Genomic DNA, 57,671 nt, shown 5'->3' on the forward strand with positions numbered 1-57,671 from the left:
TCCGTTCACCATTTGGTGGTGGGGTTCACACACCAGAATTACACTCAGATAACTTAGAAGGTTTAGTAGCACAATCACCAGGTTTGAAAGTCGTTATTCCTTCAAATCCATATGATGCAAAAGGTTTATTAATTTCAGCTATTCGTGACAATGATCCAGTTGTTTACTTAGAACATATGAAATTATACCGTTCATTCCGTGAAGAAGTTCCAGAAGAAAGCTATACAGTTCCATTAGGAAAAGCAGCTGTAACTCGTGAAGGTACAGATGTTTCAATTATTACTTACGGAGCTATGGTTCGTGAATCTGTTAAAGCAGCAGAAAACTTAGAAAAAGAAGGTATTTCTGTAGAAGTTATTGACTTACGTACAGTTTCTCCATTAGACTTAGATACAATTTTAGCTTCAGTTCAAAAAACTGGACGTGTTGTAGTTGTACAAGAAGCTCAACGTCAAGCAGGTATTGGCGCAATGGTAATGTCTGAAATTTCAGAACGCGCAATTTTACACTTACAAGCTCCAATCGGACGTGTTGCTGCACCAGATACAATTTTCCCATTTGGTCAAGCAGAAAACGACTGGTTACCCAATGCAAGTGATATTGAAGCAAAAGTTCGCGAAACTTACAATTTTTAATTCGTAAACTCATTCACTAAAGAGCAAAAAGCCCTTCAAAGGTGATTTGCTCTTTAGAATATTTAAGTAAAAAATTAAGAAGGGATGTACAAGTATGGCTTTCCAATTTAAAATGCCTGATATCGGTGAAGGTATCGCAGAAGGCGAAATCGTAAAAATCGACATTAAAGTCGGTGACACAATCCAAGAAGATGATATTTTATTTGAAGTACAAAACGACAAATCTGTAGAGGAAATTCCATCTCCAGTAAGTGGTACAATCTTAGAAGTTAAGGTTCAAGAAGGAACAGTAGCACGTGTAGGAGATATTATCGTTGTAATCGATGATGGTTCTGGTTCAGCAGAAGCAGCACCAGCTGCAACACCAGCAGCAAGTGCACCAGCGGCTCCGGCAGCAGGTGTATTCCAATTCAAATTACCAGATATTGGTGAAGGAATTGCAGAAGGTGAAATCGTAAAAATTGATGTTAAAGTAGGCGACACGATCGCAGAAGATGACATTTTATTTGAAGTACAAAATGATAAATCTGTAGAAGAAATTCCATCTCCAGTAAGTGGAACAATTACTGCAGTTTTAGTATCTGAAGGAACAGTAGCACATGTAGGGGATGTTATTGTTGAAATCGCAGCAGAAGGAGTTGCACCAGTTGTAGCACCAACGGCTCCAACAGCACCAGCATCTAGTCCAGCATCAGCGGCTCCAGCACAACCAACAGGAGTTCCAGCAGCAAGCAATCCAGGTAAATTAGTATTAGCTATGCCATCAGTACGTCAATACGCACGTGAAAAAGGTGTTGATATCACAGCAGTTGTTCCAACAGGTAAAGGTGGACGTGTTACTCGTGAAGATATCGACAACTTTGGTGGATCACCAGTTGCAGCTCCAGCAGTAGAAGCAGCAGCACCAGCAGCGGCTCCAGCACCAGCATCAGCAGCTAAAGCAGAACCAGCTAAACCATTTGTAGGTTCAGCAGAACGTGAAGAACGCGTGAAATTAACTCCAATGCGTAAAGCAATTTCTAAAGCAATGGTGAATAGCAAACATACAGCTCCTCACGTAACATTACATGATCAAGTTGAAGTTTCTAAACTATGGGATCACCGTAAGAAATTCAAAGATATTGCTGCAGCACAAGGTACTAAATTAACATTCTTACCATATGTTGTTAAAGCATTAGCAGTAGCAATGAAAAAATTCCCTGTATTAAATGCTTCAATTGATGATGCAACACAAGAAATTGTCTACAAAAACTACATCAATATCGGTATTGCAACTGATACAGATTTAGGATTATTCGTTCCAAATATTAAAGACGCAAATACTAAGAGCATGTTCGGAATTGCTGATGAAATTAATGCATTAGCAGCTAAAGCTCACGAAGGTAAATTAACTGCAGCTGACATGGGACACGGAACAATTACAATTTCAAATATTGGTTCAGTAGGTGGTGGCTGGTTCACTCCAGTTATTAACTACCCTGAAATAGCGATTTTAGGTGTAGGTACAATCGTTCGTGAACCAGTGATTAACGAAAATGATGAAATCGTAATCGGACGTAACATGAAATTATCATTAAGTTTCGACCACCGTATCGTGGACGGAGCTACTGCTCAAAAAGCAATGAACGAATTAAAACGTTTATTAGCTGATCCAGAATTATTATTAATGGAAGCTTAATTATAAATTAGTTGTACGACGTAAACCCTTTGGTATACGTCGTATGACTATTGAAAACTTTTAAGAGGTGAAAAAGATGGTAGTAGGCGATTTCGCTATTGAACTAGATACAGTCGTAATTGGTGCCGGCCCTGGTGGTTACGTTGCTGCAATTCGTGCAGCTCAAGAAGGACAAAAAGTTGCGATTATTGAAAAAGAATATATTGGTGGTGTGTGTTTAAACGTTGGATGTATTCCATCTAAAGCATTAATTTCTGCAGGACACCATTATCAAGAAGCTCAACATTCTGAAGTTTTCGGAGTAACTGCTAAAGAAGTAGTGTTAGATTTTGCTAAAACTCAAGAATGGAAAGATAACCAAGTTGTTAAAAAATTAACTTCTGGTATTGAGTACTTATTAAAGAAAAATAAAGTTGAAATCATTCGAGGAGAAGCTTTCTTAGTAGATGAGCACACATTACGTGTTGTGACTGAAGATTCTGCTCAAACATATTCATTCAACCATGCAATCGTTGCAACTGGTAGCCGTCCAATTGAAATCAAAGGTTTTAAATTTGGTGGACGTGTGATTGATTCAACTGGTGGTTTAGGGTTAAAAGATGTTCCTAAAAAATTAGTTGTTATCGGTGGTGGAGTTATCGGTTCAGAATTAGGTGGCGCATATGCTAACTTAGGTTCTGAAGTAACAATTTTAGAAGGTGCTCCAAGCATTCTTTCAATGTTCGATAAAGACATGGTGAAATTAGTAGAAGATGATTTCGCTAAAAAAGGTGTTACAGTTATTACTTCTGCAATGGCTAAAGAAGCTGTTGATAATGGAGATAGCGTAACCGTGAAATTCGAAGTAGAAGGTAAAGAGCAATCAATCGTTGCTGATTATGTAATGGTTGCTGTAGGACGCCGCCCAAACACTGATGAATTAGGATTAGACGTTGTAGGTGTTGAAATGACTGAACGTGGTTTAGTGAAAGTAGATAATCAAGGACGTACAAATATTAAAAATATTTTTGCAATTGGAGATATCGTTCCTGGTGCAGCATTAGCGCATAAAGCAAGTTATGAAGGTAAAATTGCTGCTGAAGCAATCTCAGGTAAATCAGTTGCTGTTGACTATCGTGCAATGCCAGCTGTTGCCTTCACTGATCCAGAATTAGCTTCTGTTGGTTATACACAACAACAAGCAAAAGATGCTGGATTAAAAGTGAAAGCATCTAAATTCCCTCTAGCAGGAAATGGTCGTGCAATTTCATTAAATGCAACGGAAGGTTTCGTTCGTTTAATTACTACAAAAGATGACAACGTAATTGTAGGAGCTCAAGTAGCAGGGGTAAACGCAAGTGACTTAATTGCAGAATTAGGGTTAGCTGTTGAAGCTGGTATGAATGCAGAAGATATCGCACTAACAATTCACTCACATCCATCATTAGCTGAAGTAATTATGGATACAGCTGAATTAGCATTAGGAATGCCAATTCATATTTAATAATATTTACGTTTGAAAGACCGAGTTTTCTCGGTCTTTTTTTGGTATTTCGAAAACATTTTGAGTTGCACATCCTCTCTAATGGGTATAGAATAGAGTGTAATTTTTAAAAGAAGGAGAGAAGGCATGGAAGAAGGGATAAATCAGAAGTTTAATAAAACAGAATTAAGAATGAATATTTTTCATATTGTATGGCCTGTTTTTATTGAAGTGTTATTAGGCTCTTTATTTGGAATGATTGATATGATGATGGTAGGGCGTATTCCAGAATATGCAGCTCAAGCAGTATCTGCTGTTGGAATGACGAACCAACCCGTATTTTTAGGATTAAGTTTTGTTCAAGCATTGAATGTAGGTGGAACAGCCATCATTGCTCGTTATTATGGAGCGAAGAAATATAAAAATATTAGCCTAGTATTAAAACACGTCATGTTACTAGCAATGCTAGGATTTGTGCTTCCTATTTCAGTGTTAATGATTGTATTAGCTTCCTATGTATTATCCTTTTTAGGGGCAGATTCTTCTGTTATTGAAGTTGGGTTAGGATATTTTAGAGTGATTATGCTTGGATTTATTTTTCAATCATTTTCATTTACGATGACTGCCGCTTTGCGTGGGATTGGTGAAACAAAAATTCCTATGCAGAATAATGTAATCGCCAATAGTTTAAATGTACTAGGAAATGCGGTGTTAATTTATGGTTTATTTGGTTTCCCAGTGCTTGGAGTAACTGGGGCAGCGATTTCAACAGCATTAAGTAATGTTATTGCGATGTCGTTAAACTTAAGGTATGTGTTATCTAAAAAGAGTGTTTTATATTTAGATTTTAAGGAAAAATTTGAATTTCGTTTTGAAATGATGAAAGATTTAATTCGAATCGGATTGCCGACAGCTTTAGAACAATTAGCATTAAGAGTGGGGATTATTTCATTTTTAAATATTGTTTCTGGATTGGGGACAAATGTTTATGCAGCACATCAAATTTCATTAAATATTTTAAATCTAACTTATTCACCTGCTCAAGCTTTTGGGATTACAGCTTCCACTTTAATGGGGCAATCTCTTGGAGCGAAAAATGAACAATTGGCAAGGTTGTATACAAGAATGTGTCAACGAATAGGTTTTGTCATTGCCATCGGGATGTCACTATTTATCTTTTTTGGTTCGAAAACTTTAGCAGAATTTTACTCCACAGACACTGAAATTATTCGAAATACCATGATTGCCTTAACGATTGTGGCGTTCGTTCAACCATTTCAAAGTCATCAATTAATTACTTCAGGTGCACTAAGAGGAGCAGGGGATACTGTTTGGCCTTTGATTGCCATTTTTGTAGGGTCAGTGTTAATTCGAGTTAGTTTAGGTTATGTATTTGTCAATATATTTTACCTTGGTCTAGCAGGAGCATGGTACGCAGTATTTATTGACCAATTTATTCGTTGGCTCATTATTTTATTTAGATTTAAATCAGGAAAATGGAAGTATATTCGCATTAACTTAGATTAGCAAATGAGGGATATACCTTTTTATTTTCACGAAAAAGGTGTATACTAATCAGTGTACTTTTTGAGGAGGGACTTATTTGGCAAATTATAGTTATCCATTAGACTTGGATTGGACTCACCAAGAAATGTCTACAGTTATTTCTTTATGGAATGCAGTAGAGGATGCTTATGAATGTGGAATTGAAACAGAAGTATTTATCAAACGATATAAAGATTTCAAAACGATTGTAAAAAGTATTGGTGAAGAAAAAAGACTTGGTAAAGAATTTGAATCGGTTTCTGGATATAGTTTATACCGTGTCGTTCAAATGAGCAAAAATGCTTCAAAAAGAATTAAAATGGAATAGTAGAAAGGATGGTAGTTATGGATTTATTTGCGACACATTTATTAGTCAATGATTGGATTATGGAGGCTGGAAATAAAATTCGTCATAGCTTTGATGAATCAATTACAGTGGATACAAAAACTAGTCGTAATGACTTAGTTACGAATGTCGATAAAGAAATCGAACAATTTTTAATTTCAAAAATTCGTGAACAATTCCCAACACATAAAATTATGGGAGAAGAAGGATTCGGTGACGAATTAACTTCAATGGACGGGTATGTATGGTTAATCGATCCAATCGATGGAACATTGAACTTTGTAAAACGTCAAGAAGATTTTGGGATTATGGTTGCTTTATATAAAGATGGCGTTGGTTTATTAGGTTACATTTATGATGTAATGCGTGACCGCTTTGTTTATGGTATTAAAGATTACGGTGCTTATTGCAATGGTCGTCGTTTATCTAAACCAGAAGTTCACAGTATCGGTGATAGTTCTATTAACGTAAACGGATTTATGTTATTAGAAGCAAATGAAAAAGAAGCATCAATGATTCGTAAAGCAATGGTAACTCGTACTTATGGAGCTTCTTCAATTGAACATATTCAAGTAGTATTAGGAAAATCTGTTGCTTATGTATCAACATTATTAGCACCATGGGATATTGCTGCTGGTATGGTAATTGCAAAAGAATTAGATTTACACTATAGTACAGTAGATGGAAAAGAAGTTGATTTCTTAGTACCAAATAAAAAGACTACAGGAGTTATCTGTTCTAAAGATATTGCAGAAGAAATTATTGCAGCGTTTAAATAATAATAATCGAGTCGTAAGATTTTACGGCTCTTTTTTATAAGGAGAATTTATGAATATTGCAGTTTATTGTGATGCTAGTCAAAGTAATTGTCCAACTTTCGATGAAAGAACAGAGGAACTAGGAAAATGGATGGCGCTGAAGAATCACACTCTTGTTTACGGTGGAGGAAATACTGGCTTAATGGGTATAGTAGCTACAGCTGTGATGCAAACTGGGGGAAAAGTTATTGGTGTCATGCCACAGTTTTTAGTGAATCGTGAAATCGCAAAAAAAGACATTACAAAACTTGATATTGTTGAAACGATGTCAGAACGTAAAAACAAGATGATTGAATTAAGTGAAGCGTATATTGCACTTCCTGGAGGGCCTGGAACACTAGAAGAAATTGCAGAAATAGTTTCATGGGTAAGAGTCGGTCAAACGAATGGAATTTGTATTTTTTACAATATGGAAGGGTATTATGACCATTTAGAAGCGTTCTTTAATCATATGGTGACGACAAACTTACTAAGTCAGGAAGATAGAAATCAAATCTATTTTGCAAAGTCACTTGATGAAATTGAAAAATTAATTGAAAACTTAGAAAAGCGTTAGAGGAGAGTATGACGCTTTTTAATATTTGGTAAAAATTGGAAAAATACAAATTAAATATTGTTTTTATCCAATTTTAGTGTTATACTTCACGTATAAGAGGTAAAGGAGGAAGTATATATGGTAAATGTTAATATAGACTTAATAAAAAGATTGGAAAAACCCAAAAATAAAGTAGATGTCGTTTTAGATACAGATGCTTTTAATGAAATAGATGATCAATTTGCTTTGGCATATTTAATCCAATCTTCAGAAAAATTAAATTTGAAAGCGGTTTATGCGGCACCTTTTGATAATCATCATTCATCAGGACCTGAAGATGGAATGGAAAGAAGTTTCGAAGAAATATTTAAAGTATATGATTTAATGAAAGAAACAAGATTCCACGATGTCACTTTTAAGGGAGCAACTCAATTTTTAGAGAATAATGTTACTTATTGTGATTGTGATGCTGTGAATGATTTAGTTGAACGATCAAAGGGATATAGCAAAGAAAATCCTTTATATGTTATTGGAATTGCTGCAGCAACAAATATCGCATCAGCTATTATTAAAGATAAAACCATTGTAGATAGAATAGTAATTTTATGGCTTGGTGGATTAAGTTATGATTGGCATGATAATCGTTCATTTAATTCAGGTCAAGATGTGATTGCAGCGCAAGTTCTATTAGATTCATATGTGCCATTAGTACAATTTCCAGGAAAAGGTGTTATTGATCATTTTACAACTACTGGACCAGAATTAGAATATTGGCTAAAAGGGAAAAATGATTTCTGTGATTATATGATTGAAAAAACAGCAGAAGAAGCAAGAATTACTTATGGTGGTAAAGTTTGGTCTAGAGCAATTTGGGATGTGGTTCCTGTTGCTTGGTTGTTAGATGGCGAATTTATGTTAGATAAACTAGTTACTAGCCCTATTATGCAAGAAAACCATTATTATAGTAATGATCCGAGAAGACATTTTATAAAGTATGTGTATAGTGTCAATAGAGACAATCTAATGAATGATTTATTTGAAAAAATGGCACGTTTTAATTAGGGGGAAGTATTATGGTATCAAGTTTTTTTAAAAAAAGATTATTTCAAAAAGTTGAACCATATCTATATTTATTACCAGCATTAATAGTAATATTGACATTTACATACTATCCTTTTTTGCAAAATGTCATTAATAGTACTTATATTGTTAATGCTGCTGGTTTAAGAAAAAACTTTGTAGGATTAGAAAATTACAGAAAAATTTTAACGAATCCTGTATTTTTACAAGCTATAAAAAATACGATTATATTTGCAGCTTGTACAATTCCTTTATCTTTGATTGTAGGACTAATTTTAGCATTAATTGCTAGAGAAAAAACTAAATTATCACCTGTATATGAAGCGTTATTTTCATTACCAATGGCAATGTCATTATCAGTTATGGCTGTTATTTTTCAATTAATGTTGAATCCAACACTAGGTATTGTAAATAGAACACTTGGACTTGAAATTAATTGGTTAAGAGAAACTTTAACAGCATTACCTGCATTAATTGCTATGGAAGTCTGGCTTAATATAGGATTTAATTTTTTATTCTTATTAACGGCAATTAGAAATATTCCTGAAGAAATTCTTGAAAGCGCTAAAATGGATGGTGCTAATAGATGGGTAAGATTATATCACATTATATTACCGTGTATTTCACCTACTATGCTATTTTTAATTGTTTCTTCAATTGCTAAAGAAATGATTGCCAGTGGATTAACATTGATATTAACACAAGGTGGACCTGATGGTAAAACAGAAACAATTGTATCGTTCATTTATAAAAATTCAATTTTAAATCAAAATTATAATGTTGGATATGCTGCTTCAGTAATTGGATTTGTTTTAACATTTATCTTTGTATTGATCAGCTTTATTTATGAAAAGAAAGGGGTACATTACGTATGAAAAAAATAAGTTTAATGAGCTATCAGTTATTTTGTTTAGTAATTGGCTTAATTGTAATATTCCCTATTATTTATGCGATATCAGTATCTTTTATGCCAGCTGAAGAAATATTGTCCACATCTGTACATTTATTTCCAAAACGATGGACAATTGAAAACTATATTCAAGCTTTTACTAAGGCTCCATTGTTAAGATATTTGTTAAATTCTTTAATAATGACTTTAGGAGCGACAACAGTTAGATTATTCACAGCAAGTACTGCGGCTTTTGCTTTTTCCTTCTTTGAATTTAAAGGTAAAAAATTTTTATTCCTATTTTTTATTGGAACAATGATGATACCTAGTGATTTATTGATTATTAAAAATTATAGCACTGTAGCAAAGTTAGGTCTTGTTAATACTTATTTAGGTATGATGGTTGTATTTTTTGTAACTATGGTTAATATTTTTGTTATGCGTCAATATTTTTTATCTTATTCAAAATCGGTAAGAGAAGCAGCATTGATGGATGGTTGTACAAATTTTATGTTCTTCAGAAAAATTTTAATTCCATCCTCAAAACCTGTATTTATAACAACATTTATTTCTTCTTTTGTAGGAGTATGGAATCAATATTTGTGGCCGTTATTGGTAACTAATCGCAATCAAATGAGAACAGCTCAAGTTGCTGTAACTTTGTTAAATTTTCCAGATGCTAGTCCTCATGGCATTGTAATGGCTGCAGCAATTATTATTGTTTTACCTTCAGCAATCATATTTATTATATTCCAAAGATATATTAAAAAAGGAATGATGGCTGGAGGAGTTAAGGGATAAAATTTTAAACATTTTAAAATAACTAATAAATTAGAAAGGAGTATTAGTTGTAAAAATGTAAAAAAGAAAAGGAGTATTAATATGAAAAAGAAAATATTTTTAGCAACAATTATTAGTATGTTTGGGTTAGTCGGATGTAGTCAAGTTTCAGAAGATACTACTACAACGAAAGTTTTAGAGAACAGTTCAACTACTCAATTGGTAGATAATATTAAACCTACAGAAATTACTTTTTGGCATGCGATGAAGGGAAGTAATGGGGAAGCAATAGACAGAATAGTGAATAATTATAATGAGACACAAGGAAAAGAGAAAGGAATTAAAGTCACCGCAGTATTTCAAGATACAAAAATTGCTAGTAAAGTAAAATTAGCATCTTCTACTAAGGATATGGAAAATGCTCCAGATGTAATTCAAACTGTCGGAAGCGATATTCCAGGAATATCTGCATTACCAGAAATTATTCCTGCTAGTCATATTTTTGAACAAAAAAAATAATACACTAAAGCAGGATGATTTTTATCCACATTTATTAAGAGCATTTACGTATGAAAAAAATGTAATTGGAGTTCCGATGAATGCTTCTACTCTTTTATTGTATTCAAATATGAATGCGCTTAAATCTGTGGGCGTAACTGAACCTCCAAAAACAATTGATGAGTTAGCAGAAGTTACAAAAAAGTTAAAATCAATGGATGGTAAAAATGGGTTTAATTCAGAAATTGCTCGATATCAATTAGTAAATTTTGTAGTTAGTCAATCGGATAAGAACTTTGTTGGAGATAATGAAGGTGGTCGAGCTTCACGTATGACAAAATATGTAATGGGTGAAGATGGTAGTTTAGATAAATTTTTAACTGAATGGAAAAAAGTTATTGATACTGGAAATTATAAATTTACTGAAGATAATGCTAATGAAGAATTTTCTACAGGATTAAATTCAATGGTACTGTTATCCTCTGCTCGATTGGGAGCAATAAAAAAATTAGTTGGAGATTCATTTGAATGGAAAACATCATTTATACCTAAAGTGTCAAAAAATGATACTAGTGGTGCAAGTATTGGAGGTAGTTCTTTAGTATTATATAGCCATGATGATGCTAATCGTTTATCTGCCGCTTGGGATTTTATTTCTTATGCAACTTCACCAAAAGTTCAAGCTGAATGGTCCAAAGCTACGGGATATATTCCTGTTAATATTCATACAGAAAAATTACCTGAAATGATGAAATTTTATGAAGAAAATCCAAATTATAAAGTTGCATTAGAACAAATGAAGAATGCAAGTCCGATGTCTCAAGAACCATTTGATCTGGTCAATTGGGAAGTAAATGATATTATTAAAGATGTAATGAAACGTTTTGCACAAGGTAATATTAGTAAAGATGAAGCAAAAGATGAAATTATCAAGAAAAGTAATGATGCACTTTCTGAATATAATAGAGTCAATAATTAATAATTAGAGAGGAGGAGGGGTTCAGTTTAAATAATATTTAATTGAACCCTTCTTTTATGGTAGAAGATAAATATAAAAAAATAAAATTAATAACTTGTGATATTGATGGAACATTAATGAATACTAACAGATTGTTATCTGAGAAATTTGTTGAGATAGTTAAGGAGTTAAAAGATGTGGGAATTCAATTTACCTTTGCCTCTGGTAGGCTTCCATATAAAATTATGCCTTTGGTTTCCCAAATTAATAGTGATTTGCCATTTGTTGCATGCAATGGTGGTTGTATATATCAGAATGAAAAATTCTTGTTTAAAAAAATGTTTTCTATAAGGATATTGAAAGAAGTAATAAATTTAGCGGAAATATTAGATGATACGATATTGTATTCGTTTGATGGCATTGAGTATTGCTTAAGGGAAACTAAAGAATCAGCGTTAAAAAGACAAAAAAGAGGAAAGTATTATCCTATTAGGAGTATAAAAAATGAAGAATGGGATAAGTTAAAAATTTTAAAGCTGAATATTTTATCTAATAAATCAATTTCATTACTTAAAAATCAATTAGATACAATTAAAGATGAGGTAGATATTACTTATTACGGGGATTTTGGTGCAGAAATTGTCCCAAAAGGAGTAAATAAACTAACAGGTATTAAACAAATAATAGAACTTATAAATGTATCCTTAGATGAAGTAATTGCAATTGGAGATAATGAAAATGATTTAGAATTGTTGAAAAATGTTGGAATTGGTGTAGCAGTAAAGAACGCCACTCAAGAAATTAAGGAATGTAGTAATCTTGTTACTGAGAATTGCGGTGAAGAAGGAGTAGTTGAGTTTTTAGAAATATTAAGAAATTTCTTAAAGGGGTGAAAAATATGGAATTATCAATTTCTACAAACGTAATATTTGAGCGAGAAAATGGGTATGATACAGATATTGAGAGAACAATAAAATTATGTAGTAAAGCAGGATATAAAATTTTAGATTTCTGTTTTCATGATTTAACACGATTCGATAGTCCAATATTTACAGAAAATTGGAAAAATTACTTTATATCTTTAAAAGAATTAGCAGATGAGTTAGATATAAAATTTTAACAAGGACATTCAGTTGTATATGATTTCTGTAATCCTAATATCGATTATAAACTTTATAACGAGTTAACTGAAAAATGTATTATCGGTGCAGAAATTTTAGGAGTGGAATGGTTAGTTGTTCATCCATCAACGGATTTTTCAGGTGCTGATATTATTAAAAAATCAAAAATAAAGAACGTTAAATATTTTAAAGAATTAGTAAGTTTTGCCTCTAATCATAATGTGAAAATTGCAGTTGAGAATATGTGGGATTTGCATATTGCTCCAAAAAGATTGTATTGTACATCAATTGAAGAGTTGATTGACTTAGTAGATTCAGTTAATGGATTAGGCATTTGTTTTGACGTGGAACATGCAGCTATTATGGAAATGAATCAAATTGAATGTATGAAATTAATAGGGAATCGTTTGAAAGTTTTACATGTTTCTGATTATTTAAATGTTAAAGATATCCATCTACTACCATACATGGGCAAGACTAATTGGAAGGAAATAATGGAAGGATTAAGAATTGTAAACTACGATGGTTTATTTAATTTTGAAATCCATCGTTATCTAGTCAATATCCCAGAAGACTTATATTTACTATCATTGAAGTATAGTTTTGAAATAGGGGAAAAATTACTTCGTATTACTGAAGAGATGAGACAAAATGAATAAATTAGATATTCAAACAATAAAGAAATTCCCCAAAATTGAATTACATTGTCATTTAGATGGATCAGTGAGTGGGTTGCAAGTGTATGAAAATTTAAAATTATTAGGAATCAATGAAACAAAAGATGAAATTTTAAGTAAGATAATAGCTCCTGAAATTTGTAAAGATTTAAGTGAATATTTAAGTTGTTTTGAATGGCTTACCAAATGTTTAAAAAATCCCACTTTAATTTTTCTAGCTATTGATGATATTTGTCGACAAGCTACTGCAGAAAATGTATTTTATTTGGAATTAAGATTTTCTCCATACCATTTGTCTAATGATAAGTTTACAATGAAGCAAGTTGTAGAGGCAGTAATTACATCAGTAAATAAAATGAAAGATAAATATCCTCTGAAAATCGGTATTATTTTATGTCTTATGAGAGGAAGAGATGAATCGATAAATAATCAAGTTATAGAATTAGCTAATCATTTTCGAGATAAAATTGTGGGATTGGATTTAGCAGGAAATGAAAGTAAATATCCTACAAAGATGTATTTAGAACAATTGGCATTGATTAATCATTTAGAAATTCCATTTACAATTCATGCAGGAGAGACTGGAAATGTTGATAATATTCGAGATGCTATTTTAGTTGGTGCTAAGAGAATTGGTCATGGGATAGCAGCAGAAAAAAGCGAAGAAGTAGTTTCATTAATTAGAGAAAGAAATATTACTTTAGAAATGTGCCCGAAATGTAATATACAAACTAAAGCAAGTAAAAATTGGAATGATTATCCGTTTGATACATTTTATCGTAAGGAAAAACTATTAGTGACAATTAATACGGACAACAGAACAGTTTCAAACACTTCATTATCCCAAGAATTTGAATTATTAAATAATTATTGTTCTGAATTAAATTTAAAAGATCTTTATCAATTGACAATTTATGCATTAAATGCTAGCTTTTTAAATAATTTAGAAAAAAAACAATTAAAAGAAAAAATAGAAATGGAATATAATAAATTCTGTTTTAAGGAGCAATTATGAAAGTACAAAAAAGACAAGAAGAAATATTAAAAATTTTATCAGAAGTCCCTATATCAACTATTCAAAATTTAGCAAATGAATTAGCAGTCTCTGCTGAGACAATACGAAAAGATTTAAAACAGTTGGCTGATGAAGATAAAATTATACAAACACATGGTGGGGTTGTGTTAAAAGGAAAAAAGACAAGTTATTTCCCATTTGATTACCGTGTTAAGATTAGTGCTTCAAAGAAAATAAAAATTGGTAAAGAAGCTAGCAAATTAATTGAATTTGGAGATACTATTTTCTTAGAAAGTAGTACTACTTGTTTAGCTTTAGTACAGGAATTATGTCAAAGAAAAGAAATATTAAATAGTTTAACAATAGTAACTAACTCACTTAGTATAGTAGTTTTATTAGAAAAAGAGGAAGTTAGTTCAAAAGTACTTTTTGTTGGAGGATGGATAGATTTTTCACAACATTCTACAAATGGTTTTATGGCGATGAATTTTTTAGAAAAAGTATATGTAAATAAAACATTTATTTCAGGAGCTGCTCTAAGTAGAGATTTAATGGTAACTGGTTATTATGAACAAGATATTTTGTTACAAAGAAAAATGATGGAGCATGCTGAACAAAATATATTGATGGTAGATGAAAAAAAATATCCAAAACAAGGTTTTCTTCAATTAGCTCAAATGAGTGAATTTGATTATGTAGTTTCAGATATTGCATTTGGTAAAGAGGTTGTTGAGAGTATTCAATACAATAACGAAAAATTAGAAAAAATTTGCCACATAATTACAGCAGATTAATTTTTGAAAGAAGATGATTTAAAAGAAAAAGTAAATTTACTAGAATGGTGGAATGAAGACTTGGTAAGAAGAGATGTTTTATTCTTTTCTCTTCATTTTAATAAAAGCACCGTATCGTAAAGCAAGCTTTCATAATGAGATAGTCCATATAGGAAATCATGCTGCGTTTTTGGGGAATTTGATGAAGCAGAGTATTTAAAGACAACTTACCATAAACAGTTATTAAAGCAAGATTTTTATAAAAAGATTACGATTAGAAATGGGAACACTTTTAAAAAACAGCTCAAATTTTAGAGTTGCAATTGGCACTATCATTTGTGTTTGAAAAATACTACTATCAATAATTTTAATAATTTGACATTTAAATTGTTTAAAGTTATAGTTTTTTTAGAATTTGAAATATCTAAAATACTTGTTGCTACTTGAAAGGCAACTAAAATAAGTTTAAGCTCAAATATTTGTCGCTCCTCGATATGCGACTCATAAATTATCGAGTTCAAATATTTATTTTATAAAAAAGCGTTTATGTCATAGATAATAGCAATATTTTCATTGCAATTGGCATAAACGCTAGTTTTTGTTATAATTAGAAAGTGAGTTTAAGGACAGGAGGATGGCAATGGAAATTGAAAAGACAACTCATATGAATTTGTTGTTAGAATTTTATGGCAAACTTTTGACTGAAAAACAACTAGGATATATGGAATTATATTACGGGGAAGATTATTCTCTTGGAGAAATTGCAGAAGAATTCGAGGTTAGTCGACAAGCCGTATATGATAATATTAGACGATCTGCTCAATTATTAGAAGATTACGAACAGGAACTACATTTAGTAAATGATTTTTATAAAAGACAAGCTATCTATGATGGAATTGAACAGCATATCAAAGAACATTATCCAAATGATTATCAATTGCAACAATTGATGACAGACTTACAAGAAATGAATAAATAAGCCTGATTGAGGAGTGAGAAAATGGCATTTGAAGGATTATCAGATCGCTTGCAAAATGCGATGGGTTCGGTAACAAAAAAAGGAAAAATTACCGAAGCTGATTTAAAACAAATGATGCGTGAAGTTCGTTTAGCGTTATTAGAAGCAGACGTTAACTTCAAAGTTGTAAAAGATTTTGTACGAAAAGTAAATGAACGTGCGTTAGGTTCTAATGTGTTAGAAGCCTTATCTCCAGCACAACAAGTTGTAAAAATTGTTAATGAAGAATTAACAGAATTAATGGGGGGAGAACAAGCTCCATTCCAATTTTCACCTAAACCACCTACTGTCGTGATGATGGTCGGTTTACAAGGGGCAGGTAAAACAACTACTGCTGGTAAATTAGCTTCATTTTTAGCAAAACATGAAAACAAACGTCCATTATTAGTAGCAGCCGACGTCTATCGTCCAGCCGCTATTGATCAATTACAAACGTTAGGAAAACAATTAAATTATCCAGTATTTTCATTAGGAACAGATGTCAATCCAGTTGAGATTGCAAAACAAGCGATTGAACGTGCGACAATTGAAGGTCGTGACTTAGTCATTATTGATACGGCAGGTCGTTTACATATCGATGAAGCGTTAATGGAAGAATTACAAAATATTAAAGCTGTTGCGAATCCAAATGAAATCTTATTAGTGGTCGATGCAATGACAGGGCAAGATGCTGTAAATGTTGCTGAAACATTTAATGAGCGCTTAGATATTACAGGGGTTATTTTAACAAAATTAGATGGGGACACTCGTGGTGGTGCAGCTCTGTCGATTCGTTCTGTAACAGGAAAATCAATTAAATTTTCTGGACGTGGAGAAAAATTAGAAGATTTTGAAATTTTCTATCCTGAACGTATGGCTTCTCGTATTCTTGGTATGGGCGATATCATGACTTTAATTGAAAAAGCTCAACAAGATTTTGATGAAGCAAAAGCTCAAGAAATGGCGGATAAAATTAAAGCTAATACATTTGACTTTAATGATTTTATCGACCAATTAGATCAAGTGAATAAAATGGGACCACTGGAAGATATCTTAAAGATGATTCCAGGATTAAATAAAATTCCAGGATTAAATGATTTAAAAGTGGATCCAAAAGATACAGCACGTATGAAAGCTATTGTCTTATCAATGACGCCAGCAGAACGTGAAAATCCAGATATTTTATCTCAAGCAAGACGTAAAAGAATTGCAGCAGGTTCAGCTCGTCCATTGGCAGAAGTAAACCGTTTGATTAAACAATTTAATGAATCGAAAAAAATGATGAATCAAATGTCAAATGGAAATATGCAAGCGATGGAATCGATGATGGGACAATTAGGCATGGGTGGAGGCCGTAATAAATTAGGTCAAATTGCTATGCAACAATATGCTCGTCGTCAAAAACAAAATAAATTGAAAAAATTAAAGAAAAAACGTTAATTAATAGAAGGAGAGTTTGCAATGTCAAAACAAGTATTATTCATTAATGGTTCATTGAGAAAAGAATCTTTTAACCAAACTATTATTGATTATGTACAAGAAAAGTTAGTTGAAAAAGGCTATCAAACAAAACAAATTAGTTTTAAAGATGTACCATTTTTCAGTCAAGATATTGAATTCTCAGCTCCTGCTATCGTAGAAGAGTATCGTGGAGATTTTGAAGCATCTCAAGCTGTTTGGATTGTATCTCCTGAGTATAACGGAAGTTTACCAGGAAGTTTAAAAAATGGTTTAGACTGGATGGCTCGTTCATTAGATATTACTTCTTATGCGCCACCTGCTTATATTGATAGCAAATTAATTGCATTCAGTAGTGCAGCAGGACATTCTGGTGGAGCAAATGTTTTACGTGCTTTAACAGAATTAGCTACTAAAATGCGTATGAATCCACTAGAAAAAACAGTGGGACTTCATATTGGAGCAGGATTCCAAACAGGAGTTTTAACTCTATCAGATGAAGATAAATCTGAATTAGAGAAACAAGTGGAATTATTAGTAGCAGCATTAGAAAAATAATAGATGAATCGATTGGACCAGGCTTTTGTCTGGTCTTTTTTCTTAGTTTTCAGTGGCTTTTTAAGAATGAAATATGGTAAGATATTTGGCTATGGATTTTTAGTGAAATGTATAGCAATAATTTGAAAGGATGTAACATGAATGAATAATGAAAAATGGCATGTATTACCAGCAGTAATTGCCACAGCAATTATGAGTTTCTGTGGTGTATTAATTGAAACGGCAATGAATGTAACATTTCCGACATTAATGCAAGAATTTCAGACAACTTCATCTGGAATTCAATGGGTTACAACAGGTTATTTATTAGCCATTGCGATGGTTGTTCCTATTTCTGCGTATTTAGTACGTAATTTTACAACAAGACAATTATTTTTAGCTTCGAATTTAATTTTTATTATAGGGGTTTTAATCAATTGTATTTCTCCCAATTTAATCATGCTATTATTTGGAAGATTTTTACAAGGGGTTGGTACGGGAATTGCGTTACCATTAATGTTCCATATTGTATTAACTCAAGTACCAATTGAACAGCATGGTACGGTCATTGGATTAGGTTCTATGACAACTGCTTTAGCACCACCTATTGGACCAACTTTTGGTGGATTAGTTTCAGCAGCTTTAGGATGGAGATTTATTTATTGGATTTTAATTCCATGTTTAGTCATTTCTTTAGTGATTGGTTTATGGGCGATTCCAAAAGAGAAAAGTATTCAAAAATCACCATTTAATCTGCTAGCATTTTTCTTCTTAGCGAATTGTTTAGCTAGTTTATTAATGGCAATTGAACATTTATCTCTTGTATGGCTATTAAGTTCAGTAGTAACGGGTGGATTATTTGAATATTTCAATCGTAAAAATGCTTTATTATCTTTTGCACCATTTAAAAATCATACCTTTAATGGAATGTTATATGTAGTGTTAGCTTTCCAAGCAACAGTATTAGGGTTATCATTTGTTTATCCGAATTACTTACAATTAAGTTTGGATCAAAGTGTGACAACTGCAGGGCTATTTATGTTCCCAGGTGCAGCAATGGTTGCTTTATTGGCTCCTGTTTCAGGTAAATGGTTTGATGTTAAAGGTCCGTTGAAGCCTTTATTAACAGGTTTAATTTTAGCAAGTATTGGTGGAGTATTAATTAGTGTCTTCTTTGAACATTTAGCGATTCTTCCATTATTAGCATTGAATATTATTTTAATGAGCGGAAATGGATTTGTGATGGGGAGTAATGTAACATTTTGTTTAATGCAATTAGACAAGGATGTTCAAGCGGATGGTAATAGTATCGTCAATACTTTACAGCAATTTACTGGGGCTATTTCTACAACAGTCGTGGCAAGAATTTTTTCTGCGAATATGGACCGATTACCATTTGCTGGAAAATATAGTTTAATGTTTATTACAAGTTTAATTTTATTTGCTTTAGTAATTTTTGTTGTTCAATATAAGAAGACAAGAAAGCCTAGTGAAATATAACAACGCACCAATCCTGTTAACGAGAAATCATTAACAGGATTTTTCGTATATAAAATTCAAAAAGATGAGCGTAATTTCCAGTAACAATTTTAGTAGTTTAAATTCCTAAGCAAGTTAGAATGCTTTTGATTCATACTATGATATAATCTTAATATCTTATAAAAATAATATGGATTAAAATTAAGGAGCTGATGATTTGAAAAAGGCAATGGTTATTATTAATCCTACCTCTGGAGGAGAACAAGCATTAAATTATAAAGAAAAAATTGAAAATAAAGCAAAAGAATATTTTGAAGTTGTTGAAACTCGAATTACTGAAAAAGCTATAGATGCAACTCATTTTGCTGAAGAAGCAGCTAAAGAAAAATATGAGGCTGTGATTGTTTTCGGTGGAGATGGCACGGTGAATGAAGTTGTTTCAGGAATTGCTGAAAAAGAATATATTCCAAAATTAGGGATTATCCCTGGAGGAACAGGTAATTTAATTACTAAATTAGTACAAATTGATCAAGATATCGATAAAGCAATTGAAGGATTAGATTTTAATTTAACAAATAAAATTGATATTGGTAAAGCAAATGATCATTATTTTGGTTATATCTTTAGTGTAGGTTCATTACCAGAAGCAATTCATAATGTAGAAATTGAAGATAAAACAAAATTTGGAATGTTTGCATATGCAATTAACACGGTAAAATCTGTTGTTAGAGATGAAGTTTTTAATATTAAAGTTGAAACTGAAAATGGTAACTATGAAGGAGAAGCTAGTCAAGTATTAGTGTTATTATCGAACTATTTCTCTGATAAAAAAATATTTGATGAAAATAAAGCAGGTTATGCAAATATTTTAATTTTAAAAGATGCATCTATTTTCTCTAAATTATCATTAATTCCTGATTTATTAAAAGGGGATGTGGTAGAAAATGATAGTATTGAATATATTAAAGCAAAAACTATTAAAATTTCTTCTGACATTGAAATTGAATCAGATATCGATGGAGATCAAGCAGATGATTTACCAGTTGAAATTAAAGTATTAGGAAATCATATTGAAATCTATTCATATCCAATTGAAGAAGAATAGATAAATACTTATTCTTCTTAAAAGATTAGTTTTATTGAATCGAATGAAGTATTAGAATGATTGTTTTACGTATATAAAATTCAAAAAGAAAAAATTTTCTTTGTAGCTAAAGTAAAAAAATCCATCTTTTATGATGGATTTTTTTACAGGCAAAGGTGGCTGCTGGCGGCCTAGCTTACAAAGGGAATTTTTTCTTTTTGAATTTTATAAGAGAGATACATTTACGCTTCTAATTTAAAATAATTCATCAAGTAATGAGCTAATCCATCTTGATCATGTGGTAATGGGGTAATGTCATCAGCAATTGCTTTTAGGCTATCAATGGCATTATTCATTGCAACACCGTGCCCAGCAAATTCAATCATTTCTAAATCATTATCTTCATCTCCAAAAGCTAAAACATCTTCTGTAGGTATTCCATAATAACGAGATAAATGTTGAATACCAGTAGACTTATCGATGCCATAAGTTACAATTTCTAGGCAAGGCATATCGCCTCCCCAAGTACGCACATCAATCGTGTGACCATAACGTTGCTTAATTTTTTCTTTAATGAATGGTTGCTTTTCAATACTAGAAAAAACGGTAATAGCCGTTGGCTTTTCTAGTAACGGAGTATCTTTTTGTAATAAGATAGGTTGTTGATCTTTTGGATAGTAAGGGGAATCGGGAATATTTTCAATTGTAGCATATAAATGATGTTTTCCTTCAACCATGAAATAATCACATTCTAATTCTTTATGAAATTCCAACATATCAAAAACGATTTCTTCATCTAATGTTACGTGAAATTCTCCTTGCCAATTTTCGTCAGTTGGAATATGACATAGGGCACCATTGAAGTTTACTAGCGGCCCGCCTAATCCTAATCCTTCATATAAATGTTTTGAACTTCGATAAGGACGTCCCGTTACAATGGCGATTTTATGTCCAAGCTCTGTTAAGCGATGTAACGTTTGAATAGTAATAGGATTAAATTCAGATTGCCCATTTAAAGTTGTGCCATCTAAATCTAGTGCAATTAATTTTGGTTTCATGATTTCCTCCTAAAGTGATTTATCTAATCGATTTTAATTGACGGCAACTTGTCAATTTAGTTACAATATCTTCGTAAGTATACCATATTTTTTATAAAATATGAAGAAAGAGGTTAGTTATGATTATTATTCAAGAAAAAGTAATTGAAAATATTCCCGTTTTAGAAATTGTTCAAAATGAAAATAAAGATAAAAGGATTCCGACGGTTGTTTGTTATCATGGTTGGACAGGAAGTAAGGAAAACTGTATTCACTACGGAGCAATGCTTGCGAAAAATGGCATGCGTGCCATTTTACCTGATCAACTATATCATGGCGAACGAAAAATATCTGAATTAAATGGCTTTGAATTATGGGAAATTATTGGGCAAAATGTTAAAGAATTTCCAACATTAGTTGGGTCTTATCAAAAAGAAAATTTAGTCGATAATAAAATTGGCGCAATTGGATTTAGTATGGGTGGAATGACCACTTACGCATTATTAAAACATTTTCCATTTTTATACGCTGCAGTTAGTTTAATGGGGAATGCGGATCCGGTTGAATTTGCAAAATGGTCATTGACTTCAACATGGATGAAAGATAAACCAGCAGTAGAATTAACTCCGGATTTAATGGATAAATATGTACCTCTATTACAAGGATTATCATTAGCAGATACACCAGAAAAAATTGCTGGGCGTCCTGTTTTAATTTGGCATGGACTAGAAGATAAAAAAGTTCCTTATGCATTAAATCATGCATTTTATGAAAAGATTAAAGATGAACCGTATGCCAGTCGTGTGAAATGGATTGAAACACCAGAAGTACCACATTTTGTAACGTTTAAAGCCATTGAAGCATCCGTAGAATTTTTGAAAGAATCATTAGTAGAGGAGTAATCGTATGAGTGAAACACCAGAAGCAATGAAAGAAAAAATTTTAGAAGCATTAGAAACAGTGATTGATCCAGAATTAGGAATTGATATTGTAAACTTAGGATTAATTTATGGAGTAGAGTTAAATGAAGAAGGTCATTGCCAAGTAAATTTAACACTAACAACAATGGGATGCCCATTAGCAGATATTATTACAGATGAAATTCATCGTGCATTAAAGGGAATCGAAGAAATCAAAACCATTGATGTCAAATTAGTTTGGTACCCAGCTTGGTCACCAGAAAAAATGTCTCGTTATGCGCGAATTGCATTAGGAATTCGATAGTGAAATAGAAAAAGAAGGCTTAAAATCATGAGTAGATTTTAAGCCTTTTATAGTATGTTAATGAGGGATGTTAATCTTCACCCGGTCTCATTGGTCGTTTATATTTACTTTTTGCTTCTTGACGAATGACCGTTTGAGGACTTTTTCTTCCAGAGTTATACGTTTTAAAAATTTCTTGCATCCGTTGATCATCAAATAGCTCTAAATTTTTATCAACAAAATGCATGGCATCTTGCTGCCAATCTGAATGATAATAATTAAATAATTCTGCTACAGCCATTCTTTTGTCAGTAGCACTTCCTTGGAAGTTTGGATCTGTTATTTCTGCTAAATATTGTTGCATTTTTGCAATTTTTTCTTTATCAAATTCAACCATAAATCTTCGCCTCTTTTCGTTTGTATTGTAACATAATTTGTAAGGCTAAAAAAGGAAAAATTTATCGTTACAATGAGAGAATCCTATCATTTTTCCAAAGGTATGACTGTCAAATTTATGTATATTTTAGTATACTATGTAATTGAGTATGTATATAGAAAAGAGGAGTAAAATGGCGAAGGATATGACATCTGGGAATCCGATGAAATTAATTTCTCGGTTTACGTTACCATTATTAATTGGGAATGTTTTTCAACAATTTTATAATATGGCAGATACTTATTTTGTTGGTAGATATATTGGTGTACAAGCACTTGCAGCCGTTGGTTCAACAGGAAGTATAGTATTTTTTATTATCGGGTTTGCCATTAGTATGACCGCTGGTTTAGCAATTCCTCTTGCCCAAAAATTTGGGGCTAAAGATATGAAAGGAGTAAAAAGAAGTTTCTATGTTTCAACTTTAATTTCTATAGGAGCTTCGATTGTATTGACGACATTCAGTATGCTATTTTGTCGTCAAATATTAGAAATAATGCAAACTCCTCCAGAAATTATTGACTATGCTTATGAATATTTAATGGTAATTTTTGCAGGAATTTTTGCTCAGATTGCTTTTAACTTATTATCGAATATTTTACGGGCAATTGGAGATGCCAATACGCCACTTTATTTCTTAGTTCTTTCATGTATTTTAAATATCTTTTTAGACTATGTATTTATAGTTCATTTTAGTATGGGAGTTGGGGGTTCTGGATTTGCAACAGTAGTCAGTCAATTATTTGCAGCTGTTTGTTGTTATATTTACATTAAAAAGAAAATTCCAATGTTACATATTGAAAGAGAGTCATTACAGTTTTCAAAAGACTTTTTATGGCATCATATAAATATTTCGTTCCCAATGGGATTTCAATCGTCGATTATTGCGATTGGAACGATAACTGTTCAAATCGTTTTAAACCAATTAGGACATGAAGCGGTAGCTGGATATACTGCTGCACAAAAGATTGACCAATTAGGAATATTACCAATGATGTCATTTGGAATTACAATGGCGACTTATTCTGCTCAAAATTATGGAGCAAAATTATATGATCGTATTTGGAAAGGGGTTAGAGACTGTATTAAACTTTCCCTTACATTTAGTTTTTGTGTAGGGTTTATTTTAATCTTATTTAGTCCACATTTTATGAGAATGTTTGTAGGTGTGGGTCATGAATCGGTAGTGGAATATGGCAGACTTTATATTTTAGCCAATTCTATATCTTACGGTATTTTGTCTTTATTATTTATTTATCGTTATACATTACAAGGTGTGGGGAAAACAATGATTCCAACAATTGCAGGAATGATGGAATTAATGATGCGTGTTTTTGCTGCAGTAGTTTTAACAAAAATTTTTGGTTATATTGGATTAACGACTGCCAATCCATTAGCGTGGTTTGGTTCATTAGTTCCATTAGCAATTACTTATTATGCATTTAAAAGAAACTATCAACGTTATAGAAAGTTCAAGGAGGAGTAAGGATGAAATCAGATATTCAAATTGCTCAAGAAGCTGTTATGAAACCAATTCGTGAAATTGCTTCAAGTATTGGCTTAGATGACGAACAAATCGAGTTTTATGGGAAATATAAAGCAAAAATTGATGTGAATCGAATTTCTAAAGAGAAAAAAGGCAAATTAGTGTTAGTTACAGCTATGAGTCCAACTCCTGCCGGAGAAGGAAAATCAACCGTTACGATAGGATTAGCAGATGCTTTCAAAAAATTAGGAAAAAAATCCATTATTGCGCTTCGCGAACCTTCATTAGGACCGGTAATGGGCATTAAAGGAGGAGCTTGCGGTGGAGGCTATGCGCAAGTTATTCCAATGGAAGAAATAAATTTGCATTTTACCGGAGATATGCATGCATTAACTTGTGCCACAAATGCATTAGCAGCATTCATTGATAATCATATTTATCAAGGTAATGAATTACAAATTGATAGTAGAAGAGTCATTTGGAAAAGAGCAGTTGACTTAAATGATCGAGCATTACGAAAAGTTATTGTAGGATTAGGGGGCCCGATTCAAGGAGTTCCACGTGAAGATGGATTTGATATTACGGTTGCGAGTGAAATGATGGCAATTTTATGTTTAGCAAGAGATTTAAATAACTTAAAACAACGTTTAGAAAATATTGTTATTGGATATACTTTTGAAAAAGTTCCAGTAACGGTGAAAGATTTAAACGTTCAAGGGGCTTTAACATTATTATTAAAAGATGCGTTAAAACCGAATTTAGTTCAAACATTAGAACATACGCCAGCAATTGTTCATGGTGGCCCATTTGCCAATATTGCACACGGATGTAATAGTGTGATTGCCACAAATGCCGCTCTAGCACTTGGAGAAATTGTTGTAACTGAAGCTGGTTTTGGAGCTGATTTAGGGGCTCAGAAATTTTTAGAAATTAAAGTTCCCCAATTACAAAAAGTACCTGATATAGTTGTCATTGTAGCTACGATTCGTTCGCTTAAAATGCATGGAGGAGTTTCCCTATCTGGTTTAACAGAAGGAGAAAATTTAGAAGCTTTAGAAAAAGGATTTGCTAATTTAGAAAAACATATTGAAAATATGACGGAGCATTATGGACTTCCAGCAGTTGTTGCATTAAACGAATTTGTAACAGATACCCCACAAGAAAAAGAATTAGTGCAAACTCTTTGTCAGAAAAAAGGAATTTCTTGTATCTCTACTTCTGTATGGGAAAATGGTGGAAACGGTGGAGTAGATTTAGCGAAAGAAGTGTTACACTTATTAGAACATTCAACCCCTCAATTCCATGCAGTCTGTGAAGAAAACAGTACGATTCAAGAACAAATTGAAGCTATTGCAACTAAAATTTATGGAGCAAGTTCTGTTCAATATACAAAAGAAGCGAAATTACAATTAAAACAGTTGAAGAACAATGGTTGGGATCATTTACCAGTTTGTATTGCTAAGACGCAATATTCCTTCTCAGATGATGCAACTTTATTAGGCAGACCAACAGGATTTGAATTAACAGTTCGATCGCTCGTTCCTAAATTAGGAGCAGGTTTTGTTGTAGCTTTAACGGGCAATATTTTAACAATGCCAGGATTGCCAAAGAAACCAGCTGCATTAGAGATGGATGTATTAGAAGACGGTAGAGCGACCGGTTTATTTTAAAAATAAAAGGAGAGTATTATGAAAGATTTTCGTGTAGATCATTTGAAAAAAACATATGGCGCTAAAACATTATTAGCAGATGTTTCGTTCATTATTAATGAAGGAGAACATGTTGGCTTAATTGGTCAAAACGGTACAGGAAAAAGCTCGCTATTAAATATTTTAGCCGGATTAGATGAAGCTGAGAGTGGTACGATTACTTGTTCAAATGATTTTAGAATTGGGTATCTTTCACAAAATCCTTCTTTAAATCCTGAACATACGGTATTTGAAGCTATTTATCAATCAGACAATCCTCTATTAAGATTAGTTCATGATTATGAATGGAGTGTCGAACAATTACAACAACATCCACAAGATGAAAAATATTTCAAACAATTTGAAGCATTGGAACAAAAAATGAATCAAGTGGATGGATGGCAGTATGAAGTGAAAATTAAATCCATTTTACAGCACGTGGGAATTGAAGATATTCATCAACAAATTTCTACATTATCTGGTGGACAAAAGAAACGAGTAGGTCTTGCTAAAGTGTTAATGGAAGAGCCGGATTTATTATTATTAGATGAGCCGACAAACCACTTAGATATGCAAGCCATTCAATGGTTAGAACAATATTTAGCTTCGTACAAAGGTTCTTTACTATTAGTTACTCATGATCGTTATTTCTTAGAACGAGTAGTAGACCATATGTTTGAATTAACTCAAGGAAGAATCGAAGCATATGATGGGAATTATCAATCTTATTTAGAACAAAAATCTCAACGAGAACAAATTGCGCAAAAAATGTCTCACAAACAACAACGGTTATACCAACAAGAATTACAATGGATGAGACAAGGAGCTAAAGCAAGAACGACCAAACAACAAGCAAGAATTCAACGATTTGAACAATTAGAAAAAGAAGTGAAACAGACAGATTCTAAAGAATCATTAGCCATTCGCTTTGATCAAACAAGAATTGGAAAACGAGTGTTTCAATTAAAAGATGTTAGTTTACAAATCGGAGATCAGTCAGTTGTTCGTTCATTAGAGTGGATTATTCAAAGCCAAGCCAGAATTGGAATTGTTGGGGAAAACGGAGTCGGAAAATCTACTTTTCTAAATGCCCTAGCAGGTTTGTGTCCGTTTAGTGAAGGAGAAATGACTGTTGGGGATACGGTTCGCTTAGCTTACTATAAGCAACAAGATGAAGATATTCCAATGGATAAGCAATTAGTGCAATATTTAAGAGAATATGCCGAAGAAGTAAGACAAAAAAATGGTGAAGTAGCTTCGATTACGGAATTACTAGAAACATTTTTATTCCCACGTTATATGCATGGGGCATTGATTGGAACATTATCAGGTGGAGAAAGAAGAAGATTATATTTATTACGTCTATTAATGACAAAGCCAAATGTCTTATTACTCGATGAACCGACCAATGATTTAGATATTGATACATTAACCGTTTTAGAAGATTATTTAGAAGAATTTAATGGCGCAGTCATCGTAGTTTCTCACGATCGTTATTTCTTAGATAAAACAATGGATCAATTATTTGTGATTAAAGGTCAAGGAAATACAGAATTGTATTATGGTTCTATGAGTGATTTCCTTGAAAAACAAGGGACTTTAACAATAGAAGAACCTAAAACAGTAGAAGTTCCAAAAGTAACAGAAACTTCAAAAGCTTCCACTCCTGAAAAAGCTAAAAAGATGACGTATCATGAGAAAAAAGAATGGGAAGAAATTGAAGGCAAAATTGCTGGATTAGAAGCATTCATTGAAGAAATTCAAGAAGCAATGAACCAACAAGCACAAGACTTTGCCAAATTACAAGAATTACAAACGCAATTAGAAACTTTAGAACAAGCATTAGCAAATTCCTACGAAAGATGGGAATATTTAGCTGAGTTAGTTTAATAGTAGGGAGCTCATCAGATGAAACAATATTTAGAATTATTAGAAAAAATTAAACAAGAAGGAATCGAAAAATCAGACCGTACAGGAACAGGAACAAAAAGTATTTTTGGTTATCAAATGCGATTTGATTTATCAAAGGGATTTCCAATTTTAACGACTAAAAGAGTTCCATTTGGACTTATTAAAAGTGAGTTATTATGGTTTATTAAAGGAGATACGAATATCCGTTATTTATTACAACATAATAATCATATTTGGGATGAGTGGGCTTTTAAACGTTATGTAGAGTCAGTTGATTATACTGGAGAAGATATGACAGATTTTGGTCGTAGAAGTTTACAAGATCCAGTTTTTAAAGAAGTGTATGAAAAAGAATTAGAAACATTTTGTCAAAGAATTTTAAATGAGGACGATTTTGCTGCAAAATATGGAGAATTAGGAAATATTTATGGTTCACAGTGGAGACATTGGAAAACGACTCAAGGAGAAACGATTGACCAATTAGCGCAAGTGATTGAAATGTTGAAGACATCTCCTGATTCAAGAAGATTATTAGTATCTGCATGGAATCCAGAAGATGTTCCAAGTATGGCATTACCTCCATGTCACACAATGTTTCAATTTTACGTTGCAGATGGTAAGTTAAGCTGTCAATTATATCAACGTAGTGCAGATGTCTTTTTAGGGGTGCCATTTAATATTGCAAGTTATGCATTATTAACGCATTTAATTGCAAACGAAGTAGGATTAGAAGTTGGAGAGTTTGTTCATACATTAGGAGATGCGCATTTATATTTAAATCATTTAGAACAAGTGGATCTTCAATTAAGTCGTGAAACGTATGAGTTACCACAATTAGTGTTAAAACATCCTGAAAAATCACTATATGATTTAGAAGTTTCAGACGTTGTATTAGAAGGATATGAATGTCATCCAACGATTAAAGCACCGATTGCTGTTTAATCTCAAGGAGGAAATTGCATGTTAATTTATATTTGGGCACAAGATGAAAATGGTGTGATTGGTAAAGAAGGAGTTTTACCATGGTATTTACCAAATGATTTAAAATTTTTCAAAGAAGTAACATTAGATCAAACGATTGTAATGGGACGCAATACTTTTGAAGGTATGGGAAAGAGAATATTACCAAGAAGACATAGCATTGTTGTTTCCAATGTTGCTGATTATGATGCTAATGGAGCAGAAGTAATTACGGATGTTGAAACGTTAATCGAAGATGCCAAACATGAAGATATTTACATTATTGGTGGAGCTGTATTATTTGATTCTTTAAAACATCAAGTGAATATACTTTATTGTACAAAAATTCATGAGCAATTTGACGGTGATACATATTTCCCACAAGATTTTCCATGGGAAAAATTTGTAAAAGTCAAAAGTATGAATGGAACTGTGGATGAAAAAAATATTTATCCACATACCTTTGAAATTTATCAAAAAATAGAGGATGAATCATGACGACTTGGAATGAAATTTTATCAGAAGAAATGCAGAAAGAGTATTATCAGGAGTTAGAAGCTTTTGTTCAAAAAAGAAGAGCAGAAGTCAGAGTATTTCCTGAAAAAAAGAATGTTTTTAATGCTCTAGAACTTACGCCATTTGAATCCGTTAAAGTCGTCATTTTAGGACAAGATCCTTATCACGGATTTGGACAAGCTCATGGATTAAGCTTTTCCGTTCAAAAGGGGACTCCACTTCCCCCATCCCTTAAAAATATTTATAAAGAATTACAAGAGGATATTGGGGGCGAGCTTCCAGTAGAAGGAGATTTATCTCATTGGGCAAAACAAGGGGTATTATTGTTAAATACCGTTTTAACAGTAGAAGAAGGAAATGCAAATAGTCATAAAGGAATAGGATGGGAAATATTAACCAATCGTCTCATTGAGTCTTTAAATGAGTTGAAACATCCGGTAATTTTCATCCTTTGGGGTAAACCCGCACAAGATAAGGAAAAACTGATTACAAATCCGAATCATATTATTTTGAAAGCTCCTCATCCAAGTCCATTATCGGCTTATCGTGGATTTTTTGGAAGTAAGCCATTTAGCAAAGTAAATGACATCTTAATCCAACAAGGACAAACTCCTATTTGTTGGAAGGAATAAAATAAAAGGAGAATGATATGAAAAATCGTTTTTTTAAACTTTTTCTTTTATGGATGACAACTTTAACATTTGCTGCTTGTTCATCGAATACTCAAAAAGAGAAGCAAGAGGGAACCAATACGACAACTGCTAAGGTTGAGCAATCACAGCATTTACCTGAATCTCTTTTACCATTTAAACGAAAAAAACAAATGGTATTAGGAGAATTGGATTCTTATAAACGTTCGACTCAGGCGCATATTCAATTGCGCTACGATGATAAACCAACAGAACAAAGAGAAAGTAGAATTAATGTTGATCCAGTTGGTTGGCATAACTTTAAATTCCCAGTCGATTATTCAGGAAAAGAAGCATGGTTCATGAATCGTGGACATTTAGTCGGATATCAATTTAGTGGATTGAATGATGAGTTGAGAAATTTAACACCGATGACAGCTTATTTAAATACTGGAAGTATGACAGGAACGGATGAAAAAAATCCTGTAGCGATGTTATTTTATGAAGAAAAATTAGCTGCTTGGTTAAAACAAAATAAAAATGCATGGCTTGATTATCGAGTAACGCCACTTTATACGGATTCAGAATTAATTCCTCGCCAAGTAGAATTGCAATATGCAGGAATCTCTGCAAATGGAAGATTGATTCCAATTCAATTTAATACTTCTATTGAAGAAGTGAATGAAGATGGAACTACTCGAGTTATTTTGAATAATGATGCACCAAATGGAACCCTGGATTATCAAACGGGCTTAGCACAATCAACGCTTCAAAGTGAAAAACAAGAAAAAATTCATCCTGAATCTAAGAGCAAAAATGATCGTACAGTTTACGTTGCGAATGAAGGAAAGGCAACAGTTTATTGGTACGACAAAAAGAGAATGCCTGCAAAAACGAACAAAGCAAAAGTAGTCGAAATGAGTGAATCCCAAGCAAAAGCACAAGGAAAGACTCATGCAGAAAAAGAATAATAGAAGTATGACTTTTCTGAAGTAGTAAAGAACATTATGCTACTTCGGAGGGTCTTTTTGTTAGGGTATCATACATTTGTGACAAAAAGAGTACAAAAAAAGAGAACCAATGTTATACTGAAGTTGGGAAAAAATCAGGAAAGAGGTTCTCTTATGAAATCTATTATAACAGAAGAAATCAAATTAAGACAGCGTGCAGTAGAATATGCCATAAAACATGATAATAACGCTAAAGCAGCAAGAAAATACCATACAACTAGACAACAAATTGCTCGATGGAGAAGTCGATATGATGGGACTGCACAATCATTGCTTCCAAAGAGTCGGAGACCTTTACATCATCCGAATGAACATAAAACAGAAGAATTAGAACTGATACGTAAAATGTACAAACGTTATAAAAGAGATGGATTAGCAGAGGTTTATGTACAATGTCAAAGAAGAAGGTACACACGTTCATATGGAGCTATGAAAAAAATGATTAAAAAACTTCAATTAACTGAGAAGAAAGAAAAAAGAACGTATCCTAAGAGTAAATGGACACCAATACCAACAACTTATCCAGGAGAAAAAGTACAAATAGACATTAAATATGTTCCTCAACACTGTATAGGATGGGACAGTAAGGGATTAACTATTATCAAATAACAGCTATAGATGAATTTAGTAGAAAACGAGTAGTACAGCAACACTGGTTCGTGTCACAAATGGTTGTGTTTCTTAGACTGCAACTTTTTCAAATAATTTCTTGTGTATTTATTGTTTTGCGCTGGTGTGCTATAATCATCAAGGAATATCTGAATAAAAGAGGACTTTTAAATGAAAAGATTAACGATAGAAGAAGTTAAACAAAGAGAATTAGCTATTCTTTTAGCCGTAGATGAGTTTTGTAAAAAGGAAAACCTTCATTATTTTCTTAATTATGGAACTTTAATCGGTGCGATTCGTCATAAAGGATTTATTCCTTGGGATGATGATATCGATATTATGATGCCAAGAAATGATTATGAACGCTTTAAACGTGAATTTCATTCAAGCCAATATGACATTTTATCATTAGAGACAAACCAAGAGTATTTTAATAACTTTATCAAAGTAGTTGATAACCAAACACTCATTACTGATACTAGAAATCGTAAAACTTATAAGAGTGGAATTTTTATCGATATTTTCCCTTATGATCGAATTGATGATTTGAAAGCAGTAGATAAAACTTATCAATTAGAAAGTTTCAAACTATTATCATTCAGTAAGCATAAAAATATTGTGTATAAAGATAGTTTGATAAAAGATATGATTCGTACATTTTTCTGGACAGTATTATTGCCTGTGTCTCCAAGAAGATTTGCATATAAAATTGAAAAAGTGATTCAACAATATACAAAACAGAATGGAAAATACGAATGTTTATTAGCTTCTAAATTAAAAGAAAAAGAAGTATTTGAAGCAGGAATTTTTGATGATGTCATGGATGGAGAATTTGAAGGACATTTCTTCCCGATTCCGAAAGAATATGACCGATTATTAACACAATATTATGGAGATTATTTAACATTACCTCCAATTGAAAAACAAACCAACCCACATGAATTGGAAGTTTATTTAAAAGAAGAGGAGTAGCATGATGCCAAAGTATTTAATGAAAGAAGAATTAAAACAAACGCAACTAGATATTTTAAAATATATTGATCGTATTTGTAAAGAAAATGATATTCAGTATTTTGTCAGTTATGGAACTTTATTAGGCGCTGTTCGTCATAAAGGATTTATTCCATGGGATGATGATATTGATATTTCAATGTATCGTTCTGAATATGATAAATTTATTCAAGCAGTTGAAAAAGATCAACATCCTTACTACAAAATTTTAAGTAAGGAAACTTCTGATTGGTATTTCCAAAACTTCTTAGTAGTGACAGATGAACGTACTGTGGTAGAAGATCATATTAAAGTGGATCGTCATGATACAAGTGTATTCGTAGATGTTTTTCCAATCGAACGTTATGATGATGTAACATTAATCGACAAGGCGCATTTAATGGCAACTTTACGAATGATTGCATACATTAAATTACAATATGTCCAATATGGAGATAGTCAGTTAAAAGATATTTGTCGTAAAATCATGTGGTATGTGCTACGAATTGTAAATCCACGTTGGTTTGGTAATCGAATCGATGCCTTAATTAAAAAATATCGTAAAGAAGATGGACAATATGAAGGGCTTGTTGGTTGCGGAAAAGATGGTCGAAAAGAAGTATTCCCTCGTGGAACTTTTGAAGAATTAATTGAATTACCATTTGAAGATATGATGGTTCCTGCACCAAAAGAATACGATGTATTTCTTTCTCAATTTTATGGGGACTATATGACGGTTCCTTCTCAAGAAGAAATTGATTATAAGAGCCATCTATTACAAGCTTATCGTAAAGATGAACAATAATGGAGTTAAGTCTAAGAAGAGGTTGGACGTCTATCCAGCCTTCTTTTTATGTCTATGAAAAGTTGGCAAAAATTATGAATTGTTTAATATCTTGGATAATAGTTTCTATCCTTGAGAGAATTTGCTATACTATCTCCTGTATAATGAGGTGAATTATGAAAAATATTAAAGTAAATGCTATCGCAAATCTTTTAATGCGAGTATTAAATATTGTTTTTCCACTAATTACAGGTCCCTATATTGCTAGAATTTTAAATAAAACAGAGTATGGGTATTTCAATATTACGAATACTTTCATCGGATTATTTATACCTTTTGCAACGTTAGGAATTTATAATTATGGAATTCGAGCTATTAGTAAGGCAAAGGAAAACAAACAAGAGATTAATCGAATCTTTTCATTACTCTTTTATATTTCCTTATTTTGTACGGTTATAACAACGATTGTCTATTTTATCATTACTTTCCAAATGGAAGGTGCTCCTGTATTAAAAACATTGTATTACATTATGGCGATACAAGTGTTTGCACAGTTTTTAAATATTGAATGGATGAATGAAGCGTTTGAAAATTACACGTTTATTTTGTATAAGACTTTATTTATTCGAATCTTTATGCTCGTTTCTATTTTTACATTTGTAAAAACAGAGCATGATATTGTACCGTATGCTTTCTTAATGTCCATTGCGACACTGTTAAATTATTTAGCTAGTTTCTTTTGGATTAAGAAAGAAGTCCACTTTGTTGGTGTTCAATGGAAAGATGTTAAAGCTGTTATTCAACCGTTAATTGCTATTCTTTTATTAGCAAATGCAGGAATGCTTTACACGTATTTAGACCGAATCTTCTTATCAAGAATTGCTTTACCAGAATATGTATCGTATTACACGATTGCTCAAACATTAGTATTCTCTATTTCTGGAGTTATTAGTGGAGCGGTGAGTGTTAGTATTCCAAGACTTGGGTATTATTTAGGAATTAATGATAAGAAAGCCTATGATGATTTAGTCAATAAGGGCGGAAGAATTTTTATGTTCTGTATTACGCCATTGAATTTTGGATTAGCCATTTTAGCAAGTCATGCGACTGTATTATATGCAGGAGAGCAATATTTAGATGCTAGCTTTAGTGTGTTCCTATTTGCTCTTCGTTCCATTCCATGGGCAATGGCATTAATTTTAGAAAATCAAATTATTTTTGTACAAGGTTATGAAAATAAATTAACGATGTTCTACTTTATTGGTGGAGGATTAAATTTAGTGTTGAATTCTATTCTAGCTACTGTTGGGATTACAAAACCAGAATGGTATATTTTAACAACAATTGTAGCTGAATTATTAGTCATCGGATTAGACATCTTATTAATTAACAATAATCAGTTAATCGATTTAAGAAAATTATTTATTCATGCAGGTAAATACGTTCTTTATTCATCAGGATTTTTTATTATTTATGGGTTAATTTCTTGGATTCGTCCAATTGAAATGGTCGTGAATGGGGCATTGCTCATCAATATTTTTGTAACAATTATTAGTTGTGTCATTTATTATGTAGTCGTATTAGCACTTGTCAAAGATGAAATTTTCTATGAAGTCATTAATGCTGTAAAAAATAAAGTATGGAAGAAAGGATAAGCTATGAGTGAATTAATTAGTGTCATTGTTCCTGTATACAATGTCGAACAATATTTAGAAAAATGTGTTCAATCGATTCAAGCACAAACTTATTCAAATTTAGAAATTTTATTAGTCGATGATGGTGCTACCGATTCAAGTGGTCGACTATGTGATGAATTATCTAAAACAGATGAGAGAATAACAGTTATTCATAAAGAAAATGGAGGCTTATCTTCTGCAAGAAATAAAGGGCAAAAGTATGCCAAAGGGGATTATGTATTATTCGTAGATTCAGATGATTACATTCATGAAGAAATGATTGCATCCCTTTATCAGCAACTCATTGCAGAAAATGCAGATGTTTCGAGTTGTAATGTTATGAATGTTTATACTACAAAACAAACACCACAATGTGATCGAGAAGATTTGTATTTAGTATTAAATAGGGAAGAGTTTTTAAGAGAATATTTAATTGGACAAAAAGTTCCCGGCACGATTTGTAATAAATTAATTCGAAAAGAAATTGCTGAAAAGATAGAATTTCCAGTCGGAAAAATTTATGAAGATGCATTTTATCACTTTCAATTAGTTCAAATTGCTGAAAAATATGTCGTTAATACAAAACCGTATTATTATTATTATCATAGACAGCAAAGTATTACGACAAATCCTTATCGTGAACGTGATTTAGTGTATATTACGATTTATCAACAATTTTATGATTTAGTAAAACAGCAATTTCCAAATTTGAAAGAAGAAGCATTCTTTCGATTATCGTACGCATATTTTTATATTTTAGATAAGATGTTAGTGGAAGATGATTTTGAAACTTTAGCAGATTATCCAAGAGTGCGTCACTATTTGAAACAACATGCCTTTGATATTGCGAAAAATACTATTTTCCAAAAAGGAAGAAGAATTGCTGCTTTGGTACTAAAAATTAATATTCATCTATATCGAAAATTGATGCTGGCGAATATGGAGAAGAATAAGAAAATTCATGATTAATTAGAGAAACTAAGACTTTTGCGAATGCAAAAGTCTTTTTTATCGTTTTCTCTCTATGACAAAGCAAATAGGTGGTTGATTTTGTTGGTTGATAAATTGATATTGCAACACTGTCCATTCATGTTGGTCTAATGTTGGAAGAAAATTTTGTAATTGAGATAATTCTGTATCTCCACCAACATGTCCCCAATAACATACTAATACGATACGACCACCAATTGTTAATAGTTCCATCATGGATTTAATGGCACGAATCGTTGAGTCGGGAGTCGTAATAATCGATTTATCACTTCCAGGTAAGTATCCTAAATTAAAGATGGCAGCTTGAATTGGCTGTTGAATATAAATAGATAAATTTGCATGGGAGTCACAAATGAGCTGAATATTTTCTTTCGTGTCTAATGGTTGAATATTTGCTTTTGTACGAATCAGTGCTGCTTCTTGAACATCAAAAGCGAAGACTTTTCCTTCGTTTTGAACAAGTTTTGAAAGGAAAATGGTGTCATTTCCATTCCCCATTGTTGCATCTACCACACAGTCTCCTGGTTTGATACATTCTTGTAACATGGAATGGCTGAATTTTTGGGCATTTTGAATCATTTGTAGAACTCCTTTACCAAATCTTTAACATTTATTACAAAAGGTTTACAGTTGTTAAGAGTATACAACAAATGCTGTGTTCGTGCAACGTTCCCCTATGAAATAAAAATCTTTCTCCTATAATGGATAATGAATAAAGTAGGAGGATTTAAGAAATGCTAGAGACTAGAAATGAAAGATTTTTGAGAATGAAAAAAGAAAAACAGTCACAAAAGGTTCAAATGATGAATCAATCGTTAAAAAGATCTTTAATTGTAGTGGGAACAACAGCCTGTGTTGGTTTATATATTTCACCAGTCGAACAATTATTATCAGCAAACTATAGTGTAGTAGAGGCTTCAACTGCTGCTACGCAATTTTTACGGAATATTATTCCAGCAGCTCAAAATGTTGCAAGAGGAAAAGATATTTATACTTCAGTTATGATTGCTCAAGCTGCTCTTGAATCAGGTTGGGGAACAAGTGCCTTATCAAAAGCACCAAACCATAATTTATTTGGTGTAAAAGGAAGCTATAATGGACAATCTGTCAATATGCAAACATTAGAAGATAGTGGTGGACAAAACTATTACAGTATTCAAGCGAACTTTAGAAAATATCCGTCTTACAAAGAATCATTAGAAGATTATGTAGATAAAATTGTTAATGGGATTTCTGGTGCGCCATTATTTTATTCTGGTGCTTGGAAGAGTAAGACGAATAGTTATCAAGATGCTACATCTTATTTAACTGGACGTTATGCAACGGATACTGCATACGGTGCAAAATTAAATCGTATTATTGAACAATTTGGTTTAACAAAATATGATACAGAAACTGCTGTCAATATGGCAGAGAAAATTGCAAGTAATGAAACAACTACAACAACTGGAAATAGTTATACAGTTGTTAGTGGAGATAGCTTATATGCGATTGCTCGTAAAACAGGAACAAGTATTCAAGAGTTATTAAGCTTAAATGGATTAAATTTAAACTCCATTATTCACCCTGGACAAGTGTTAGCATTATCTTCAAAAGCAGCAACAACTGAAACAAAACAAGAAGAAAGTGCTTCTAAAGAAGAAAAGGCTGCTGAAGAAACTACAAACGAAGAAACTTCAACAAATACTAAACAAGCTTCAGAAGGTGGAACGTATACAGTTGTCAGTGGAGATGGTTTATATGCGATTGCTCGAAAAACAGGAACGTCAATTGATGATTTATTGAGCTTAAATGGATTAAGTTTAAATTCAACCATTTATCCAGGACAAGTCTTAAAATTATCAGTAAGCAGTGAAACATCTGCACATGAATCAAGTACTTCAAATGAGGAAGAAAGTTCAACAAAAGAAACAACGAGTGAAGAAAGTGCAGCAAGTTCAGAACAAGAATCAACAGGAGGAACGTACACAGTTGTTAGTGGCGATGGTTTATATGCGATTGCTCGAAAAACAGGAACGTCAATTGATGATTTATTAAGTTTAAACGGATTAAGTTTAAACTCAACCATTTATCCAGGACAAGTCTTAAAATTATCAGTAAGCAGTGAAACATCTGCATATGAATCAAGTACTTCAAATGAGGAAGAAAGTTCAAGTTCAACAAAAGAAACAACGAGTGAAGAAAGTGCAGCAAGTTCAGAACAAGAATCAACAGGAGGAACGTACACAGTTGTTAGTGGCGATGGTTTATATGCGATTGCTCGTAAAACAGGAACGTCAATTGGGGATTTATTAAGTTTAAATGGATTAAGTTTAAACTCAACCATTTATCCAGGACAAGTTCTAACATTATCAGCGAATAGTGAAGTTGCTACATCTGAAGAAACGACTTCTTCAACAAATGCAAAAATGTATTATGTTCATAGTGGAGATTCGTTATACCGTATAGCGTATAATCACGGAATTTCTTTATCAACCTTATTAGAATGGAATCACTTAAGTGTCGATAGTATCATTCACCCTGGTCAAGGTTTAATTGTTTCTAATGGATCAAGTAGTTCATCTGAAGAAGCAGAAACAACTGCAGAAGTGTCAGAAGAAGCAAGTTCAGGTTCTGTAACTACTTATACTGTTCAACCAGGTGATGGTCTATGGCGAATTGCGAAAAATCACGGATTAACTTTAGATGAATTAAAATCTTTAAATCAATTAACTTCTAACATTATTCAACCAGGACAAGTCTTGATTGTTTCAAAATAAATTGATATAATGCTAATAAATATTAGCAGACAGAGGAATAGTAGAAATTTGGATTGTAGTAGAGAGTGCATGGTTGGTGAAAATGTATCATGAAAAATTTTGAACTCGCCTTTTAGCTGAATTTCTGAATTTTAGTAAGAAATTCCGTTTCACTCGCGTTAAGAGTAAGTTGAGTATAATAATTAGGTGGTACCACGTGGAAACGTCCTATTGTCTTTAGAGACATTAGGGCGTTTTTTAGGTATTTCCGGAAAAGAGGGGAAAATTATGTCATTTAATCATCATGAAATCGAACCAAAATGGCAAAAGTTTTGGTTAGATAATCATACATTTAAAACTACGGAAGATAAAGGGAAGAAAAATTTCTATGCATTAGATATGTTCCCATATCCATCAGGACAAGGCTTGCACGTAGGGCATCCAGAAGGATATACAGCAACAGACGTTGTTTCACGTATGAAACGTGCCCAAGGGTATAATGTATTACACCCAATGGGATGGGATGCATTTGGGTTGCCAGCAGAACAATATGCGTTAGATACAGGAAACGATCCTGCTGAATTTACATTGAAAAATATTGCAACTTTCAAACGTCAAATTCAAGAACTAGGATTTAGTTATGACTGGGATCGAGAAATTAATACAACAGATCCAAATTACTATAAATGGACTCAATGGATTTTTACAAAATTAGTAGAAAAAGGTTTAGCGTATGAAGCAGAAGTACCGGTTAACTGGTGCCCTGCATTAGGAACAGTATTAGCCAATGAAGAAGTTATTGATGGTAAATCAGAACGTGGTGGACATCCAGTGTACCGTAAACCAATGAAACAATGGATGTTAAAAATTACTGCTTATGCGGATCGTTTATTAGAAGATTTGGATGATTTAGATTGGCCAGAAAGCATTAAAGATATGCAAAGAAACTGGATTGGTCGTTCTAAAGGAGCACAAGTAACGTTTAAAGTAAAAGATTCAGATGAAAGTTTTGAAGTATTTACAACTCGTCCTGATACATTATTTGGAGCAACTTATACTGTATTATCGCCAGAACATGAATTAGTTCAAAAAATTGTAACTTCAGAACAAAAAGAGGCAGTTGATGCTTACATTGCTACTGTAGCTACTAAATCAGATTTAGAACGTACTGAATTAGCAAAAGAAAAAACAGGAGTATTTACAGGAGCTTATGCCATTAACCCTGTTAACGGAAAAGAAATTCCAATTTGGATTGCAGACTATGTATTAGTTAGTTATGGAACAGGAGCGATTATGGCGGTACCTGCACATGACGAACGTGACTATGAATTTGCAAAAGTATTTGGACTAAACATTATTCCAGTTATTGAAGGTGGAGATGTTTCTCAAGAAGCTTATACTGGAGATGGCGTGCATATTCATTCTGAATTTTTAGATGGCTTAAATAAAGCAGATGCAATTGAAAAAATGAATGAATGGTTGAAAGAACAAGGCGTTGGAGAAGCAAAAGTAAGTTATCGTCTACGTGACTGGTTATTCTCTCGTCAACGTTATTGGGGTGAACCAATTCCTGTAATTCATTGGGAAGATGGTACAATGACAACTGTTCCTGAAGAAGAGTTACCATTAGTCTTACCAAAAACAGATAAAATTAAACCAAGTGGTACAGGTGAATCACCACTAGCAGCTATTGAAGAATGGTTATATGTAACGGATGAGAAAACAGGATTAAAAGGACGTCGTGAAACTAATACAATGCCACAATGGGCAGGAAGTTCATGGTATTTTGTTCGTTATATTGATCCTCATAATCAAGAACAAATTGCAGATCCTGAGAAATTAAAACAATGGTTACCAGTTGACTTATATATTGGTGGAGCAGAACATGCGGTATTACACTTATTATATGCTCGTTTCTGGTATAAAGTATTATACGACTTAGGAGTTGTTCCTAATAAAGAACCATTCCAAAAATTATTTAACCAAGGGATGATTCTTGGTGAAGGCAATGAAAAAATGTCTAAATCAAAAGGAAATGTTGTGAATCCAGATGATGTTGTTCGTCAATATGGGGCAGATACATTACGTCTATATGAAATGTTTATGGGACCATTGGATGCTTCAATTGCTTGGAGTGAAAAAGGTCTTGAAGGAAGCCGTAAATTCTTAGAACGTGTTTGGAGATTATTAGTGGACGAAGAAGGTAAATTACGCGATCGTATTACAACTTTCAATGATGGTTCATTAGATAAAATTTATCATCAAACAGTTAAGAAAGTTACAGAAGATTACGAAGCATTACGCTTTAATACAGCAATTTCTCAAATGATGATTTTTGTAAATGAAGCGTATAAAACAGAAGCACTTCCAGTTCAGTATATGAAAGGATTAGTTCAATTATTAGCACCAATTGCTCCACACTTAGGAGAAGAATTATGGTCTAAACTAGGCGCAACTGAATCGATTAGCTATGTTGCATGGCCAACTTATGATGAAGCTTTCTTAGTAGAAAATGAAGTAGAAGTAATCTTCCAAGTAAATGGAAAAATTAAAGCTCGTGTAATGGTTCCAGCTAATAGTGATGCAGTAGCAATGGAAGAAATTGCAAGAAATCATAAATCTGTAAAATCAGCTATTGAAGGAAAAACAGTTCGTAAAGTCATTGCAGTTCCAGGAAAATTGGTAAACATTGTAGCCAACTAATGAGATTTTTAATATAAAATGATGGCGGGAGGGGTTCTTTTAAAGAAAGAACTCGCTCCTTTTGCCGTTATGAGATGTAGAAAAGGAGATAACATGATTTATTTTGATAATTCAGCAACAACAAAAATTGCTCCAGAAGCATTACAATCATATGTTCAAACAAGCGAGCGTTTTTGGGGAAATCCTTCAAGCTTACATCGACTTGGAGGACAAGCCTTTCAAGTATTAGAAAAAGCAAGAGAACATATTGCAGTTCTTTTAGGTGCTAAAACAGAAGAAATTTATGTTACTTCTGGTGGGACTGAAAGTAATAACTGGGCCATTAAAGGTACTGCGCTTGAAAAAAGAGTGTTTGGGAATCATATTATTACAACCAAAATTGAACATCCCTCTGTTTTAAATACAGTGAAACAATTAGCTCAATTAGGATTTGAAATCAGTTATTTAGATGTCAATGACAATGGTGAAATTTCACTGGAGCAATTAGAATCCATGCTTAAAAAGGAAACAATTTTAGTTTCTGTAATGGCGGTCAATAATGAAATTGGTGTGAGTCAAAATATCGAAGAGATTTCTCGTGTTTTGGAACAGTTTCCATGGGTTCATTTTCATGTTGATGCTGTTCAAGGGCTAGAACAAGTTCCAGAGTTATTAGCTCTTGGACGAATTGACTTACTAAGTTTATCTGCTCATAAATTCCATGGACCACGTGGAGTTGGAATACTTTATAAAAAAGCAGGAAGAAAAATTCAGTCGTTATTAACAGGTGGAGGTCAGGAAAAGACCGAACGTAGTACAACCGAGAATTTACCAGGAATTGTGGCTATGGCTAAAGCTATGCGTATGTATTTAGAAGCTGATCACCCTATGAAGGAAATTCGAGACTATTTATGGAATTTTTTAGAAAAACAACCTCAAATTAAAATTTTCTCTCCAAAAGAGGGAGTGGATCATATTCTTTGCTTTGCCTTAAAAGGAGTTCGTGGAGAAGTACTAGTGCATGCATTTGAAGAGGAAGACATTTATATTTCAACAACTTCAGCTTGTTCAAGTAAAAAATCTGATAGTTCTAGTACCTTAGTTGCTATGAATATTCCTGATTATTGGGCAACAAGTGCTGTTCGAGCAAGTTTTTCATATTTGAATACAGTGGAGGAAGCAAAACAATTTGTAGTAGTATTAGAAAAATTAATGAAAAAATTTGAATTTTTAATATAAAGGAGTGAAAAAGTGAAAGTTAGATTATTAGTAAGATATGGCGAATTATCGACTAAGGGTCGTAATAAAAAAATGTTTACGCAAAAATTAGCGAATAATATTAAAAAAGCATTGATGAATTACCCTCAAGTTCGTGTGTTTCCAGATTATGATTTTATGTACTTAGATTTAAATGGAGTTCCTCAAGAAGAAATTATTCCATTATTAAAACCAATTTTTGGTATTCAGTCATTTTCTCCTGTGTATATTTTAGAAAAAGAGATGGAGAAAGTGAAAGAGGTTGTATTGAATTTAGTTGGAAAAGAAAATCCAAATGGAAAAACCTTTAAAATTGCAACAAAGCGTAGTGACCATGAATTTGTGATGGATACGAATGAGATTAATTTATTTTTAGGAGATGCCGTATTAGAAGCCTATCCAGAAATTCGTGTTCAATTGAAACAACCGGATATTACAGTTCGTGTAGATGTTCGTCGTCAACATATTATGGTGAGTTTACAAACGATTCAAGGTGCTGGAGGTTTACCAGTTGGAACAAGTGGTAGAGTCTCCTTAATGTTATCAGGAGGAATTGATTCTCCAGTTGCAGCTTATCTTGCAATGAAGAGAGGAATGGAAGTACAATGTGTGCATTTTGCAAGTCCACCTTATACAAGTCCTCAAGCATTAGTGAAAACAAAACAATTAGCCGCAAAAGTAGCTATTTATGGGGGGAGTTTACAATTCTTTACTGTTCCATTTACAGAAATTCAAGAAGAAATTAAAAAAGCTGTCCCTGAAAATTACTTAATGACGATCATGCGTAGAATGATGCTACGAATTACAGATCAATTACGTGAGAAAAACCATGGATTAGCGATTGCAAATGGTGAATCAGTAGGACAAGTAGCTTCTCAAACATTAGAAAGCATGATTGCGATTAATGATGTTACGAATACACCAATCATACGACCAGTTGCGACAATGGATAAATTAGATATTATCGCCATTGCACAAGAAATTGATACATTTGAATTATCGATTCAGCCATTTGAAGACTGCTGTACCGTTTTTGCACCACCTAGTCCAAAAACAAAACCAAAATTAGAAAAAGCAAGAGAGTACGAAGCAAGATTGAATGTTGAAGCATTAGTAGCTAGAGCAGTAGAAAATACAGTAGTAGAAGAAATTACTCCAAACTATGTAGCAGAAGAAGTAGAAAATTCTGTTGAGATGGATGATTTGTTTTAATAGAAAAAGAGGCAGGCGGAAAACGCCTGTCTCTTTTTTCTATTATTGGAAATATTCTTTCAAAGCACTTGCGATACTTTTGGCAATATTTTCTTGATATTCCGATGACTCAATTAATTTATTATCATCCGGATTATTTAAATAACCCAATTCTAAAAGAATAGAAGGTTGTTTATTTTCACGTAATACTAAGAAGTTTTGGAATTTTGTTCCTTGGCTCTTTAAGGCTAAATTACGTGCAATATATTTATTCACAGTTTGTGCTAAGTTTTCACTAGTTGATGTAAAATAATATCCAGTTGTACCTGAGGCATTTGCAGTTGGACCGGAATCAAAGTGTAAACTAATGAAGGCATTTGCTTGTTCTCGATTACTCAATTGAGCACGATTTTCTAAACTAACACTCTTATCAGAGTCACGAGTTAGAATAACAGTTGCTCCTAAATTTTCCAATTCTTTTTTCAATAATAGAGCAGTTGTTAGCGTATGATCGGCTTCGTGTTTCTCACTAAAAGTAACAACAGCACCTGGATCATCTCCACCGTGACCTGGGTCAATGACAATCTTAGCATGTTCAATTCCTTGTGGAATTTGTGCATCAGTTTCTACTGCAGCGAAGTTTGCATTCACTAACCAATAGGGTACATAAGCTTTTTTGCCATTACCAATGGAGACTTTATAAAAATCATTTTCACGATCTTCATAATTAAAAATAGTGCCTGCATTAACAGTGCTTACTCTCTTAGAGAATAAATCAGCAGATTCATATAAAGGTGTTTCTTTTAATTTTGTTGAAATCATCTTTTTAGCATCTAAAGTTTGTGGTAATACGGCTTGTAATTTGTATAACTCATTCATATGGTCAACAGCATAGTTTAATTGATTATTGTCAACATAACCTTCTTGTCCATTATAGGATACTTTAGAAAAGTTGGACTGTTGATCATCTAATAAATAGAATGGTTGTCCGAATGGGATTGATGTCACAACTTGTGATGAGCTACTAGCTTCTTTATAAAGTGATACGGGACCACTTGAATGTCCAATCATTAAATGAGTTAATAAGACATCTTTTGTAGGCATCCATGCAACTTGTTGATGAAATTGAACTTGTAGCCATTCATCATTTACTTTATGCAGAACGAGTACGTATTCCCCTTTTTTTACTTCAGCAATAGGAAATTGTTGAGAATTAGGTTCTTGATACAATTTAACTGAAGTATCACTTTCTACAGCTGCTACTTGAGCAACTTGAGACTTGTCAAGTTTTTCATTATTTTCATTTTCATCTTCCTCTTGATGATTGGCAACTACAGTTGTTTCATTACGAGTAGAAAATGGAGCTGGATTAGCATCTATTAATGGAATAATTGAAAAACCAAAGGCAAGAAGGAAAGCACTAAAACTCATGAAATATTGAACGTTTTTATTACGCATAATTTTTTTAACGTTTTCCATAGGCGCTCCTTTTATAATCCTATTTTAATCTTGTATAAATCTTATTATACCAATTATGAAAGTGTTTGAAAAGTAAAAGATAAGCCTTAACAGTTGAGGATTTGATGTAAAATTGTTAAAAAGGGTTAATGCTTGATGAATCATCATTTGTCACGTAAAATAAAAGTGAATTGAATGAGGAGGAAGATAGATGTTATTAGGATCTCATGTTTCTATGAGTGGAAAAGAAATGATGTTATTATCTGCAAAAGAAGCAGCTAATTATAAAGCCAATACGATGATGGTGTATACTGGTGCACCTCAAAATACAAGAAGAAAACCAATTGAAGAATTAATGATTCCACAAGGGCAAGCATTTATGCAAGCAAATGGAATTGAAGAAGTAGTCGTACATGCTCCTTATATTATTAATTTAGCAAACACGACAAAAGAAGGATATTTAGATTTTGCAATTGAATTTTTAAGAGAAGAAATTCGTCGTGCGGAAGCTATCGGTGCTAAACAAGTGGTCCTTCATCCAGGTTCTCACGTTGGTGCTGGAGTTGATGTTGGTATTGCGCAAATTGTTAAAGGACTGAATGAAGTTATTGATAAAAATCAAAAAGTGCAAATTGCTCTTGAAACGATGGCAGGAAAAGGAACTGAATTAGGTCGAACTTTTGAAGAAATTGCTCGTATGATAGACGGTGTTACTTATAATGATCGATTATCTGTGACATTGGATACTTGTCATATTCATGATGCAGGGTACAACTTAAAGGAAGATTTTTCAGGAGTATTGACTGAATTTGATAAAGTGATTGGTTTAGATCGCTTAAAGGTATTGCATATTAATGATTCTAAAAATGTATGTGGAGCACACAAAGACCGTCATGCAAATTTTGGATTTGGAGAAATTGGTTTTGATGCTTTAATGCAAGTTGTATCAGAAGAAAAATTTAAAAATATTCCTAAAATTTTAGAAACTCCATATGTTGGGGAAGATAAGAAAAATCAAAAAGCCCCATATTTATATGAAATCCAAATGATTCGTCAAAATCAATTTGACCCAGATTTATTTTCAAAAATTATTAGTCAGTAATAGGAGGAAGTTTTATGCCACACAATTACGAACACGAATGTTGTCACCATAACGATAATCATAAAAAAGAATGCTGTCATCACCATGAAGTAGAGCATACGAAACATGAATGCTGTCACAATCATGGTGAAGAACATTCCCATCATAAGCATGAATGTTGTCATCACGATAAAGAAGCACATCACCATTCAAGTAAAAATGAAAAACAGCACCAACACTGTCATTGTCATCATGGGCAAATTGAAAAGGCGATTCAGTTATTAAAGCAAGCAGGATTCAAGTATACGAGTAAACGTGAGAAAATCATTGAAATTTTTAGTCACGAAGATCGTTATTTATCTGCTAAACAAGTACAACAATTATTAGAAACTGATTTTCCAAATATGAGTTATGATACCATTTATCGTAATTTATATGACTTTACCGACTTAGGTATTTTAGAAACAATGGAATGGAATGGTGAAAAATTATTCCGTTTTGGTTGCAGTCATGAAGGACATCATCATCATTTTATTTGTGAAAAATGTGGACGAACAAAAGAAATTGAATTTTGTCCAATGACTTATTTTGAAACACAATTAGAAGGGTGTGAAGTACATTCGCATCGATTTGAAGTATTTGGATTATGTGAAAAATGTGCCCATGCAGCTTCTTAACCCAGAGTCAAAATTGAAATTTTTTCCGGTAAAATTTTTAGTTTATCTAATTGACAATTGAGCAAACCTTTTCTATAATAAAAAAAGGACATTTCGTTTGTTTGGTTATTCTATTCAAAAGAAAACAGTTACTTTTAATGCTCGGAGGGAGGGAATAGGATATGTCAAAAACAGTTGTTCGTAAAAACGAATCACTTGATGATGCTCTTCGTCGCTTCAAACGTACTGTTTCAAAAACTGGTACTTTACAAGAGGCTCGTAAACGTGAGTTTTATGAAAAACCAAGTGTAAGACGTAAGAAAAAATCAGAGGCAGCTCGTAAACGTAAGTTCTAGTCAACTCTGTGTATCATATGACTAAGTAAAGGCTGGGATTTACGTCTCAGTCTTTTTCGTATTTTTAAGGAGTGAAAAACATGAGTTTAAAAGAAATATTAAATAATGATATTAAAACAGCTATGAAAGCTAAAGATAAAGAAACTTTAGCAGTATTAAGAATGATTAAAACAGCAGTTCAAGCAGCAGAAATCGATAAAAAAGAAGAATTAAATGCTGAAGAAGAATTAACGATTTTAGCACGTGAAGCAAAACAACGTCGTGAATCATTAGCAGAATTTGTGAAGGCAGGACGTGATGAATTAGTTGCTAAAACAGAAGTAGAAATCGAAATTGTAGAACGTTACTTACCAAAACAATTATCAGTAGAAGAAGTAAAAGAAGTTATTGCCACTGTAGCTGAAAAAATTGGTGCAACAACTCAAAAAGAATTTGGTAAATTAATGGGTGCTGTGATGCAAGAATTAAAAGGAAAAGCAGACGGCAATGTCATTAAAGAACAAGTAAAAGCTCATTTAGGATAATCATACTTTAATAGAGTTTTCTTTCATTCAGAATGAAAGAAATTATACCGTAGAAATTAAATTCTGCGGTATTATTTTTTGTATTAGAAAATTTCTCCACAATAAATTCATAGATAGAACTGGCTAAAATATGCTATAATAATGCTATATACAATAAATGGAGGTTAACAGTGTGGCAGAAGAAATCTATAAACAAGCGTTAGAAATCCAAGATCAACCACAACTTGTTCAATTATTTGGTTCACAGGATCAACATTTGAGATTATTGGAAGAAACGTTTGAAACACTTATTACTCATCGTGAAGAACAATTGTTAATTTCCGGTGAAGAAGAGTCTGTAAAACAAACGATAATGTTATTAGAACAACTACAAGAATTAATTGGTCGAGGAATTTCTATTTCTCAAACAGATATCGTCACAGCGATTAAAATGGCGAAAAGAGGGACATTAGATTATTTCTTAAATTTATATAATGAGGAAATTGGTCGAACATTTTCAGGCAAACCTATTCGTGCAAAAACATTTGGGCAACAACAATATATTCATGCAATTAAGAAAACGGATATGGTTTTTGGGATTGGACCTGCAGGAACTGGGAAAACTTTCGTAGCAGTTGTAATGGCAGTTCAAGCTTTGAAAAAAGGTCAAGTCAAGAAAATTATTTTAACACGACCAGCTGTTGAAGCCGGAGAAAACTTAGGATTTTTACCCGGGGATTTAAAAGAAAAGGTTGATCCATATTTACGTCCGATTTATGATGCGTTATATGCGATTTATGGAGTAGAACATACGAATCGTTTATTGGAACGAGGAGTGATAGAAGTAGCTCCACTTGCTTATATGCGTGGACGTACATTAGAAGAAGCATTTATTATTTTAGATGAAGCACAAAATACAACAAGAGCTCAAATGAAAATGTTCCTAACTCGTTTAGGATTTGGTTCAAAAATGATTATTAATGGGGATAAGACACAAGTAGACTTACCAAAAGGAAGTCATATGAGTGGTTTAGTAGATGCTGAAAATAAACTAAAAGGCATTAGCGGTATTTCTTTTGTGGAATTTGATGCATTTGATGTCGTTCGTCATCCATTAGTATCAAGTATTATTGATGCCTATTCAGATCAAGGTGAATAAGTAAGGAGTAAATGAAAAATGAGACAGAAACTACGAAAATTTCAGGAAGTTTTGGGCATTTTCTATTTGCCCTTGCTTCTTTTTGTAACATTTATTGCATTGTTAGTGATTGGGTATAGCAGTGTGAAGCCAACAACCTACACTGTTGAATTAAATCAAGTTGCTAAAGAAACAATTCGAGCGCCAAGAACTTTGGAAGATAAAGCTCAAACAGAGAAAAATCAACAAATTGCAATGGATGCTGTCAGTGATGTATTAGTGTTTGACCAAGAACGATTAACAAAACAATTAACAAATATTCAGCAATTTTTCCAAGCGATTAAATCAGTCGCTTCTAAAGCATCCGCAGAAATTATTAAAACAGATCAAAGTAATTCCTCTGAAGAATCTGTGACAAGAGTGGCAACGACTCAAGAAAGAGTTCAATATTTTAAGAAATCACTTGAAAAAGAGAATCAATCCATTCGTGAGTTTGCAATTTTCATACCGGATAAATATATTTCTCAATTATTACAAGCGAATAATGATCAATTAGCTTCTTATGAGAAGACATTGAAATCAGTTGTAGAAAAACAAATGAAAAATGCTATTAGTGAAAGTAACGTTACAAAAGCTCAAGAAGAAGCAAAGAAAACTTTATTTTATAGCGACTATTCTGATACAGAAAGAGATTTATTAGGACAATTAGTCACTGTTTCGGTTATTGTCAATAATGTGGTGGATAAAGAAGCAACTCAAAAAGCAAAAGATGCCGCTAAAGCAGCTGTAACACCTGTAAAAATTTTGCAAGGTCAGGTACTGATTCAAGAGGGGCACGTTATCTCAAATCAAGAAATTCGCCTTATTGAGTTATTTGGCTTAAGGAATGGACAACCAAACTATCATGAATTATTGAGTTATTTGATACTTTTAACAGGAATCATCGTTTTCTTAGCTGTATATTTTTATAAACCTACTGCATCTGATAAACAAAATTCTAGTGATACAGCAACAGCTTTAACTGTTTTTAGTTTGATATTTGTTGCTGGGGCATTTCTCTTGAAAATTCTTGCTTTAGTACAACAAAGAGGAGTAGAACATATTGGATTAGTATTCCCAATTGCTGGTTTTATTTATCTGTTGTATCGATTAACAAAAAGTTTAAGATTAACGATTTTTTCAATTGTATTAATGCCAATTTTTTCATGGTATTATTTTTCTCAGCCAACGAATAGTTTGCACTTAATTTTAACAACAGTATTTCTTTCAATGATTGCATGGATTGGAATATTAAACGAAAACTTATGGCAAAATCAATCATGGATGAAACGATTTATGAAATATTTGTTTTATCCTGTGTTATTAGGAATTCCATTTGTATTTTATAGTAATTATGAATTTCAAACGCAACAAACGATGTTCGTCTTTCTATTTTTAGGATTAAGTGGATTTTTATCATTTCTAATACCAGTCATTTTAATGCCGTATTTAGCGTATGTATTTGAAGATAGTTCAGTATTATTATGGGCGGAATTATCGAATCCAAATCAGCCGTTATTAAAAGACCTAATTACTCAGGCTCCTGGAACGTATCACCATAGTTTAATGGTGGCAAATATTTCTGCAAACTGTGTAGAAGCAATTGGTGGCGACTCTCAATTAGCCAGAGTAGCCTGTTATTATCATGACATTGGAAAGTTAGAACATCCATTTTTCTTTATTGAGAACTTAGCAGGGCATATGGAATCACCTCATAAACAGTTAAAAGCTGAAGAATCTGCTCAGATTATTTTTAATCATGTGACAAAAGGGGTCGAAATTTTAACACAACATCAATTCCCTCAAGCAGTCATTGATATATGTGCGCAACATCATGGAACAACATTGATGAAATATTTCTATGCTGAAGCATTGAAAAATAATCCGGATGTGAAAGAGGAAGACTTCCGTTATCCAGGACCAAAACCTCAAACAAAAGAGGCAGCAATTATTAATATCGTGGATAGTGCAGAAGCAGCTACTCGTGCGATGAAAGAACCTACCTTAGAAAAGGTAGAAGCGTTAGTTCATTCGATTATTATGAATCGACTAGAAGATGAACAATTTATAGAATGTGATATTACGATGAAAGAAATTGCAATTGTAGAAAAAATGATTGTTACTTCTTTAAATGGAACTTTCCATTCAAGAATTGAATATCCTACAATCAAAAAACAAGAAACAAAGTAGAAAGGAAATATTATGTTTATTGAATTAATAGACGAAACCGAAGTAGTTAAAGAAGAATATCAAAAATTAGTAGAAGATGTCGTGTCATTTGCGAGTGACTATTTACATTATCCAGAAAATCGTGAATGCTGTATTTCATTTGTTTCAAGTGAAAGAATTCGTGAGATTAATCGAGATTTTAGAAATATTGATAAAGTAACGGATGTCATTAGTTTTGCTTTAGATGATGAAGATGAAGATATGGATCCAATTAAAAACTTTATGGCTTCAGACGAAAATTTTGTGACTTCCATCGGGGATATTATTATCTCAGTAGATCGTGCAAAGGAACAAGCAGAAGAATATGGGCATAGTTTAGAACGTGAATTAGGTTTCTTAGCTTTACATGGCTTTTTACATTTAAATGGTTATGATCATCAAACAGAAGAAGAAGAAAAAGAAATGACAGGCTTGCAAACAGAAATTTTAACAGCCTATGGTTTAACAAGAAATGCATAAACAAGTTGGAAAAAATCATCATTTCAAACAATCATTGCAACATGCTATTAATGGGATTCAAACGGTATTTCAAGATGAGAGAAATTTCAGATTCGATGTTGCAGCAGCTATTTTAGTGGTAATACTAGGAGTCTTATTAAAAATTGAAAGACTAGAATGGTATTGGATTATATTTTGTATCTTTTTAATGTTTATTTTAGAAATGTTAAATACCGTTGTAGAACAATTAGTCGATTTAATGGTAGAACATAACTATTATTTAGCTGCTAAAAAAGCAAAAGATGTAGCTGCAGGCGTTGTATTAATGGGATCTATTTTTGTTCTCTTAATGGCTTCTGTAATTTTTATTCCAAAGATTTTACAAATATTTTTATAAGGAGAGTCATATGTCAAAACAATTTAAATCAGGTTTTGTAGCAATTGTTGGTAGACCAAATGTAGGAAAATCTACTTTTATGAATTATGTATTAGGGCAAAAAATTGCGATTATGTCGGATAAAGCTCAAACAACACGTAACAAAATTCAAGGGGTTTATACAAATAAAGATTGTCAAATCGTCTTTTTAGATACTCCAGGAATTCATAAACCAAAGCATGAACTAGGAAACTTTATGGTGGAGAGTGCTTATTCTGCATTAAAAGAAGTGGATGCTGTATTATTTATGGTGAATGCTGCAGAAAAAAGAGGTCCTGGTGATGATTTCATTATTGAAAAATTAAAGAAAATTAAAACACCTGTATTTTTAGTGTTAAATAAAATTGATTTAATTTCTCCAGATGAATTATTAGACCGAGTTGAATCGTATCAAGAAACGATTCCATTTGCTGGAATTATTCCAATTTCAGTTTTACAAGGAAATAATGTTCAAGAATTGATGACAACTTTAACAAATCATTTACCAGAAGGTCCTCAATATTATCCAAGTGATCAAATTACAGATCATCCTGAATACTTCGTTGTATCTGAGTTAATTCGTGAGAAAATCTTACATTTAACAAAAGAAGAAATTCCTCACTCAGTAGCCGTTACTGTAGATAAAATGCAAAAAGATGAGTATGATAAAGTACATGTTTATGCCAATATTATTGTGGAACGTCCAACCCAAAAAGGAATTATCATCGGTAAAGGTGGTAAATTACTGAAAGAAATTGGTGTTAGAGCAAGAAAAGATATCGAACAATTACTAGGAAATAAAGTATATTTAGAATTATGGGTTAAAGTAGAAAAAGATTGGCGTAAGAAAAAAAGCCACTTACAAGACTTTGGCTATCGTACAACAGACTATAAAGATTAAGGTGAATTTATGGAATACTTTCAAAAGTTTACCGGCATTGTTTTATTCCGACAAGAATATAAAGAACATGATATGATTGTTAAGATTTTCTCTCGAGAGTTTGGGAAGCAAATGTTCTTTGTAAGAAATTTACAACGCTCGAGCCATCCTTTATCTGCAGCAACGTTACCATTTACGAGAGCTGTTTTTATCGGAACCATTCATCAAAATGGCTTTAGTTTTATAAGGGAATGCCTTGAAGTACAAAACCATCGACGTATTTATGAACAAATTGAAGTTCAAGCGGTTATGACGTATATGATGCAATTAGTCGATGCTGTGATGGAAGATCGTATCGTAAATACAGAGTTGTATGATTTATTAGAAAATTGCATTCGTGCAGTAGAAAATGATTTAGATCCATTTATTTTAATGCATTATTTTGAATTGAAAATGTTAAAATATTTTGGGGTTGCGTTTCAATGGCAACAGTGTTGTTTTTGCGAAGAGTCGGTCGGACCATTTGATATTTCGTTGAAACATCATGGATTATTCTGTTCGAAACATTTTGAGAAAGATGAAAAGAGATTACAGTTAAATCCAAAAGCTGTTCATATTGCCAGAATTCTTGTTGCTATGAAATCTCCCTTGCGAATTCAATCATTGAGTCTATCTTCAGAAACAAAAGCTGATTTAAAAAGGTTATGCGATTCATTGATGGATGAATATGTAGGGATTCGATTGAAAGGTAAAAAATTTATTGACAAAATGGAAGATTGGCAACAACAATTACAAATTCGTCGAAATAAAACAGAAGAAAAATGAAATGACTAACAAAGGAGAAGGGCGATAGAATAAAAATCTATCCTCTTTTTTTGTGCACAATTAATCTAGTTTTCTCAGTAGATTATTAGAATTTATACCGTTTTCGTGATACACTAATTAGGATGAAATAAAACGGAGGTATGAGATGTACGAGTATTTAAAAGGAGAATTAGTGGTAGTTCAGCCAACCTATATTGTCGTAGAAAATTATGGAATTGGGTATCAAATTATGTTTGCCAATCCTTATCGTATCCAATCAAAATTGAATGAAGTCATTCGAGTAGAGCTTCAACAAATTGTTCGAGAAGATTCAATTACATTGTATGGTTTTTTAAGTGATGAAGAAAAAGAATTATTCCAAAAATTAATTAGTGTTTCTGGAATTGGACCTAAAAGTGCAGTATCCATTTTAGCAAATGATGATGTGAATGGTTTTATTCAAGCAGTAGAATCAGGCAATATTACATATTTAACAAAATTTCCGGGAGTGGGTAAGAAAACTGCTCAACAAATTGTATTAGATTTAAAAGGAAAATTCACGAATATTGTTGTGGAAGAAGTAGCTACTCCAAAAGTAGAGACAACAACTGGGGTTAAACACTTAGAAGAAGCAAGAGAAGCATTATTAGGATTAGGATATTCTACCAAAGAAATTACAAAAGTTTGGAAAGAGTTAGAAACAGCAGCTCCTCAAACAACGCAAGAAGCATTATCCATTGCCTTTAAATTATTGATGAAATAGAAAGGAAGACTTGTGTGGAAAAACATCGATTTGTAGATGGTAGTCCCTTAGATGAACAAGAAGTGTCAACGGAATTATCATTACGACCGCAAAATTTACAACAATATATTGGTCAGCAAAAAGTAAAAGAAGAGTTATCCATTTATATTCAAGCAGCTCGTAGCAGGCAAGAAGCTTTGGATCATGTCTTATTATATGGCCCCCCTGGATTAGGGAAGACGACTCTAGCAATGGTGATTGCTAATGAATTAGAAGTAGGAATTAAAACAACGAGTGGACCAGCCATTGAACGACCTGGAGATTTAGTCGCTTTATTAAATGATTTAAATGCTGGAGATGTATTGTTTATTGATGAAATTCATCGATTACCTCGTGTAGTAGAAGAAATGCTCTACTCTGCAATGGAAGATTTCTTTGTGGATATTGTGGTAGGACAAGGACCCACGGCTCATCCCGTTCATTTTCCATTACCTCCTTTCACTTTAGTGGGAGCAACAACTCGTGCGGGTGCCTTATCTGCTCCATTAAGGGATCGTTTTGGAATTGTGTCCCATATGGAATATTATGATGAACAATCATTAACAGAAATTGTGAAGCGAACAGCTAGTGTATTTGAAAGTGAGATTCATGAAGAAGCAGCTCGAGAGGTTGCTCTTCGGTCAAGAGGAACGCCTCGTATTGCCAATCGATTATTAAAACGTGTGCGTGATTTTTCTCAAGTATATGAAGAAGGTGCCATTTCAAAAGAAATTACGCAAAAAGCGCTCAAAGTCCTTCAAGTAGATGAAAAAGGATTAGATGCGATTGATCGTAAATTATTAAATGCGATGATTGATTTATATGATGGTGGGCCAGTAGGATTAGGAGCGATTGCTGCCAATATTTCTGAAGATGCTGAAACAATCGAAGATATGTATGAACCGTATTTATTACAAATTGGATTTATGAAGCGAACTTCAAGAGGAAGAATGGTAACACCAGAAGCTTATGTTCATTTGAACAGAAGATATTAGATAGAAAGATGGAATAAGAATGAATTATACAACTCAAGATTTTGATTTTGAATTACCAGAAGAACTGATTGCTCAAACACCGTTGAAAGATCGGACTTCATCACGTTTATTAGTCGTTAATAAAACAGAACATAGTGTCATAGATAAACATTTTTCTGAAATTATCGATTATTTAGAAGAAGGTGATACATTAGTTGTCAATAATACGAGAGTATTGCCAGCGAGATTATATGGTGAAAAAGAGGGAACAGGCGCTCATATTGAAGTGCTACTATTGCACAATACGCATGGAGATTGTTGGGAAACTCTTGTAAAGCCAGCTAAAAGAATGAAAGTCGGAACAGTTGTATCCTTTGGTGATGGACGATTAAAGGCAACTGTGACAGAAGAATTAGAGCAAGGTGGAAGAATGATTGAATTTCAATACGATGGAGTATTTTTAGAAATTTTAGAATCATTAGGTGAAATGCCTTTACCACCGTATATCAAAGAACGATTAGAAGATCAAGAACGTTATCAAACAGTTTATGCAAAAGAAAATGGTTCTGCAGCTGCTCCAACAGCAGGGTTACATTTTACAAATGAATTAATGGAAAAAATTCAACAAAAAGGCATTCAAATTGTTCCGATTACCTTACATGTTGGATTAGGCACCTTTAGACCTGTTTCTGTAGATCACTTAGAAGACCATAAAATGCATTCGGAATATTATCATATTTCAAAAGAAACAGCAGAGGTCATTGCAGAAACAAAGAAAAATGGAAAACGAGTGATTGCGGTTGGGACTACTTCGATTCGTACATTAGAAACAGTAGGGTCCGCTAATCATGGAGAAATTGTTCCAAGTAGTGGATGGACAGATATTTTCATTTCCCCAGGATATGAATTTAAAGTAGTGGATGCTTTTATTACGAATTTCCATTTGCCGAAATCAACATTAGTGATGTTAGTGAGCGCTTATTTAGGGCGTGACTTTACATTAGAAGCTTATCATCATGCTATTCGTGAACGTTATCGTTTCTTTAGTTTTGGAGATGCTATGTTTGTTCATCGTTAAATCTATGATGAAAAATGGAGATGAGAACCGTGTCTTTTGAACAGTTAAAAGAACAAATTATGCAGGATGAAGAAAATCATGTCTTTACAGAACAAGGAATTGAACCATTATTTTGGATTCCGGAAACAGCTAAAATTTTAATTATTGGTCAAGCACCAGGATTGAAAGCTCAAGAAAGTCGTAAATTTTTCCTAGATAAAAGTGGAGACCGTTTAAGAGAATGGCTTGGAATTGATGAAATGCTATTTTACGAATCAGGATTATTTGCAGTGGTTCCAATGGATTTTTACTATCCTGGAAAAGGAAAAAGTGGAGATAAACCACCTCGAAAAGGATTTGCATCAAAATGGCATCCATTAGTTTTACCATTATTGAAACAAGTCGAGTGCATCCTGTTAGTTGGATCATATGCACAAAACTATTATCTAAAAGAAACGAAAAAAGAAAATGTAACTGAAACTGTAAGAAATTACTCTGAATACTTGCCAAACTATTTTCCATTGGTACATCCTTCCCCTTTAAATATAAGGTGGATGAAGAAAAATCCATGGTTTGAAGAAGAAGTATTACCAGAATTAAAAATGATTGTAAAAAATATAATAAAAAAGGAGAATGAATGATGTTTATTACACGACACAATGCCCCATATGAATTAAAAGGAGAATTACCAATAGTAGGAGAAAAAG

At 32.7% G+C, this 57,671-nt stretch carries 59 protein-coding genes and 1 other annotated feature (2 of these 60 only partly in view); of the genes, 55 read left to right on the top strand and 4 right to left on the bottom strand.

Going from position 1 to position 57,671, the window contains the following annotated elements; genetic code table 11:
- The 22 genes from LK443_RS06895 to LK443_RS07000 form a co-directional block, all read left to right on the top strand.
- Positions 1 to 635: the 3' portion of an alpha-ketoacid dehydrogenase subunit beta gene (locus tag LK443_RS06895; protein ID WP_227931204.1), read on the top strand. Its footprint begins 343 nt before the window's first position; 635 of the gene's 978 nt are visible here — the last part of the coding sequence; its start codon lies off the left edge, out of view; the stop codon is at positions 633 to 635.
- A 94-nt stretch (positions 636 to 729) separates the two neighbouring features.
- On the top strand, positions 730 to 2,313 hold the full coding sequence (locus tag LK443_RS06900) for a 2-oxo acid dehydrogenase subunit E2 (protein WP_227931205.1): 1,584 nt from the start codon (positions 730 to 732) through the stop codon (positions 2,311 to 2,313).
- 76 nt (positions 2,314 to 2,389) lie between these two features.
- Complete coding sequence (lpdA, locus tag LK443_RS06905) at positions 2,390 to 3,796, top strand: dihydrolipoyl dehydrogenase (RefSeq protein WP_227931206.1); 1,407 nt, start codon at positions 2,390 to 2,392, stop codon at positions 3,794 to 3,796.
- Positions 3,797 to 3,922: 126 nt separating this feature from the next.
- Positions 3,923 to 5,302, top strand: coding sequence for an MATE family efflux transporter (locus tag LK443_RS06910; RefSeq protein ID WP_227931207.1), 1,380 nt, complete (start codon positions 3,923 to 3,925; stop codon positions 5,300 to 5,302).
- Positions 5,303 to 5,378: 76 nt separating this feature from the next.
- On the top strand, positions 5,379 to 5,648 hold the full coding sequence (locus LK443_RS06915) for a UPF0223 family protein (protein WP_227931208.1): 270 nt from the start codon (positions 5,379 to 5,381) through the stop codon (positions 5,646 to 5,648).
- 17 nt (positions 5,649 to 5,665) lie between these two features.
- On the top strand, positions 5,666 to 6,445 hold the full coding sequence (locus tag LK443_RS06920) for an inositol monophosphatase family protein (protein ID WP_227931209.1): 780 nt from the start codon (positions 5,666 to 5,668) through the stop codon (positions 6,443 to 6,445).
- 49 nt (positions 6,446 to 6,494) lie between these two features.
- Positions 6,495 to 7,040 carry a TIGR00730 family Rossman fold protein gene (locus tag LK443_RS06925; protein ID WP_227931210.1) on the top strand — a complete coding sequence of 182 codons (546 nt, stop codon included), beginning with the start codon at positions 6,495 to 6,497 and terminating at the stop codon, positions 7,038 to 7,040.
- Between the two features lie 117 nt (positions 7,041 to 7,157).
- Positions 7,158 to 8,081, top strand: a complete 924-nt coding sequence (locus tag LK443_RS06930; protein ID WP_227931211.1) for a nucleoside hydrolase — start codon at positions 7,158 to 7,160, stop codon at positions 8,079 to 8,081.
- A gap of 11 nt (positions 8,082 to 8,092) precedes the next feature.
- On the top strand, positions 8,093 to 8,974 hold the full coding sequence (locus LK443_RS06935) for a carbohydrate ABC transporter permease (RefSeq protein ID WP_227931212.1): 882 nt from the start codon (positions 8,093 to 8,095) through the stop codon (positions 8,972 to 8,974).
- Entirely contained in the window at positions 8,971 to 9,789 is an 819-nt protein-coding gene (locus tag LK443_RS06940; protein WP_227931213.1) for a carbohydrate ABC transporter permease, read from the top strand. The genes LK443_RS06935 and LK443_RS06940 overlap by 4 nt, the downstream gene beginning before the upstream one ends.
- Before the next feature lie 81 nt (positions 9,790 to 9,870).
- Positions 9,871 to 10,287 (top strand): hypothetical protein, encoded by a 417-nt coding sequence (locus LK443_RS06945; RefSeq protein WP_227931214.1) that lies wholly within the window; start codon positions 9,871 to 9,873, stop codon positions 10,285 to 10,287.
- The gene (locus tag LK443_RS06950) at positions 10,271 to 11,245 is read left to right on the top strand and encodes an extracellular solute-binding protein (RefSeq protein WP_227931215.1); all 975 of its coding nucleotides are present in this window, start codon (positions 10,271 to 10,273) and stop codon (positions 11,243 to 11,245) included. Before LK443_RS06945 ends, LK443_RS06950 begins: the two co-directional genes overlap by 17 nt.
- Positions 11,246 to 11,301: 56 nt before the next feature.
- Positions 11,302 to 12,117 carry a Cof-type HAD-IIB family hydrolase gene (locus tag LK443_RS06955; protein WP_227931216.1) on the top strand — a complete coding sequence of 272 codons (816 nt, stop codon included), beginning with the start codon at positions 11,302 to 11,304 and terminating at the stop codon, positions 12,115 to 12,117.
- 5 nt (positions 12,118 to 12,122) lie between these two features.
- Positions 12,123 to 12,344 carry a hypothetical protein gene (locus LK443_RS06960; protein ID WP_227931217.1) on the top strand — a complete coding sequence of 74 codons (222 nt, stop codon included), beginning with the start codon at positions 12,123 to 12,125 and terminating at the stop codon, positions 12,342 to 12,344.
- Positions 12,345 to 12,422: 78 nt separating this feature from the next.
- Positions 12,423 to 13,004: a sugar phosphate isomerase/epimerase family protein gene (locus LK443_RS06965; protein WP_416217907.1), complete on the top strand. Its 582-nt coding sequence runs from the start codon at positions 12,423 to 12,425 to the stop codon at positions 13,002 to 13,004.
- On the top strand, positions 12,997 to 14,037 hold the full coding sequence (gene add / locus LK443_RS06970; protein ID WP_227931218.1) for an adenosine deaminase: 1,041 nt from the start codon (positions 12,997 to 12,999) through the stop codon (positions 14,035 to 14,037). Before LK443_RS06965 ends, add begins: the two co-directional genes overlap by 8 nt.
- On the top strand, positions 14,034 to 14,831 hold the full coding sequence (locus LK443_RS06975) for a DeoR/GlpR family DNA-binding transcription regulator (protein WP_227931219.1): 798 nt from the start codon (positions 14,034 to 14,036) through the stop codon (positions 14,829 to 14,831). The genes add and LK443_RS06975 overlap by 4 nt, the downstream gene beginning before the upstream one ends.
- Before the next feature lie 619 nt (positions 14,832 to 15,450).
- Entirely contained in the window at positions 15,451 to 15,789 is a 339-nt protein-coding gene (locus tag LK443_RS06980; RefSeq protein WP_227931220.1) for a putative DNA-binding protein, read from the top strand.
- 21 nt (positions 15,790 to 15,810) lie between these two features.
- Positions 15,811 to 17,247 (top strand): signal recognition particle protein, encoded by a 1,437-nt coding sequence (gene ffh, locus LK443_RS06985; RefSeq protein ID WP_227931221.1) that lies wholly within the window; start codon positions 15,811 to 15,813, stop codon positions 17,245 to 17,247.
- A 21-nt stretch (positions 17,248 to 17,268) separates the two neighbouring features.
- Positions 17,269 to 17,823 (top strand): NADPH-dependent FMN reductase, encoded by a 555-nt coding sequence (locus LK443_RS06990; protein ID WP_227931222.1) that lies wholly within the window; start codon positions 17,269 to 17,271, stop codon positions 17,821 to 17,823.
- A gap of 141 nt (positions 17,824 to 17,964) precedes the next feature.
- Positions 17,965 to 19,302 (top strand): MFS transporter, encoded by a 1,338-nt coding sequence (locus LK443_RS06995; protein WP_227931223.1) that lies wholly within the window; start codon positions 17,965 to 17,967, stop codon positions 19,300 to 19,302.
- A 196-nt stretch (positions 19,303 to 19,498) separates the two neighbouring features.
- Positions 19,499 to 20,386 carry a diacylglycerol/lipid kinase family protein gene (locus LK443_RS07000; RefSeq protein WP_227931224.1) on the top strand — a complete coding sequence of 296 codons (888 nt, stop codon included), beginning with the start codon at positions 19,499 to 19,501 and terminating at the stop codon, positions 20,384 to 20,386.
- Between the two features lie 221 nt (positions 20,387 to 20,607).
- Here the strand turns inward: LK443_RS07000 and LK443_RS07005 are convergent, their stop codons facing one another.
- Positions 20,608 to 21,423, bottom strand: a complete 816-nt coding sequence (locus tag LK443_RS07005) for a Cof-type HAD-IIB family hydrolase (protein ID WP_227931225.1) — start codon at positions 21,421 to 21,423, stop codon at positions 20,608 to 20,610.
- Between the two features lie 119 nt (positions 21,424 to 21,542).
- Here LK443_RS07005 and LK443_RS07010 point away from each other — a divergent pair, with 119 nt between their 5' ends.
- Both LK443_RS07010 and LK443_RS07015 read left to right on the top strand, forming a co-directional pair.
- On the top strand, positions 21,543 to 22,304 hold the full coding sequence (locus LK443_RS07010) for an alpha/beta fold hydrolase (protein ID WP_227931226.1): 762 nt from the start codon (positions 21,543 to 21,545) through the stop codon (positions 22,302 to 22,304).
- Positions 22,305 to 22,308: 4 nt separating this feature from the next.
- Positions 22,309 to 22,626, top strand: a complete 318-nt coding sequence (locus LK443_RS07015) for a metal-sulfur cluster assembly factor (RefSeq protein ID WP_227931227.1) — start codon at positions 22,309 to 22,311, stop codon at positions 22,624 to 22,626.
- A 70-nt stretch (positions 22,627 to 22,696) separates the two neighbouring features.
- Here the strand turns inward: LK443_RS07015 and LK443_RS07020 are convergent, their stop codons facing one another.
- Positions 22,697 to 23,002: a dTDP-glucose 4,6-dehydratase gene (locus tag LK443_RS07020; protein ID WP_227931228.1), complete on the bottom strand. Its 306-nt coding sequence runs from the start codon at positions 23,000 to 23,002 to the stop codon at positions 22,697 to 22,699.
- 172 nt (positions 23,003 to 23,174) lie between these two features.
- Between LK443_RS07020 and LK443_RS07025 the strand changes: the two genes are divergently transcribed.
- From LK443_RS07025 to LK443_RS07080, 12 genes are all read left to right on the top strand, one after another.
- The gene (locus LK443_RS07025; RefSeq protein WP_227931229.1) at positions 23,175 to 24,524 is read left to right on the top strand and encodes an MATE family efflux transporter; all 1,350 of its coding nucleotides are present in this window, start codon (positions 23,175 to 23,177) and stop codon (positions 24,522 to 24,524) included.
- A 2-nt stretch (positions 24,525 to 24,526) separates the two neighbouring features.
- Positions 24,527 to 26,194: a formate--tetrahydrofolate ligase gene (locus tag LK443_RS07030; protein WP_227931230.1), complete on the top strand. Its 1,668-nt coding sequence runs from the start codon at positions 24,527 to 24,529 to the stop codon at positions 26,192 to 26,194.
- Positions 26,195 to 26,212: 18 nt separating this feature from the next.
- A complete protein-coding gene (locus LK443_RS07035) occupies positions 26,213 to 28,102 on the top strand; it encodes an ABC-F family ATP-binding cassette domain-containing protein (protein ID WP_227931231.1) in 1,890 nt (629 codons plus the stop codon).
- 18 nt (positions 28,103 to 28,120) lie between these two features.
- Positions 28,121 to 29,065 (top strand): thymidylate synthase, encoded by a 945-nt coding sequence (locus LK443_RS07040; protein ID WP_227931232.1) that lies wholly within the window; start codon positions 28,121 to 28,123, stop codon positions 29,063 to 29,065.
- Positions 29,066 to 29,083: 18 nt separating this feature from the next.
- Positions 29,084 to 29,581: a dihydrofolate reductase gene (locus tag LK443_RS07045; protein ID WP_227931233.1), complete on the top strand. Its 498-nt coding sequence runs from the start codon at positions 29,084 to 29,086 to the stop codon at positions 29,579 to 29,581.
- Positions 29,578 to 30,231, top strand: a complete 654-nt coding sequence (locus tag LK443_RS07050) for a uracil-DNA glycosylase (RefSeq protein ID WP_227931234.1) — start codon at positions 29,578 to 29,580, stop codon at positions 30,229 to 30,231. The genes LK443_RS07045 and LK443_RS07050 overlap by 4 nt, the downstream gene beginning before the upstream one ends.
- A 17-nt stretch (positions 30,232 to 30,248) precedes the next feature.
- Positions 30,249 to 31,199: a DNA/RNA non-specific endonuclease gene (locus LK443_RS07055; protein ID WP_227931235.1), complete on the top strand. Its 951-nt coding sequence runs from the start codon at positions 30,249 to 30,251 to the stop codon at positions 31,197 to 31,199.
- A 153-nt stretch (positions 31,200 to 31,352) separates the two neighbouring features.
- Complete coding sequence (locus LK443_RS07060) at positions 31,353 to 31,847, top strand: helix-turn-helix domain-containing protein (RefSeq protein ID WP_227931236.1); 495 nt, start codon at positions 31,353 to 31,355, stop codon at positions 31,845 to 31,847.
- Between the two features lie 171 nt (positions 31,848 to 32,018).
- Positions 32,019 to 32,819, top strand: coding sequence for a LicD family protein (locus LK443_RS07065; RefSeq protein WP_227931237.1), 801 nt, complete (start codon positions 32,019 to 32,021; stop codon positions 32,817 to 32,819).
- A gap of 4 nt (positions 32,820 to 32,823) precedes the next feature.
- Positions 32,824 to 33,642: a LicD family protein gene (locus LK443_RS07070; protein WP_227932466.1), complete on the top strand. Its 819-nt coding sequence runs from the start codon at positions 32,824 to 32,826 to the stop codon at positions 33,640 to 33,642.
- A 155-nt stretch (positions 33,643 to 33,797) separates the two neighbouring features.
- Positions 33,798 to 35,276 (top strand): oligosaccharide flippase family protein, encoded by a 1,479-nt coding sequence (locus tag LK443_RS07075; protein WP_227931238.1) that lies wholly within the window; start codon positions 33,798 to 33,800, stop codon positions 35,274 to 35,276.
- A 3-nt stretch (positions 35,277 to 35,279) separates the two neighbouring features.
- Positions 35,280 to 36,266 carry a glycosyltransferase family 2 protein gene (locus LK443_RS07080; protein WP_227931239.1) on the top strand — a complete coding sequence of 329 codons (987 nt, stop codon included), beginning with the start codon at positions 35,280 to 35,282 and terminating at the stop codon, positions 36,264 to 36,266.
- Between the two features lie 39 nt (positions 36,267 to 36,305).
- On the opposite strand, the gene LK443_RS07085 is transcribed toward LK443_RS07080, so the two are convergent.
- Positions 36,306 to 36,866 carry a tRNA (mnm(5)s(2)U34)-methyltransferase gene (locus tag LK443_RS07085; protein WP_227931240.1) on the bottom strand — a complete coding sequence of 187 codons (561 nt, stop codon included), beginning with the start codon at positions 36,864 to 36,866 and terminating at the stop codon, positions 36,306 to 36,308.
- Between the two features lie 155 nt (positions 36,867 to 37,021).
- Here LK443_RS07085 and LK443_RS07090 point away from each other — a divergent pair, with 155 nt between their 5' ends.
- From LK443_RS07090 to thiI, 4 genes are all read left to right on the top strand, one after another.
- The gene (locus tag LK443_RS07090) at positions 37,022 to 39,046 is read left to right on the top strand and encodes a LysM peptidoglycan-binding domain-containing protein (RefSeq protein WP_227931241.1); all 2,025 of its coding nucleotides are present in this window, start codon (positions 37,022 to 37,024) and stop codon (positions 39,044 to 39,046) included.
- A 19-nt stretch (positions 39,047 to 39,065) separates the two neighbouring features.
- Positions 39,066 to 39,259 (top strand) — a binding site (T-box leader).
- A 54-nt stretch (positions 39,260 to 39,313) separates the two neighbouring features.
- Positions 39,314 to 41,728: a leucine--tRNA ligase gene (gene leuS, locus LK443_RS07095; RefSeq protein WP_227931242.1), complete on the top strand. Its 2,415-nt coding sequence runs from the start codon at positions 39,314 to 39,316 to the stop codon at positions 41,726 to 41,728.
- A 93-nt stretch (positions 41,729 to 41,821) separates the two neighbouring features.
- Complete coding sequence (locus LK443_RS07100) at positions 41,822 to 42,946, top strand: cysteine desulfurase family protein (protein WP_227931243.1); 1,125 nt, start codon at positions 41,822 to 41,824, stop codon at positions 42,944 to 42,946.
- A 72-nt stretch (positions 42,947 to 43,018) separates the two neighbouring features.
- Positions 43,019 to 44,176, top strand: a complete 1,158-nt coding sequence (thiI, locus tag LK443_RS07105) for a tRNA uracil 4-sulfurtransferase ThiI (protein WP_265416444.1) — start codon at positions 43,019 to 43,021, stop codon at positions 44,174 to 44,176.
- 42 nt (positions 44,177 to 44,218) lie between these two features.
- Here thiI and LK443_RS07110 read toward each other — a convergent pair whose 3' ends face one another.
- Positions 44,219 to 45,634 (bottom strand): N-acetylmuramoyl-L-alanine amidase, encoded by a 1,416-nt coding sequence (locus LK443_RS07110; protein WP_227931245.1) that lies wholly within the window; start codon positions 45,632 to 45,634, stop codon positions 44,219 to 44,221.
- 190 nt (positions 45,635 to 45,824) lie between these two features.
- Between LK443_RS07110 and LK443_RS07115 the strand changes: the two genes are divergently transcribed.
- From LK443_RS07115 to LK443_RS07185, 15 genes are all read left to right on the top strand, one after another.
- The gene (locus LK443_RS07115; RefSeq protein WP_227931246.1) at positions 45,825 to 46,715 is read left to right on the top strand and encodes a deoxyribonuclease IV; all 891 of its coding nucleotides are present in this window, start codon (positions 45,825 to 45,827) and stop codon (positions 46,713 to 46,715) included.
- A 14-nt stretch (positions 46,716 to 46,729) separates the two neighbouring features.
- Positions 46,730 to 47,371 carry a Fur family transcriptional regulator gene (locus tag LK443_RS09485; RefSeq protein WP_322563554.1) on the top strand — a complete coding sequence of 214 codons (642 nt, stop codon included), beginning with the start codon at positions 46,730 to 46,732 and terminating at the stop codon, positions 47,369 to 47,371.
- A 161-nt stretch (positions 47,372 to 47,532) separates the two neighbouring features.
- Positions 47,533 to 47,706, top strand: a complete 174-nt coding sequence (gene rpsU, locus LK443_RS07125; RefSeq protein ID WP_005605651.1) for a 30S ribosomal protein S21 — start codon at positions 47,533 to 47,535, stop codon at positions 47,704 to 47,706.
- An 80-nt stretch (positions 47,707 to 47,786) separates the two neighbouring features.
- Positions 47,787 to 48,230 (top strand): GatB/YqeY domain-containing protein, encoded by a 444-nt coding sequence (locus LK443_RS07130; RefSeq protein ID WP_227931247.1) that lies wholly within the window; start codon positions 47,787 to 47,789, stop codon positions 48,228 to 48,230.
- 157 nt (positions 48,231 to 48,387) lie between these two features.
- Positions 48,388 to 49,368, top strand: coding sequence for a PhoH family protein (locus tag LK443_RS07135; protein WP_227931248.1), 981 nt, complete (start codon positions 48,388 to 48,390; stop codon positions 49,366 to 49,368).
- Positions 49,369 to 49,386: 18 nt separating this feature from the next.
- A complete protein-coding gene (locus tag LK443_RS07140; RefSeq protein WP_227931249.1) occupies positions 49,387 to 51,576 on the top strand; it encodes an HD family phosphohydrolase in 2,190 nt (729 codons plus the stop codon).
- Between the two features lie 12 nt (positions 51,577 to 51,588).
- A complete protein-coding gene (ybeY, locus tag LK443_RS07145; RefSeq protein WP_006702499.1) occupies positions 51,589 to 52,074 on the top strand; it encodes an rRNA maturation RNase YbeY in 486 nt (161 codons plus the stop codon).
- Entirely contained in the window at positions 52,067 to 52,450 is a 384-nt protein-coding gene (locus LK443_RS07150; protein ID WP_227931250.1) for a diacylglycerol kinase family protein, read from the top strand. The genes ybeY and LK443_RS07150 overlap by 8 nt, the downstream gene beginning before the upstream one ends.
- Before the next feature lie 10 nt (positions 52,451 to 52,460).
- Complete coding sequence (gene era, locus LK443_RS07155) at positions 52,461 to 53,369, top strand: GTPase Era (RefSeq protein ID WP_227931251.1); 909 nt, start codon at positions 52,461 to 52,463, stop codon at positions 53,367 to 53,369.
- A gap of 9 nt (positions 53,370 to 53,378) precedes the next feature.
- On the top strand, positions 53,379 to 54,173 hold the full coding sequence (recO, locus tag LK443_RS07160) for a DNA repair protein RecO (protein WP_227931252.1): 795 nt from the start codon (positions 53,379 to 53,381) through the stop codon (positions 54,171 to 54,173).
- A gap of 145 nt (positions 54,174 to 54,318) precedes the next feature.
- The gene (gene ruvA, locus LK443_RS07165; RefSeq protein ID WP_227931253.1) at positions 54,319 to 54,915 is read left to right on the top strand and encodes a Holliday junction branch migration protein RuvA; all 597 of its coding nucleotides are present in this window, start codon (positions 54,319 to 54,321) and stop codon (positions 54,913 to 54,915) included.
- A gap of 14 nt (positions 54,916 to 54,929) precedes the next feature.
- The gene (gene ruvB, locus LK443_RS07170; protein ID WP_227931254.1) at positions 54,930 to 55,928 is read left to right on the top strand and encodes a Holliday junction branch migration DNA helicase RuvB; all 999 of its coding nucleotides are present in this window, start codon (positions 54,930 to 54,932) and stop codon (positions 55,926 to 55,928) included.
- Between the two features lie 19 nt (positions 55,929 to 55,947).
- Entirely contained in the window at positions 55,948 to 56,985 is a 1,038-nt protein-coding gene (gene queA, locus LK443_RS07175; RefSeq protein WP_227931255.1) for a tRNA preQ1(34) S-adenosylmethionine ribosyltransferase-isomerase QueA, read from the top strand.
- A gap of 20 nt (positions 56,986 to 57,005) precedes the next feature.
- Positions 57,006 to 57,605 carry a uracil-DNA glycosylase family protein gene (locus LK443_RS07180; protein ID WP_227932468.1) on the top strand — a complete coding sequence of 200 codons (600 nt, stop codon included), beginning with the start codon at positions 57,006 to 57,008 and terminating at the stop codon, positions 57,603 to 57,605.
- Positions 57,605 to 57,671: the 5' end (the start) of a peroxiredoxin gene (locus LK443_RS07185; RefSeq protein WP_227931256.1), read on the top strand. The gene runs 425 nt beyond the window's last position; 67 of the gene's 492 nt are visible here — the first part of the coding sequence; it begins with the start codon at positions 57,605 to 57,607; the stop codon falls past the right edge of the window. The genes LK443_RS07180 and LK443_RS07185 overlap by 1 nt, the downstream gene beginning before the upstream one ends.

Source organism: Granulicatella elegans, from assembly GCF_020735385.1.
GTDB classification, from domain to species: domain Bacteria; phylum Bacillota; class Bacilli; order Lactobacillales; family Aerococcaceae; genus Granulicatella; species Granulicatella elegans_B.

Bases quoted from the DNA above. Each gene is read 5' to 3' on its own strand.
- LK443_RS07050 (WP_227931234.1), top strand. From the start codon at position 29,578: ATGACGACTTGGAATGAAATTTTATCAGAAGAAATGCAGAAAGAGTAT.
- LK443_RS07010 (WP_227931226.1), top strand. From the start codon at position 21,543: ATGATTATTATTCAAGAAAAAGTAATTGAAAATATTCCCGTTTTAGAA.
- rpsU (WP_005605651.1), top strand. From the start codon at position 47,533: ATGTCAAAAACAGTTGTTCGTAAAAACGAATCACTTGATGATGCTCTT.
- LK443_RS07060 (WP_227931236.1), top strand. From the start codon at position 31,353: ATGAAATCTATTATAACAGAAGAAATCAAATTAAGACAGCGTGCAGTA.
- leuS (WP_227931242.1), top strand. From the start codon at position 39,314: ATGTCATTTAATCATCATGAAATCGAACCAAAATGGCAAAAGTTTTGG.
- LK443_RS07110 (WP_227931245.1), bottom strand. From the start codon at position 45,634: ATGGAAAACGTTAAAAAAATTATGCGTAATAAAAACGTTCAATATTTC.
- LK443_RS06960 (WP_227931217.1), top strand. From the start codon at position 12,123: ATGGAATTATCAATTTCTACAAACGTAATATTTGAGCGAGAAAATGGG.
- LK443_RS06945 (WP_227931214.1), top strand. From the start codon at position 9,871: ATGAAAAAGAAAATATTTTTAGCAACAATTATTAGTATGTTTGGGTTA.
- LK443_RS07065 (WP_227931237.1), top strand. From the start codon at position 32,019: ATGAAAAGATTAACGATAGAAGAAGTTAAACAAAGAGAATTAGCTATT.
- ffh (WP_227931221.1), top strand. From the start codon at position 15,811: ATGGCATTTGAAGGATTATCAGATCGCTTGCAAAATGCGATGGGTTCG.
- LK443_RS07115 (WP_227931246.1), top strand. From the start codon at position 45,825: ATGTTATTAGGATCTCATGTTTCTATGAGTGGAAAAGAAATGATGTTA.
- LK443_RS07085 (WP_227931240.1), bottom strand. From the start codon at position 36,866: ATGATTCAAAATGCCCAAAAATTCAGCCATTCCATGTTACAAGAATGT.
- ruvA (WP_227931253.1), top strand. From the start codon at position 54,319: ATGTACGAGTATTTAAAAGGAGAATTAGTGGTAGTTCAGCCAACCTAT.
- era (WP_227931251.1), top strand. From the start codon at position 52,461: ATGTCAAAACAATTTAAATCAGGTTTTGTAGCAATTGTTGGTAGACCA.
- LK443_RS07135 (WP_227931248.1), top strand. From the start codon at position 48,388: ATGGAGGTTAACAGTGTGGCAGAAGAAATCTATAAACAAGCGTTAGAA.
- LK443_RS07100 (WP_227931243.1), top strand. From the start codon at position 41,822: ATGATTTATTTTGATAATTCAGCAACAACAAAAATTGCTCCAGAAGCA.
- lpdA (WP_227931206.1), top strand. From the start codon at position 2,390: ATGGTAGTAGGCGATTTCGCTATTGAACTAGATACAGTCGTAATTGGT.
- LK443_RS06995 (WP_227931223.1), top strand. From the start codon at position 17,965: ATGAATAATGAAAAATGGCATGTATTACCAGCAGTAATTGCCACAGCA.
- LK443_RS07030 (WP_227931230.1), top strand. From the start codon at position 24,527: ATGAAATCAGATATTCAAATTGCTCAAGAAGCTGTTATGAAACCAATT.
- LK443_RS07140 (WP_227931249.1), top strand. From the start codon at position 49,387: ATGAGACAGAAACTACGAAAATTTCAGGAAGTTTTGGGCATTTTCTAT.
- LK443_RS06925 (WP_227931210.1), top strand. From the start codon at position 6,495: ATGAATATTGCAGTTTATTGTGATGCTAGTCAAAGTAATTGTCCAACT.
- thiI (WP_265416444.1), top strand. From the start codon at position 43,019: ATGTTTACGCAAAAATTAGCGAATAATATTAAAAAAGCATTGATGAAT.
- LK443_RS07035 (WP_227931231.1), top strand. From the start codon at position 26,213: ATGAAAGATTTTCGTGTAGATCATTTGAAAAAAACATATGGCGCTAAA.
- LK443_RS06935 (WP_227931212.1), top strand. From the start codon at position 8,093: ATGGTATCAAGTTTTTTTAAAAAAAGATTATTTCAAAAAGTTGAACCA.
- LK443_RS07020 (WP_227931228.1), bottom strand. From the start codon at position 23,002: ATGGTTGAATTTGATAAAGAAAAAATTGCAAAAATGCAACAATATTTA.
- LK443_RS07075 (WP_227931238.1), top strand. From the start codon at position 33,798: ATGAAAAATATTAAAGTAAATGCTATCGCAAATCTTTTAATGCGAGTA.
- LK443_RS07005 (WP_227931225.1), bottom strand. From the start codon at position 21,423: ATGAAACCAAAATTAATTGCACTAGATTTAGATGGCACAACTTTAAAT.
- LK443_RS09485 (WP_322563554.1), top strand. From the start codon at position 46,730: ATGCCACACAATTACGAACACGAATGTTGTCACCATAACGATAATCAT.
- queA (WP_227931255.1), top strand. From the start codon at position 55,948: ATGAATTATACAACTCAAGATTTTGATTTTGAATTACCAGAAGAACTG.
- LK443_RS07180 (WP_227932468.1), top strand. From the start codon at position 57,006: ATGAGAACCGTGTCTTTTGAACAGTTAAAAGAACAAATTATGCAGGAT.
- LK443_RS07055 (WP_227931235.1), top strand. From the start codon at position 30,249: ATGAAAAATCGTTTTTTTAAACTTTTTCTTTTATGGATGACAACTTTA.
- LK443_RS06975 (WP_227931219.1), top strand. From the start codon at position 14,034: ATGAAAGTACAAAAAAGACAAGAAGAAATATTAAAAATTTTATCAGAA.
- LK443_RS07090 (WP_227931241.1), top strand. From the start codon at position 37,022: ATGCTAGAGACTAGAAATGAAAGATTTTTGAGAATGAAAAAAGAAAAA.
- LK443_RS06910 (WP_227931207.1), top strand. From the start codon at position 3,923: ATGGAAGAAGGGATAAATCAGAAGTTTAATAAAACAGAATTAAGAATG.
- LK443_RS07045 (WP_227931233.1), top strand. From the start codon at position 29,084: ATGTTAATTTATATTTGGGCACAAGATGAAAATGGTGTGATTGGTAAA.
- LK443_RS07080 (WP_227931239.1), top strand. From the start codon at position 35,280: ATGAGTGAATTAATTAGTGTCATTGTTCCTGTATACAATGTCGAACAA.
- LK443_RS07130 (WP_227931247.1), top strand. From the start codon at position 47,787: ATGAGTTTAAAAGAAATATTAAATAATGATATTAAAACAGCTATGAAA.
- add (WP_227931218.1), top strand. From the start codon at position 12,997: ATGAATAAATTAGATATTCAAACAATAAAGAAATTCCCCAAAATTGAA.
- recO (WP_227931252.1), top strand. From the start codon at position 53,379: ATGGAATACTTTCAAAAGTTTACCGGCATTGTTTTATTCCGACAAGAA.
- LK443_RS06920 (WP_227931209.1), top strand. From the start codon at position 5,666: ATGGATTTATTTGCGACACATTTATTAGTCAATGATTGGATTATGGAG.
- LK443_RS06980 (WP_227931220.1), top strand. From the start codon at position 15,451: ATGGAAATTGAAAAGACAACTCATATGAATTTGTTGTTAGAATTTTAT.
- LK443_RS06990 (WP_227931222.1), top strand. From the start codon at position 17,269: ATGTCAAAACAAGTATTATTCATTAATGGTTCATTGAGAAAAGAATCT.
- LK443_RS07070 (WP_227932466.1), top strand. From the start codon at position 32,824: ATGCCAAAGTATTTAATGAAAGAAGAATTAAAACAAACGCAACTAGAT.
- ybeY (WP_006702499.1), top strand. From the start codon at position 51,589: ATGTTTATTGAATTAATAGACGAAACCGAAGTAGTTAAAGAAGAATAT.
- LK443_RS07025 (WP_227931229.1), top strand. From the start codon at position 23,175: ATGGCGAAGGATATGACATCTGGGAATCCGATGAAATTAATTTCTCGG.
- LK443_RS06940 (WP_227931213.1), top strand. From the start codon at position 8,971: ATGAAAAAAATAAGTTTAATGAGCTATCAGTTATTTTGTTTAGTAATT.
- LK443_RS07040 (WP_227931232.1), top strand. From the start codon at position 28,121: ATGAAACAATATTTAGAATTATTAGAAAAAATTAAACAAGAAGGAATC.
- LK443_RS06900 (WP_227931205.1), top strand. From the start codon at position 730: ATGGCTTTCCAATTTAAAATGCCTGATATCGGTGAAGGTATCGCAGAA.
- LK443_RS06955 (WP_227931216.1), top strand. From the start codon at position 11,302: ATGGTAGAAGATAAATATAAAAAAATAAAATTAATAACTTGTGATATT.
- LK443_RS06930 (WP_227931211.1), top strand. From the start codon at position 7,158: ATGGTAAATGTTAATATAGACTTAATAAAAAGATTGGAAAAACCCAAA.
- LK443_RS07150 (WP_227931250.1), top strand. From the start codon at position 52,067: ATGCATAAACAAGTTGGAAAAAATCATCATTTCAAACAATCATTGCAA.
- LK443_RS07015 (WP_227931227.1), top strand. From the start codon at position 22,309: ATGAGTGAAACACCAGAAGCAATGAAAGAAAAAATTTTAGAAGCATTA.